Genomic DNA, 57,671 nt, shown 5'->3' with positions numbered 1-57,671 from the left:
GTGGCCACGCCGTGCTGGCCGGCGCCGGTCTCGGCGATCACCCGCGGCTTGCCGCTCTTCTTGGCCAGCAGCGCCTGGCCGATGGTGTTGTTCACCTTGTGGGCGCCAGTGTGATTGAGGTCCTCGCGCTTGAGCCAGATCTGCGCCCCGCCCAGCTGCTTCGACCACCGCTCGGCATGGTAGAGCGGCGAAGGACGACCCACGTAGTGGGCCAGGTCATAGTCGAATTCCGCCTGGAAGGCCGGGTCGTCGCGAAGACTCAGGTAGGTCTTCTCCAGCTCGTCCAGGGCGAAGCTCAGGGTCTCCGAGACGAACCGGCCGCCGTAGGGGCCGAAGTGGCCGCGGGCATCCGGCAGTCGGGTCAGGTCACTGAACTTGCTCACGAAAGACACCTCACAGGTCGCCAGAAGGGCATGGGGATTGAAATCGATCATTGCACGCGTGCGGCCGAGGGGCGGGCTCCGGACAACGTGGGCTCAGTTCACCAGGCGGGCCGCGTCACCGCGTCGCACGGCCTCGAGAAAGGCCCGGATGCGCTCGGCATCCTTGACGCCGGGAGCGGCCTCCACGCCCCCCGAGACATCCACCGCGAAGGGCGTCACCCGGGCGATGGCCTCGGCCACGTTGTCGGCGCTCAGGCCTCCGGCGAGGATAACAGGTTTTGCCAGGCTTGCGGGGATCCGCGACCAGTCGAAGGTCTCCCCGGTGCCGCCGGGAACCCCGGGGCGATAGGCGTCGAGGAGCAGCGCCCGGGCCCCGCCATAGGCCGCGGCGGCGGCAGGCAGGTCGAGGCCGTCGCGCATGCGCAGCGCCTTGATCCAGGGGCGTGGCGCCCCCTCGCAGACCGCCGGCGGCTCGTCGCCGTGGAACTGCAGCAGGTCCAGGTGTGCGGCACAGCGCTCGATCAGCTCGGGGTCCTGGTCGACGAAGAGCCCCACCCGGGTGACGAAGGCGGGGACCCGCTCGGCCAGCTCGGCCAGACGGGCCTCGTCCACGGCGCGGCGGCTGCCCGGCCAGAGCACGAAGCCCAGGGCATCGGCCCCCGCGGCCACGGCGGCGTCGACGTCCTCGGGGCGTGTCAGGCCGCAGAGCTTGACGCGTGTTCGCTGCATCATGGCGTCCCGTCCTCCGCCGGGGTGAGGGAGGCCACCGGCCGGCCGCGGCGGAACTCGACCATGGGGCAGTCGGGCAACGGCCGCTGGCCGGTCCACTCGCCGAGGAAGGCCAGCAGGTTGGGACCCAGCGGCTCGGCGGGCAGGCCCCAGCTCTCGTCGTAGAGCGAATCCACGAAGTGCAGGCCACAGGCCGGCGCGGTGACGTCGGCGAGGGTGCGGTCCTTGAGGGCCATCAGCTCGGCCAGGTAGTCGTCGCCGCGCTCGCCGCGGCCCACGGTGACCAGGGCGCCGACGATGTTGCGGATCATGTGGTGCAGGAAGGCGTTGCCCTGGACGTCCACCACCACCAGCGGGCCGTGGCGATGGACCTCGATGAAGTGGAGGTGGCGCCAGGGGGTCTTCGACTGGCAGCCGGCGGCACGGAAGCTCGAGAAGTCATGCTCCCCCACCAGCGCCTGGGCGGCCCGATGCATGGCGTCGGCGTCGAGGGGGTCGCGGCACCAGGTGACGTTGGCGCGCTCCAGCACCGGCCGGCTGGGCTGGTTGAGCAGGATGTAGCGATAGCGGCGGGCCAGGGCCTTGAAGCGGGAGTGGAAGGTCTCGGGCACCTCCCTGACCCAGCGCACGGCAACGTCGCGGGGCAGGTTGGCATTGGCACCGAACACCCAGGCCTTCTGCGAGCGCGCCGCGGGGGGATCGAAGTGGATGATCTGCCGGGTGGCATGGACGCCGGAGTCGGTGCGCCCGCTGGCATGCACCCGTACCGGTTGCCCGGCCACCCGGGCCAGGGCCTGTTCGACCGCGCCCTGCACCGAGGGCGCGTGCTTGAGGAACTGCCAGCCGTAGTAGCCGCTGCCGTCGTACTCCACCCCCATGGCCAGGCGGCCGGTCAGGGGGTGGCGTTCGTCGAGGGGTTGGAAGAGGGTCATTCGGCCTTCACGAATCGAGACGGGTGAACAGCGCCTCCGCCTCCTCGCGCAGGGCCGGATCGTCGCTCTGGCGAAGCGCCATGAGCAGCGAGCGGGCCCGGTCAGCGTCGCCCGCCTCCAGCAGGCGGCGCGCCTCGTCCAGCGAATCGGTGGAAGCACCCCGGGAAAGGGACTCATTATCCCGATCCAGCGGCGGGAAGGCCACCTCCTCGACCTCCCACTCCTCCGGCACCTCGCCATCGCCCTCGGTGGGCGCATCGAGGGGCGGGAAGTCGGGGGACGCCGACTCGCTCGGCGGCGCCTCACCCGCGGGGGCGGAGGGGGTGAACTCCACGCTGGGCTGCATCGGCGACTCCTCGCGAGGCGCCGGACTGGTGTCCAGGCTCGGCGGCCGATAGTCGATGATCTCGCGACCATCCTCGCTCTCGCGGGTGGTCAGCGGCGGGAGCTCGGGTTCGGGTTCGGGTTCGGGTTCTGGAGGAACGATCGGCTCGGGCGCCTCGGCCGTAGAGAGCTCCCGGGCACCGGCCAGGGAGTCGACGTCCGCTGAATCCGTGGACGCGTCATCCTTGTCGACGCTGGCGTCAGGGCGCCGGGAGCGGGCGCTGTCCGTCGCCTCCTCGCCGTGGGCACGGGTCGCCGCCGACGTCCCCGCGGTGGCACCAGCGGAGGGCGAGGCCGTTTCGTCCCTCTCACGGGATGCCGCGTCATCCTCGGCCCGGGGTGTCTCGTCGGACGGGTCATCGAAGACCCGCGGTGGCAGGGACGCCGATTCGGTGAACACCGCCCGGCCGCCCGCCTCCTGGCGAGTGCCGGACGCGGTGGCCAGGCCATGGCGCACCATCAGCCGCTCCACCTCGTCGGCCACGGCCGGATTGCCGCCGTCGCGCAGCCGTGCCGCCTCGCGTTCGGCCGCCTCCCGGTCACCCTGCTCGAGGTGCACGGTCAGCAGCTTCAGGCGCAGGTCGTCACGCTCCGGTTCCCGCGCCAGGCCGGCCTCGAGCAGGTCGCGGGCCTGGTCATAGCGCCCGTAGGCGATGAAGATGTCCGCCTCGCTGATCGCCTCGGCCTGGGGCATGGACGACTGCACCGGCGTGGCCGGCCGGGAGGCCGATGCCGCGGCGGCGGTACCGGCCATGGCGGCGCCCGTCGTGGCCGCCCCGGGCGAAACCGGCGACTCGGCGCCGGGTGCGGCGACCCGCACCTCGCCGAAGCCGCCTCGGGAGGCGTCGGCCTCCTCATGGCGCCGCCGGCGCCGCACCACCAGCCACAGCGCCAGCAGGGCCGCCAGGCCGGCACCGCCCAGCATCAGGTTGCGATCCACCTCGCCCTGGTAGAAGGATCCCCACCAGGGGGCCTCCTCGGCCTGGCTGCCCGGCGCCACGATACCGCCGGCACCCGGTCCGTCCACGCCGCTGCCGCCGGCACCGAGCGCCGCCAGCTGGTCGCGCAGCGCCGCCAGCTCATCGCGCATCTCGCCCAGCTCGTCCTGCAGCTGGTCGCGCTCCTCCTGGACGGTCTCCAGCGTCTGCTGGCTCTCGAGCCAGCGGGCCTCGAGGCGCAGCAGGCGATCATCAGAGGTCAACTCGCCGTCGCCGCTCAGCGAAGCCAGCAGGTCGGGGTCGTCCATGACCCGCGGGGCCGAGGCGGCGCCATCGGTCGCGCCCGCCTCCCTCGCACCGCCCTCGCCTTCCGCGCCGCTGTCGCCTTCCGCAGTGGCGTCCTCCACCGCCTCGGCAGCGGCGCCGGGCGCGGCACCTTCCGCCGCGACCTGGGCATCGGTCAGCAGGGTCAGCCTCGGCCCCTCTTCACCCTCCGACGACGGGGCCGCCGCCGCTTCGGTGGGGGCATCGGTCTCGGGGTCGTCGACGGCGGGAGCGGGCTCGGTCGCCTGAGGGGACGGAGGCGTCGGCGCGGTCGCCACGGCCGTGGTCTCTGCCTCGGGCTCGGGGGTACCCAGGGGCACCCGCGCCGGCGCGCCGCTGCCACGGTTGGCCCAGGCCTGGTTCATGGCGGCGACGACGCGATCCGCCTCGGCGCCGGCGCGCGCGGCGATGGCATCGCGGCCGGGCACCACCAGGGTGAAACCGGCCCGCATGGCGTTGATGTTGCCCGACGGGAAGACCTCGGGGTTGGCCTCCACCAGCGCCACCATCATCTGGTTCATGCTGATGCCGCTGTCGGGCCGCAGGCGACCGGCCACGGCCCACAGGGTGTCGCCGCTGCGCACCCACGCCGGATCGCCGGCGGTGCCCGACGAGGCGGAGCGCGAGACCGCCCGGGCGGGCGCCGATTCACGCGGCGCCGGCGGCGTGGCGGAAGGCGCAGGAGGCTGGACGCGGGTGCTGCCGGCCACCAGCACCGGCATCTGATCGTAGTCGGGCGGGTCGAGCAGCAGGGTCACTTCGCGCAGCTGCTGGCCGTCGGGCCAGTCGAAACGCAGCAGCAGGTCGACCCAGGGCTCGCGCACCGGCCGCTCGGTGGTCAGGTCCACCACCAGGCGCCCCTGGCGCTGCTCCACGGCCAGCCTGACGCTGGCGGCGAGCGGAGAGCGGGTCAGCCCCGCCGCCGCGAAGGCGCGTTCGTCGGCCACCGAGACGTTGAGCAGGCCCGGCGGAATGCCGCCGGTATCGCTGAGCGGAATGGTGGCACGCAGCGGCGCGTTGAGCGTCGAGCGTACGTCGGCTTCCCCCAGCCCCAGGGCCAGCGCCATCGGGCTGGCGGCGGAAAGCGAAAGCAGCATGGCGAGTGTCAGCTTGCGTTTCATGGAGGTCCCTTGCGTCCGTCGGCTGGCCAACGCGGCAATCCCGCGGGCAGCGATGCCATGTCGTAATGTCGTTATGGTACCTATGTACCATATTCACCGTCTGAACGCGCCTGGCCGGGGTCATGCCAGGGCTCATGTCTTCAACGTAAGCCATTGATCCAGACCACGCGAACCACCGGCCATCCAAAAGGACGGGGCGCCTCCCGAAGGAGACGCCCCGCTCGTCACGCGCGTTGCCGAAGGGGCACGATCACTGCTGCTTGAGGATCATCAGCATCCGCTTGAGCGGTTCCGCCGCCCCCCACAGCAGCTGGTCACCGACGCTGAACGCGGAGAGGTACTCGCCGCCCATGGCCAGCTTGCGCAGGCGGCCCACCGGGACGGTGAGGGTGCCGGTGGCAGCGGCCGGGGTCAGGTCGCGGATGGTCGCCTCCTTGTCGTTGGGCACCACCTTGACCCACTCGTTGTGCTTGGCCAGGCGATCCTCGATCTCGTCGATCGGCACGTCCTTCTTCAGCTTGATGGTGAAGGCCTGGCTGTGGGAGCGCATGGCGCCGATGCGCACGCAGAGGCCATCGATGGGAATCGGGTTGTCCTGGAGGCCGAGGATCTTGTTGGTCTCCACGGTGCCCTTCCACTCCTCCTTGCTCTGGCCGTTGTCGCGCTTGACGTCGATCCAGGGCAGCAGGCTGCCGGCCAGCGGTGCGCCGAAGTTGTCGGTGGGGAAGTCGCCGGAGCGCATGGCCGCGGTGACCTTGCGGTCGATGTCGAGGATGGCGCTGGCCGGGTCGGCCAGCTCGTCGCCCACGCTGTCGCGCAGGGTGCCCATCTGGTTGAGCAGCTCGCGCATGTGCTTGGCACCGGAGCCGGAGGCGGCCTGGTAGGTCATGGAGGTCATCCACTCGATCAGGTCCGCCTCGAACAGGCCGCCGAGACCCATCAGCATCAGGCTGACGGTGCAGTTGCCGCCGACGAAGGTCTTGGCGCCACGGGCCAGCTGGGCATCGATGACATGGCGGTTGACCGGGTCGAGGATGATGGTGGCCTCGTCTTCCATGCGCAGGGTGCTGGCGGCATCGATCCAGTAGCCCTTCCAGCCGCCGCTGCGCAGGTCGCCGTAGACGGCCTGGGTGTAGTCGCCACCCTGGCAGGTGACGATGACGTCCAGCGCCTTGAGGGCGTCGAGGTCGAAGGCATCCTTGAGGGGAGGCACGTCCACGCCGACGTCGGGGCCGGCCTGGCCGACCTGGGAGGTGGTGAAGAAGACCGGCTCGATGCCCTTGAAGTCACCCTCTTCCACCATGCGCTGCATGAGCACGGAACCGACCATGCCGCGCCAACCGACGAAACCGACTTTCAACATGTGAAGTCCTCCAGTAATCGAATGTGGGAGGTATTATACAGAAACCGGGCCCGCCTCGCAGGCGGGCCCGGAACACCCTGATTCAACAGCAGATTCTGATAAGGGCTCAAAGCGCTCAGAGCGCCTCGAAAGCCGCCAGCACGGCGTCGCCCATCTCACGGGTGGAGACGATATGGGAGCCCTCGGAGGCAATATCCGCGGTTCTCAGGCCGTCGTCCAGCACCTTGCCCACGGCCTCCTCGATGCGGCTCGCCAGCGCCGGCTCGTCCAGGGAGTAGCGCAGCATCATGGCCACCGAGAGGATGGTCGCCAGGGGGTTGGCGATGCCCTTCCCGGCGATGTCCGGGGCGCTGCCGTGGCAGGGCTCGTACATGCCCTGGCCGCTCTCGTTGAGCGACGCCGACGGCAGCATGCCGATGGAGCCGGTGAGCATGGCGGCGGCGTCGGAGAGGATATCGCCGAACATGTTGCCGGTGACCATGACGTCGAACTGCTTGGGCGCGCGCACCAGCTGCATGGCGGCGTTGTCGACGTACATGTGTGAGAGCTCGACGTCCGGGTACTCCGGCGCCAGCCGCTCCATCACCTCGCGCCACAGGATGGTGACCTCGAGCACGTTGGCCTTGTCCACGGAGCAGAGCTTCTTGCCGCGCTTCTGCGCCATCTCGAACGCGACGCGGCCAATGCGCTCGATCTCGCTCTCGGAGTAGACGTAGGTGTTGAAGCCCACCCGCTCGCCGTCACGCTCCTCGATGCCCCGGGGCTGGCCGAAATAGATGCCGCCGGTGAGTTCGCGAACGATCATGATGTCGAGGCCGGCCACCAGCTCGGGCTTGAGGCTCGAGGCCGACGCCAGCTGCGGATAGGTGATGGCGGGACGCAGGTTGCCGAACAGGCCCAGGTTCTTGCGCAGGCCGAGCAGGCCCTTCTCCGGACGCTTGGCGAGATCCTCGAGGGTGTCCCACTTGGGCCCACCCACGGCGCCGAGCAGAATGGCGCGGGCGGCCCTGGCCTTCTCCAGGGTCTCGGCGGGCAGCGGCTCACCATGCACGTCATAGGCGCTGCCGCCCACCAGGGCTTCCTCCACCTCGACGTCGAGGCCGCGGGCCTGGCAGGCGGCCAGGATACGGCTCGCCTGGGCGGTGATCTCGGGGCCGATGCCGTCCCCCGGCAGTACCAGAATCTTCTGAGTCATTGCTTCTTCCTTGCGGGGACCGCGGAGCTACCTCGGCGGCAGGCCTGCGAGGAGGCGCTGTGAATACATCCCTGTACGCTACCGACGCCATCCCTGGCGTAGGACCTCCTCTTCGGCCTGCCCCCGACGCTCCGCTTCCTCGGAGTGGTGGGAACGTCAGGCCTGGGCGCTATCGCGGAACAGCCAGGGGCGCGTGGCGCGATGCTTCGCCTCGAAGGCGCGGATGGCGTCCTCGTCCTGCAGGGTGATGCCGATGTCGTCGAGCCCCTCGAGCAGGCAGTGCTTGCGGAAGGCGTCCACCTCGAACTCGAGGATCTCACCGGCGGGGGTGATCACCCGCTGGTTCTCCAGATCCACGTCGAGGCGGTAGCCCTCGTTGGCCGCAACTTCCTGGAACAGGCGCTCTACCGTCTCCTCGGGCAGGGTCACCAGCAGCAGGCCGTTCTTGAAGGCGTTGTTGTAGAAGATGTCGGCGAAGCTCGGCGCGATCACCACCCGGAAGCCGAAGTCCTCCAGCGCCCAGGGCGCATGCTCCCGGGAGCTGCCGCAGCCGAAGTTGCGCCGGGCGAGCAGCACGCTGGCCCCCTGGTAGCGCGGCTGGTTGAGCACGAAGTCGGGATTGAGCGGCCGCCGGGAGACGTCCTGGCCGGGCTGGCCCTCGTCGAGATAGCGCAGCTCGTCGAACAGGTTGACGCCGAAGCCGGTCCGCTTGATCGACTTCAGGAACTGCTTGGGAATGATCAGGTCGGTGTCGACATTGGCCCGGTCGAGCGGCGCGACGAGCCCTTCGCTGCGTTCAAACTTCTTCATGGTTCAGGCCTCCTGTGCCTGGGCGTCGTCATTGGCGGCGAGCTGTCTCACGTCCACGAAGTGGCCGGCGATGGCGGCGGCGGCGGCCATCGCCGGGCTCACCAGGTGGGTGCGCCCGCCGTAGCCCTGGCGACCCTCGAAGTTGCGGTTGGAGGTGGAGGCGCAGTGCTCGCCGGCGCCGAGCTTGTCGGCGTTCATGGCCAGGCACATGGAGCAGCCCGGCTCGCGCCACTCGAAGCCCGCCTCGATGAACACCTTGTCGAGGCCCTCGGCCTCCGCCTGGCGCTTCACCAGACCGGAGCCCGGCACCACCATGGCCAGCTTGATGGAGTCCGCCACTTTCTTGCCGCGGGCCACCTTCGCCGCCTCGCGCAGGTCCTCGATGCGGGAGTTGGTGCAGGAGCCGATGAACACCTTGTCGAGGCGGATGTCGGTAATCTTCTGCTTCGGCGCCAGGCCCATGTACTGCAGCGCCCGAGTGTAGCCATTGCGCACGGTCTCGTCGGCCTGGGCCGCCGGGTCCGGCACCTCGCCGGAGATCCCGGTGACCATCTCGGGGCTGGTGCCCCAGCTGACCTGCGGTTCGATCTCGGCGGCGTCCAGGGTCACCACCTTGTCGAACGCGGCGTCGGCGTCGGAGACGAGTCCACGCCAGTCGGCCACGGCCGCCTGCCACTGCTCGCCCGTCGGCGCATAGGGCCGCTCGGCGAGATACTCGATGGTGGTGTCGTCCACGGCGATCAGGCCCACGCGGGCGCCGGCCTCGATGGCCATGTTGCACACCGTCATCCGCCCCTCCATGGAGAGACCCTGGATGGCGCTGCCGGCAAACTCGATGGCGTAGCCGGTGCCGCCTGCGGTGCCGATCCGGCCGATGATGGCCAGCACCACGTCCTTGGCAGTGACGCCAGTGCCGAGCGTGCCCTCGACGCGCACCTGCAGGTTCTTCATCTTCTGGGCCAGCAGGCACTGGGTGGCGAGCACGTGCTCCACCTCGGAGGTGCCGATGCCGTGGGCCAGGGCGGCGAAGGCGCCGTGGGTGGCAGTATGGGAGTCGCCGCAGACCACGGTCATGCCCGGCAGCGTCGCGCCCTGCTCGGGGCCCACCACGTGGACGATGCCCTGGCGGGGGTCGTTGATCTTGAACTCCTCGATGCCGAACTCGACGCAGTTGTCGTCGAGGGTCTGCACCTGGATCAGCGACACCGGATCCTTGATGCCGGCATTGCCCTCGGCCCGCTCCTTCACGGTGGTGGGCACGTTGTGGTCGGGCGTGGCCAGGTTCGCATCGAGGCGCCACGGCTTGCGGCCCGCCAGGCGCAGGCCCTCGAAGGCCTGGGGCGAGGTCACCTCATGGAGCAGCTGGCGGTCGATGTAGATCAGCGCGGTACCGTCATCGCGCTCCTTGACGAGGTGCTGCGACCACAGCTTGTCGTAGAGTGTCTGGCCTGCCATGTCGTTTCTCCCGGGCCCTCGGCCCTTGATGTCATATCCGGACGTGTTGTTTCGGACGACTGCCTCGCCGACGAAACTTCCGTAGGAGGGCAACTTGTTGCGCGACTGGAGGCCGCAGGCCTCCCTGGATGACGCCACCCAGATCGGCAACACCACCGGGCGCCTGACGGCGCCAGTCGCGATGCAGAGCATCCCTCCTACCGGCGCTTGGCGCTTGGCGCTCGGCGCTCGGCGCTTGGCGCTTGGCGCTCGGCGCTCGGCGCTCGGCGCTCGGCGCTCGGCGCTCGGCGCTCGGCGCTCGGCGCTCGGCGCTCGGCGCTTTTGCAGCAGTCTCCCGCCCCTCGCCCATAAAATCAATTCATGTTATTAATGGATTGGATTCCCATATGGAATTTGTTCATCACGCTCGACGGGGACGCCCATGGATACCCAGAACCTGCAGGCCTTCCTGGCCGTCGCCGACAGCGGCAGCTTCTCCCGCGCCGCAGAACAGCTCCACCTCACCCAGCCGGCGGTCAGCAAGCGCATCGCTGTCCTTGAGACCCAGACCGGCGCCCGTCTGTTCGACCGCATCGGCCGGCGCGTCACCCTCACCGAGGCGGGCCGGGTGCTGCTGCCGCGGGCACGCCAGATCCTGGTGATGGTCGACGACAGCCGTCGGGCGCTCGGCAACCTCGAGGGCCGCGTGGCCGGCAGCCTGACGCTGGCCACCAGCCACCATATCGGCCTGCACCGCCTGCCGCCGCTGCTCAAGGCCTATACCCGCGCCCACCCCGAGGTGCGCCTGGACCTGCACTTCCTCGATTCCGAGGAGGCCTACCAGGGCGTGCTGGACGGCTCGCTGGAGATCGCCGTGGTGACCCTCGCCCCCCACCCCGACGAGCAGCTCGAGGTGGTTCCGGTATGGGTCGACCGGCTCTGCTTCGTCTGCGCCCCGGACCACCCCCTGGCGGGGCTCGAGCACCCCAGCCTGCAGACCCTCTGCGACTTCGACGCCGTGCTCCCGGGCCCCCTCACCTTCACCCGGGGGCTGATCGAGGCGCGCTTCGCCGCCGCGGGACTGCGCCTGCCGGTGGCGCTCTCCACCAACTACCTGGAGACGCTGAAGATGATGACCGCGATCGGGCTGGGCTGGAGTCTGCTGCCGGAGCGCCTGGTGGCCGGCGACCTTCACGAGCTGGCCATCGACCACCCGCCGATCCATCGGCCGCTGGGGTTCATCGTGCATCGCAGCCGCACCCTGTCCAACGCCGCACGGGCGATGCTCGGGGAGCTCGAGGCCGCCCGGGAGCCGGCAGCACGAGCGGGCGAGCGCCGGATTGTTTAGACTGCTAGCCATTGTGCCCGACACCCGGCCCCAGACATCCGTTCAGGAACCCCGTCCCCGTGCCAGCGCCGACTCCCCCGCCGATATCGCTTCGCCACGCCCTCGCCGGGGGGCTGATACTTGGCGGGCTGGTGCTGCAGGTGATGCGCTTCGCTGGCCTGCCCGTCGCCCTGCCGGCGGTGAGCCACGCCTTCTGGCTGGCGGTCGGGCTGCTGTGGGTCGATCTCGGCCAGCGCAACCGCCGCCAGGCGGGCGCCCTGGCCGGCATCGGCCTCGTCCTGCTGCTGGCGGCATGGCTGGGCTACGGCGCCGACATCGCCTGGTCGCGCATCCTCGACGGCAACAGCTACGTGGTGGCCATGCTGGTCGGGGTGAGCTTCATCGGGCTGATCGGCACCCGCCAGGGCCATTCGCCGCCGGCGGGGCACGGGGTCACGGGGCGGCGCGGGGTCATCGGCACCTGGCTGGGCGTGCACCTGCTCGGGGCCATTCTCAACCTCTCCACCGTGTTCATGGTCGGCGATCGCCTGCAACGCCGGGGCCCCCTGAGCCTTCCCCAGCTGCTGGCCCTCAATCGGGGCCTGTCGAGTGCGGCGCTCTGGTCCCCCTTCTTCGCCTCCATGGGCGTGGTGATGACCCTGGCCCCGGAGATGCGCTTCCCCACCGTGGTGGCCTTCGGCATGCCGCTGGCGCTGCTGGCCGGAGTTCTCACCGCCCTGGAGCTGGGGCGCCGCTTCGATCTCTCGCGGGTCGCCGGCTATTCGCTGTCACCCCCCAGCCTGATGATGCCGGTGGGCATGGCGGCGCTGGTCATGCTCTTCCACTACGGCCTCACGCCCGGGCTCTCCATCGTCAGCATCATCACCTTCCTGATGCCCGGCGTGGCGCTGGCCAGCAACCTGCCCAGGGGGCCCCGCTGGACCCTGCGCCGGGTGCGCAGCCACGCACTGGAGCGGCTACCGGCGATGCGCGGCGAGATCTCGCTGTTCCTCTGCGCGGGGCTCTTGACCCAGGGCCTCTCCACCTTCATCGGCGCCGCCACCGGCAGCGAATGGACGCTCTTTACCCAGTTCGGCACCCCCCAGGCCGTGGCCAGCTTCCTGGCCATCGTGGCCAGCGCCGTGGTCGGCCTGCATCCGATCATCGGCGTCTCGGTGCTGGCATCAATGCTGGAACTGGGCGGGGATCGGCAGACGCTGTTCGCCTTCGTGGCGCTGGCCTCCTGGGCGGTGGGCACCAGCGTCGGCCCGCTCTCCGGGATCAACCTCTCCCTGCAGGGGCGCTACGGCGTCAGCGGGTCGGTGATGATGCGCCACAACCTGGGCTATGCCGGCGTCATGACCGCCCTGGTGGTCATGGCGATCGTGATGCTAGACGCCTGGCTGTGACAGCTACAAGGAGCAAGGGGCAAGGGGCAAGGTTCTCCTTGTTCCTCGGTTTCTTGTTCCTTGCCCCTGGCCGAAGGCCTACTTCGAGACCCGCTGGAAGTAGCGGTGGCCGCACTGGTGGCACGGCTCGATGCGCGCCACGCCCTCGAGCGTCACCTCGCTGCCGCAGTGCACGCAGGCCATGCGCCCCGGTGCCGCCATCTCGCCTTCGCAGTAGTCGGCGCGGGCGGCCTCCAGGTCCTCCTCGAAGCGCTCGCGTTCGACCACGCTGCGATCGGCGATGGAGAGCAGCGACTCGCTGACCTTGCGCGACAGCGCCGAGAGGTCGATGCCCAGCCAGGTCGCCACGCTCTCGCCGCCGGCACTCAGGTAGCGGCGCATCTCCTTGAGATCGCGCTCGACCCAGGCGCGCAGCAGCGACAGCTCATCCTTGGTGAACTCCTCGAGCTCCGCCTCGAACTCCACGGCGTCGTCCAGCTCCTGCTGCAGGTTTTCCCAGGTCAGCTCGTGGGCCCCCTCGCGCAGGCGATCCAGCATGCGCTCGTAGCCTTCGCGCAGCCGGTGGTCCTGGGGGTGTTTCTGCTGCTCGCTCATGGTGTGCTCCTTCTCCTGCGGTGAGCCGGCGAGGCCCGGGGCATAGCCGGGCCGGGCCGTGCTGGGGTATCCTTGCCTACCATTTAGACGACTTCCCGTCGGCAGTTCAACGTCTTGACGCACAAAGCCGCAAGACCGTGACGCCGGACAAGCCCCGTTGACCCGCGTCGCCCCTCGCGGCGGCGCGACCGACTCGCAAGGTACCCGAAGACAGCGATGGACGCACAGTACAAGCCCCAAGAGATCGAACGCGATGCCCAGCAGTTCTGGGACAGGAACCAGTGCTTCAAGGCAGTGGAAGACGCCAACCGCGAGAAGTTCTACTGCCTGTCGATGTTCCCCTACCCCAGCGGCAAGCTGCACATGGGGCACGTGCGCAACTACACCATCGGCGACGTGGTCTCCCGCTACCAGCGCATGCAGGGCCGGAACGTGATGCAGCCCATGGGCTGGGACGCCTTCGGCATGCCGGCGGAGAACGCCGCGATCCAGAACCGGGTACCGCCGGCCGAGTGGACCTACGCCAACATCGACTACATGCGGACACAGCTCAAGGCGCTGGGCTTCGCCTACGACTGGAGCCGCGAGTTCGCCACCTGCGACGTGAGCTACTACCGCTGGGAACAGTGGTTCTTCACCAAGCTGGTGGAGAAGGGGCTGGTCTACAAGAAGATGTCCACGGTCAACTGGGACCCGGTCGACCAGACCGTGCTGGCCAACGAGCAGGTGATCGAGGGGCGCGGCTGGCGCTCCGGCGCCCTGGTGGAGCGCAAGGAGATCCCGCTGTGGTTCCTCAAGATCACCGACTACGCCGATGAGCTGCTCGCCGACCTCGATACCATCGAGTGGCCCGAGCAGGTCAAGACGATGCAGCGCAACTGGATCGGCAAGTCCCGAGGCGTGGAGCTCAGCTTCGATATCAAGCCCGCTGAAGGCTCCGACATCAAGGCCGCCGACGGCGAGGCCTGCGAGCCGCTCTCGGTCTACACCACCCGTCCCGACACCCTGATGGGCGTCACCTACATGGCCGTGGCCGCCGGCCATCCGCTGGCGAAGCAGGCCGCCGAAGGCAATCCGGCGCTGGCCGCCTTCTGCGAGGAGTGTGCCCGCGGCGGCACCTCAGAGGCCGAGCTCGCCACCCGCGAGAAGCAGGGCATGCCCACCGGCCATGTGGCCGTGCATCCGCTCACCGGGCGCGAGGTGCCGGTCTTTGTCGCCAACTTCGTGCTGATGGAGTTCGGCACCGGCGCGGTGATGGCGGTCCCCGCCCACGACCAGCGCGACTGGGAGTTCGCCACCAAGTACGGCCTGCCCATCGAGCCGGTCATCGCCGACGAGAGCGGCCAGGCGCCGGACCTCTCCCAGGGGGCCCATGACGACTACGGCACCCTGATCCACTCCGGCGAGTTCGACGGGCTCGACTTCGAGGCCGCCTTCGAGGCCATCGCCACCCGGCTCGCCGAGCTGGGTCGCGGGGAGGTCAGGACCCACTACCGCCTGCGCGACTGGGGCGTCGCCCGCCAGCGCTACTGGGGCGCCCCCATCCCGGTCAAGTACGGCCCCGAGGGGCAGACCGTGCCGCTCACCGACGCGGAGCTGCCGGTCGCCCTGCCCATGGAGGTCACCGTCGACGCCACCGGCTCGCCGCTCAAGCGCATGCCGGAGTTCAGCGACCTGGGCGACGGCTGGGTCCGCGAGACCGACACCTTCGACACCTTCATGGAGTCCTCCTGGTACTTCGCCCGCTTCTGCTGCGCGGACAACCCCGATGCCATGCTCGACGAGCGGGCCGACTACTGGCTGCCGGTGGACCTGTACATCGGCGGCATCGAGCACGCCATCCTGCACCTGCTCTACGCGCGCTTCTTCACCAAGCTGATGCGTGACCTGGGCCTGGTGAAGGTCGACGAGCCGTTCCAGCGGCTGCTCACCCAGGGCATGGTGATCGCCGAGACCTTCTATCGGGACACCGCCAACGGCGGCAAGGAGTGGTTCAATCCCGCCGACGTGGAGGTCAGGCGCGACGAGAAGGGCCGGCCGATCAGCGCCGTGCTGATCAAGGACGGCCAGCCCGTGGAGATGGGCGGCATCGAGAAGATGTCCAAGTCGAAGAACAACGGCGTCGACCCCCAGTCGATGATCGACCGCTTCGGTGCCGACACCGTGCGGCTGTTCATGATGTTCGCCGCTCCGCCCGAGCAGTCCCTGGAGTGGTCCGACTCCGGCGTCGAGGGGGCCAGCCGCTTCCTCAAGCGCCTGTGGCGCCTGGCCAGCGAGCACCTCGCGGCCGGCACCCCCGGCACGCTGGAACTCGCCGCACTCACCGAGCCCCAGCGCGAGCTGCGCCGCAAGACCCATGAGACCATCAGGAAGGCCAGCGACGACATCGGCCGGCGCACCACCTTCAACACCGCCATCGCCGCGGTGATGGAGCTGACCAACGCGCTGGGCCGCTTCGAGGACGCGAGCCCGCAGGGCCTGGCCGTGGCCCGCGAGGCGCTGGAGGCCTGCGTGCTGCTGCTCGCCCCCATCACGCCCCACGCCTGCCACGCCCTGTGGGCGGCGCTGGGCCATGAGGAGCCGGCCATCGACGCCGCCTGGCCGGCGGTGGACGAATCGGCCCTGGCTCGCGACACCATCGAGCTGGTGGTACAGGTCAACGGCAAGCTGCGCGCCCGCATCGAGGTTGCCGCGGACGCCGACAAGGCGACCGTCGAGGCCGAGGCCTTCGCCGCCGAGAACGTGCAGCGTCATACCGAGGGCAAGACGGTCCGCAAGGTGATCGTGGTGCCCGGCAAGCTGGTCAATATCGTGGTGGGCTGAGCCCGCCGCGGGACAGGGAGCGACCCATGCAGCGACGCACCTTCCTCACCCTCGCCCTGGCCGGCACCGCCGGCCTTGCGCTGTCCGGCTGCGGCTTTCGCCTGCGCGGCCTGGACACGCCATCGGCGGTGATCGATGAACTGGCCATCTCGGGCCCGGACAGTGACCTCGCGCGTCTCGCCCGGGAGCGGCTCGAAACCGCCGGCACCCGCGTGCACGGCGACGCGGACCGGGTGCTCAACCTGGGCGAGCCCGAGATCCGGCGGCGCAACCTCAGCGTGCTCGACTCGGGCCCGCGGGACGAGGAACTGGTGCTGCGCGCCCCCTTCTCGGTGCAACGACGCCGCGACGGCGCCTACCTGCTCGACCAGCAGCGACTCGAGGTCTCGACCCGCTACACGGTCAGCGACTCGAACCTGCTGATCCAGGAGGACCTGCGCGACGAGGCTAGCCGCGAGCTCCTCGAGGTGGCAGTCCGCCAGCTCCTCGACCGCCTGCGCAGCCTGTCGCGCTAGCACAGGTCGCCTGGCACCTGTGGGAGCTGGGCTCCGCCCGGCGAATGGCGGCGAAGCCGCCCAGCGGTGTTGCTGGCCAATGCAGTAGCCTCAGCTTTTTCGCCCCGCAGAGCGTGGCTCCCACCAGTCGTAAAAGCCATGGTGGTGGCTGGATAACCACCAGAATGGACAACCCTCCGTGGCTATCAAGACAAGCCACCGCATGAATCGACCTCGGTAAAGGCGCCATCGTGAAAGTCTTCCCCGACAAGCTGGCCGATGCGCTGGCCAAGAAGCTGCCCCCGGTGGTGATCGTCGCCGGCGAGGAGCCCCTGCAGCACATCGAGGCCTGCGATGCCGTGCGCGCCGCCGCTCGCGAGCGAGGCATCGAGGAGCGCGAGATTCTCCACGTCGAGGGCAACTTCGCCTGGGGCCGGCTTCACGAGGCATCGGCCAGCCTGTCGCTGTTCGCCGGCGCCAAGCTGATCGAGGTGCGCCTGGCTGGCAGCAACCTCGGCCAGGAGGGCACCAAGGCGCTCAAGGCCTATGCCGACGACCTCAAGGGCAGCGACAACGTGCTGCTGCTCGCCATGGGCAAGCTCGACTTCCGCCAGCAGAAGAGCGCCTGGTTCCAGGCCCTGGACAAGGCCGGCCTGTTCGTGCCGGTGTGGCCGGTGGATGCCTCGCGGCTGGGCTTCTGGCTGCGTGACCGTGCCTCGCGCCACGACCTCAACCTCGACCTGGACGCCGCCCGCCTGCTGGCCGAGCGCACCGAGGGCAACCTGCTGGCCGCCGACCAGGAGCTGCAGAAGCTCGCCCTGATACTGCCCCCTGGCGCCCGGGTCTCCCCGCGGGAGGTGGCCGGCGGCGTGGAGGACAGCGCCCGCTACGACGTCTTCACCCTGGTCGACGCCTGCCTCAAGGGGGAACGCGCGCGGGTCGCACGGATCATCGCCGGCCTGCGCGGCGAGGGCGTGGAGGCGCCCATCGTGCTCTGGGCCCTGACCCGGGAGCTGCGCACCCTGCTCTCGCTGCACCAGCACCTGGACCAGGGGCAGAGCTTCGACCACGCCTGCAAGTCGCAGAAGCCGTCGATCTTCGAGAAGCGCAGACCCGCCTACCAGCAGGCCATCGGCCGGCTGCCGGTCAAGCGGCTGCACAAGCTGCTGCTGTTCGCCCAGCGCCTCGACCTGGCCATCAAGGGCGCCTCTCCCCTGCCCGTCCAGGACGGCCTCCACGACCTGGCCCTGACCCTGGCCGGCGGCCGCGGCCTGCTCGCCGAACTCCCCTCTTCCTATCGCATCGGCTGACCCCGCCCGCGTTGACCGCCAAGGGCATGAAATGTCACGCCATTTCGTCCTATACTGGGCAAGTATCATCGTGACGCCACACGGATCGCCAGGACGCGACGCGTGGATCATCAAGGAGCCGGAAGCCACTCCAACGAAGAAGGAACACCGACATGATGAAGAAGATCTGCCGTTACCTCAGCCCGCTGCTGATCACCGCCCTGGTCCTGGGCAGCCTCCCCGTGGCCGCCGCCCCGGCCTCCCCGGGCAGCGACCTGATCACCACCCAGGCGGCCCTGAACGCCGAGCGCGGCCAGGCCGATCGCGAGCGGATCCACGAGATCCTCGCCCGCGACGACGTCCAGCAGCAGCTGGTGGCCCAGGGCGTTGACCTCGCCGAGGTGGAAGCCCGCGTGGCCGCCCTCTCCGACGCGGAGGCCGCCCAGATGGCCGACCAGCTCGAGCAGCTGCCCGCCGGTGCCAGCGTGGTCGGCGCCCTGTTCGCCGTCTTCGTGATCCTGCTGGTCACCGACATCCTCGGCCTGACCAACGTCTTCCCCTTCACCCGCTGAGCGGGGAGCCCCATGACATCACGCCGAATCCGGCACCCCTGGAACGCCCGCCCTGCGGGCGTTCTCGCGTTGGTGCTGCTGATGCTCACCCTGGTCGGCTGCGCCAGCACCCCGCGCCTGGCCGAGACCACCGAGGAGCGCCTGCCCCGCCAGCTGCTGCTCGATGACGTGCCCTTCCACGCGCAGCGCGACTACCAGTGCGGTCCCGCTTCGCTGGCCATGGTGCTCAACGACGGCGGTGTCGATATCGACGTCGACACCCTGATTCCCCAGGTCTTCCTGCCCGAGCGCGAGGGCAGCGTGCAGCCCGAGATGCTGGCCACCGTGCGTCGCCACGGCCGTATTCCCTTCGTGATCGAGGGACGGCTCGATGCCCTGCTCACCGAGGTGGCGTCGGGCCATCCCGTGGTGGTGATGCAGAACCTCGCGCTGCCCGCCTGGCCCATGTGGCACTACGCGGTGGCCATCGGCTTCGACCTCGACCGTGACGAGCTGATCCTGCACAGCGGCGAGGAGCCTCGGCGCGTCGAGTCCTTCCGCCGCTTCGATGCCACCTGGGCCCGCAGCGAGCGCTGGGCCTTCGTTGCCTTGCCGCCGGGGCAGCTGCCCGAGGGCGTCCGGCCCGCCGCCGCCATGGAGGCGATCAGCGCCTTCGAGCGTCTCCATGGCGCCGAGGCGAGCCTTCCCGCCTGGGCCGCGCTGGCCGACCGCTTCCCCGGGAACGGCATGGTGCAGTTCGGACTGGGCAATGCCCGGCATGCCAGCGGCGACAGCGAGGCCGCCATTGCGGCCTTCGAGCGGGCCGTCTCGGCACAGCCCGAGCTGGCCGTCGCCTGGCTCAACCTGGGCCTGGCCAGGCGGGGCCAGGGCGATCTCGGCGGGGCGAGGGACGCCCTGGAACGTGTCGCCGCGCAGCCCGGCCACTGGCAGCCCCATGCCCGAGAGGCGCTGGACGCGCTTCAGGAGGAATAGCCATGGCCTACGAGATCACGCTCAAGCGCATCTATGCCGACGCCACCGACGAGGAGGGCGCCAGGGTCCTGGTCGACCGCCTCTGGCCTCGCGGCAAGCGCCGGGAGAGCCTGGCGCTCACCGACTGGTACCGTGACGCCTCGCCCTCTCCGGCACTGCGCCGCCAGTACCATCGCGGCGAGATCAGCGCCGGCGTGTTTGCCGCCCGCTATCGCGGCGAACTGCGCGACGACCCCGACAGCCTGGTGCCGCTGATGCGACACGCCCGACGGGGCCGGTTGACGCTGCTCTCGGCGGCACGCGACCTGGAGGCCTCCCACCTGCCGATCCTGCGTGACGCCCTGCTCAAGGCCCTGCATGACGAGGACGGCGCGGATCGGGAACCGGCCTCGCCGCCCTGCTATGCCCACCGGCTGGACGAATAGCGGGGCTCGGGCAGCCGCGCGTCGGTAATGAAAGAGCCCGCAGGCATCGCCTGCGGGCTTACGTCGTCTGGAGGGACGGCAGTGCTCGACTAGAACACCCGGTTCAGCCCGTTCTGGGCCGCCACGCGATAGGCCTCGGCCATGGTGGGATAGTTGAAGGTGGTGCTGACGAAGTACTTCAGCGTGTTGGCCTCGCCCTTCTGCTGCATGATCGCCTGGCCGATGTGGACGATCTCCGAGGCCTGGTCGCCGAAGCAGTGGATACCGTAGATCTCCAGGGTGTCCTGGTCGAAGAGGATCTTGAGCATGCCCACGGTGTCGCCGGTGATCTGGGCCCGGGCGGTATCCTTGAAGAAGGCCTGGGCCACCTCGTAGGGCACCCTGGCCTCGGTCAGCTCCCGCTCGTTGCGCCCGAAGGAGCTGATCTCGGGGATGGTGTAGATCCCGGTGGGCACCTCGGTGACGTAGCGGAAGTCGTCATCGACCATCTCGCTGGAGGCGTTGAGCCCCTGGTCGTAGGCGGCGCTGGCGAGGCTCGGCCAGCCGATCACGTCGCCGGCGGCATAGATGTGGGGGATGGCCGTGCGGTAGTGCTCGTCCACCTGCAGCTGGCCGCGGGAATTGGCCTCGAGCCCGATGTTCTCGAGCCCCAGCTGGTCGGTGTTGCCTGTGCGCCCGTTGGCCCACAGGAAGGCATCGGCCCGCAGCCGCTTGCCCGACTTGAGGTGCACGGTCACGCCGGACTCGTCACCCTCGACCCGATCGTACTCCTCGTTGTGGCGGATCAGCACCCCGTGCTTGCGCAGGTGGTAGGAGAGCGCGTCACTGATCTCGTCATCCAGGAAGCTGAGCAGGCTGTCGCGGTTGTTGATCAGGTCGACCTTGACGCCGAGCCCCGAGAAGATCGAGGCGTATTCGCAGCCGATGACCCCGGCACCGAAGATGATCAGGGTGCGCGGCGTGTGGGACAGGCTGAGGATGGTGTCCGAGCAGTAGATCCGCGGATGGCGGAAGTTGATGTCCGCCGGACGGTAGGGACGCGAGCCGGTGGCGATGATGACCTTCTGGGCGACCAGCTCCTCCATCCCCTCGTGCTCGTCACGCACCAGCAGGGTGTGTTCGTCCTTGAAACGCGCCACGCCGGTGAACAGGTCGATGCGGTTGCGGGCATAGAACTTGGTGCGCATCTCCACCTGCTGGTCGATGGTGATGCGCGAGCGCTCCATGACCCTGGGGAAGGAGAACCAGCGCGGCTCGCCGATATCGCGGAACATGCGGTTGGTATTGAACTGCATGATCTGCTTGACCTGGTGGCGCAGCGCCTTGGAGGGAATGGTGCCCCAGTGGGTGCAGTTGCCCCCCACCAGGGGCTGCTTCTCGACCACCGCCACGCGCTTGCCATGCTTGGCGGCGTTGATGGCGGCGCTCTCGCCGGCAGGGCCGGTGCCGATCACCACCACATCGTAGTGTTGGACTGCCATTGGCTGCTCGATCTCCTTGCTATTGGGCACCCGTTGAGGCTGTTTCTTCTGGTGGGAGCCACGCTCAGCGAGCGGTTCGACGCCTCGACGAATGGCACCGCAGGCGCCCCGGCAGAGTCGCTGGCATTGGCGAACACCGCCAGGGAGCCCTTCGGTCTCCATTCGCCGGGCAGAGCCCAGTTCCTACCAGGGATCACAGACCCTGGGGGCTAGCCGACTTGTCGTGCTCCTTGTCGCTGGCCTTGGGGCCTAGCGCCGGGTGGCGTCGTAGCCGAGGTCGGCACCGCGGCTCTCGTCGCTGCGGCGGCGCTGGCTGCCGCGCTTGCGGTTCTCCTCCTCGCACACCTCGTCCTTGCCACCGCACACCTCGCAGCCCTCCTTGAGGCCGAGCTGGTTGAGCCCGCCGCAGGAGCCGGCGATGGGCTTGCGGCCGAGGATCACCCCTACGGCCATGGCGGCCATGATCAGCAGCATGAAGGCGAATGCGATGATCCAGATGGTCATGAGTGCTCTCCTTCGGTCAGCGCTCGAGCAGTGGCTCGAGTGCGGTACCGTATTGAATGTCGATACCCTGTGGTCTCAGGACCACAAGGCGAATCGCCTGTTCCATGTCGGCGGCCGACGGCCCCGACAGCAGCAGCTCGCGAGCGCGTCGGTCGGCCTGCTCCGCCGTGTCGGCCACGACGCTGACCGCCAGCAGGCGCTCACCGCCACCGTCCGGCATCAGGGCGTCGCCAGGCGGCTCACGAGTGACCAGCGCGGCGTCGCGCAGCCGCAGGGGCGGTGCCGGGGCGTCATCGAGCCCCGACCGGTCGAGGGCCAGGCGCCAGGGGTGGCGCCCCGCCTGGCCCCGGGTGCGTACCACCCCGCCCAGCTCGACCATGGCATGGTCGATGCCGAACTCGGCCAGCACGGCATCGAGGCGATCCACGGCCCTGGCCTGCTGGGCCCCCCGCAGGGCCTCCAGCAGCGACGCGAGGAACGGGAGCTGCGCCGCGTCCCGCGTCGGCCAGCCGGCCAGCAGCAGGCCCTGCAGCGTCTCGGATTCGGTCTCCAGGCTGGCCAGTTCACCCTGGATGGCGGCCATCAGCAGTTCTCGTTCCGCTGCCTGCAGGTCGCCATTCAGCGTGATGTGGTAGCCGGTATCGAGGGCCACGCCCTCGAGGTGCTGCCAGTCGCCCTGCTGCCGGCAGCCGCCCAGCAGGGCAACCGGCATGAGCAGGGCGAACAGAAAGAGGGCTGGCCGCAAGGCCAGCCCCGGGTGTCGCCTCGCGGCGAGGGAGATCACCCGCCGAAGTCGTCCAGCAGGATGTTCTCGGGTTCCACGCCCAGGTCAAGCAGCAGCTTGATCACCGAGGCGTTCATCATGGGCGGCCCGCACATGTAGTACTCGCAGTCCTCGGGGGCCGGATGGTCCTTGAGGTAGTTCTCGTAGAGGACGTTGTGGATGAAGCCGGTGGGGCCTTCCCAGTTGTCCTCGGGCTGCGGGTCGGAGAGCGCCAGGTGCCACTCGAAGTTGGGGAACTCCTCGGCCAGCTGGTCGTACTCCTCGTTGTAGAAGGTCTCGCGCCAGGAGCGCGCGCCGTACCAGAACGAGATCTTGCGCTGGGACTTGAGGCGCTTGAGCTGGTCGAAGATGTGGCTGCGCATCGGCGCCATGCCCGCACCGCCGCCGACGAAGACCATCTCGGCATCGGTATCCTTGGCGAAGAACTCGCCGAAGGGGCCCATCACGGTGACCTTGTCACCCGGCTTCAGGCTGAAGACGTAGGTGGACATCAGGCCCGGCGGATGGCTGGTGTTGGGTGGCGGCGTGGCGATACGGATGTTGAACTTGAGGATGCCCTTCTCTTCCGGATAGTTCGCCATGGAGTAGGCGCGGATGACTTCCTCGTTGTTCTTGTGGGAGATGTTGAACAGCTCGAACTTCTCCCAGTCGCCCCGGTACTCCTCCTCGATGTCGAAATCCTTGAAGGAGATGTCGTAGGGCGGGGCCACCAGCTGCACGTAGCCGCCGGCGCGGAAGGCCACTTCTTCGCCCTCGGGGAGCTTGAGGTTGAGTTCCTTGATGAAGGTGGCGACGTTGGGGTTGCCGATGACCTCGCACTCCCACTTCTTGACGCCGAAGACCTCCTCGGGCACCTCGACCTTCATGTCCTGCTTCACCGGCACCTGGCAGGAGAGGCGCCAGCCCTCCTTCTTCTCGCGCATGGTGAAGTGGGACTCCTCGGTGGGCAGGATCGCCCCGCCGCCCTCTTCCACCCGGCACTTGCACTGGGCGCAGGAGCCGCCGCCGCCACACGCGGACGACAGGAAGATGCCGTTGGCCGCCAGGGTGTTGAGCAGCTTGCCGCCGGCCTGGGTGGTCAGGGTGTGCTCGGGGTCGCCGTTGACCTCGATGGTCACGTCCCCGGTGCTGACGAGCTTGCTGCGGGCAGCCAGGATCACCAGTACCAGGCCGATGACGACCACGGTGAACATGACCACACCGAGCAAGATGACTGTTGTATCAACCATGTCGGTTTCCTATTGCTTGACGTTGCCTGGTCCCCGACGGTGCCTTGCACCGCCGGGAAAACACGACCTGCCTCAGAGCTGGATGCCGGAGAAGGACATGAAGCCCAGCGACATCAGGCCCACGGTGATGAAGGTGATGCCCAGCCCCTGCAGGGAGCCGGGAACGTCGCTGTACTTGAGCTTCTCGCGGATACCCGCAAGCGCCGTGATGGCCAGCGCCCAGCCAACCCCGGAACCGAGGCCGTAGATCACGGACTCGCCGAAGTTGTAGTTGCGCTCGACCATGAACAGCACGCCGCCGAGGATGGCGCAGTTAACGGTGATCAGCGGCAGGAAGACGCCCAGCGCGTTGTAGAGCGTGGGCACGTACTTGTCGAGGAACATCTCCAGGATCTGCACCAGCGCGGCGATGACGCCGATGTAGCTGAGCAGGCCCAGGAACGACAGGTCGATGTTCTCGGCACCGCTGATCCCGGTCCAGGTCAGCGCCCCTTCCGCCAGCAGGAAGGTGAACACCAGGTTGTTGACCGGTACGGCGATGGTCAGCACCACGATCACGGCGATGCCGAGACCGAAGGCCGCCGAGACCTTCTTGGACACCGCCAGGAAGGTACACATGCCGAGGAAGAATGCCAGGGCCAGGTTCTCGACGAAGACCGAGGCAACGAACAGGCTCAGATAGTGTTCCATGTTATACGGCCTCCTTCGGTTCGGTGTTGTGCTTCATCTTGAACTCGTTCTCCTCGATCTGCTCCGGGTTGAGGCTGCGCAGCACCCAGATGATCAGGCCGATGATGAAGAACGCCGACGGCGGCAGCAGCAGCAGGCCGTTGGGCACGTACCAGCCACCGTTCTGCACGGTCTCGAGCACGGTGAAGCCGAACACGCTGCCGGCACCGAACAGTTCGCGGAAGAAGCCCACGGTCATCAGGATGAAGCCGTAGCCCAGGCCGTTGCCGATGCCGTCCAGGAAGGACATCCCGGGGCTGTTCTGCATGGCAAAGCCTTCCGCGCGCCCCATCACGATGCAGTTGGTGATGATCAGACCGACGAACACCGAGAGCTGCTTGGACATCTCGTAGGCGTACGCCTTGAGGATCTGATCCACCACGATCACCAGCGAGGCGATGATGGTCATCTGCACGATGATGCGGATGGAGGACGGGATATGGTGCCGGATCAGCGACACGAACAGGTTGGCGAAGGCGGTCACGAAGATGACCGCCAGGGTCATGACCAGCGAGACGCTCATGCTGGTGGTCACCGCCAGCGCGGAGCAGATGCCGAGCACCTGCAGCGCGATGGGGTTGTTCTTGAAGACCGGCGTCGTCAGGACGCCCTTGGGAGTCGCGGCTGACATGATCAGGCTCCTTCAGCTTCGAGTTCGACGTCGGCGTCCTGGGCCTCGCCCGGGTCCACCGCGCTGCGGAACTTGGCCAGGTACTCGCCGAAGCCTTCCGGGCTCAGCCAGAACTGCAGCATGTTGGTGACGCCGTTGCTGGTCAGGGTGGCACCGGAGAGGCCGTCGACCTCGTGGTCACCGCTGCCGCTGCCCTTGGCCACGCGGATGGCAGGAGCAAGCTGACCCTCTTCGTCGAAGATCTGCTTGCCTTCCCACTGGGCCTGCCAGCGCGGGTTGTTGACCTCGGCCCCCAGCCCCGGGGTCTCGCTGTGCTCGTAGTAGGTGATACCGACGATGGTGTTGCCGTCGCCCTCCACGGAGAGGAAGCCGCGCATCAGGCCCCACAGGCCCTGGCCGCGGATCGGCAGGATGATCTGCTCGGGATCGTCGGGGTCACCCACCAGGTACACGGTGGCGTAGTTCTCGACACGGGAGAGGCCCGCCGGGTCACGCGCGCCGGAGAGGGTCCGCGAGGCCGCCGGGTCGCGGCGCGCCTCGAAGCCGTCCCAGGTCTGCGGGTCGTGCTGGTCGGAGTACTGGCCGGTCTCCAGGTTCACCACGCGGGGCGTGATGTCCCGGAAGGCCGCTTCCACATCCATGCCGGGCTCATAGAGGTTGGCCACGTTGAGGATGTTGGTCTTGCGGTCCAGCTCCTGGTTGAGCTGCTGCAGGGGACGCAGCGCCACCGCGGCGGTGGAGACGATGACCGAACACACGATGCAAAGTGCGAACGCCACCGTCAGGATCTTCTTGATGGAGTTGTTGCTCTGTGCCATCAGGCAGTCTCCTCGGCCGGCACACCGGTGCGCTGCATGCGGCGCTTGATGTTGGCCTGAACAAAGAAGTGGTCGATGAGCGGGGCGAACAGGTTGGCGAACAGGATCGCCAGCATGATGCCTTCAGGGAAGGCCGGGTTCACCACGCGGATCAGCACGGTCATGACGCCGATCAGCGCGCCGAACAGCAGGCGACCCTGGTTGGTCATGGCGGCGGACACGGGGTCGGTGGCCATGAACACCATGCCGAAGGCGAAGCCGCCGACGACCAGGTGCCAGTACCAGGGCATGGCGAACATCGGGTTGCTGTCGGAGCCGATCAGGTTGAACAGCGCGCTGGTCGCCACCATGCCGAGGAAGACCCCGAGCATGATTCGCCAGGAGGCGATCTTCGTCCACAGCAGCACCGCCGCGCCGATCAGGATCGCCAGCGTGGAGACCTCGCCCACCGAGCCGGGGATGTAGCCAATGAAGGCATCCCACCAGCTGTAGGTGCTGGTCAGGGCGGCCATGCCGTCCTGGAAGGCGAGCGACAGCGCGGTGGCACCGGTGTAGCCGTCGGCCGCCACCCACACCGCGTCACCCGAGATCTGCGCCGGGTAGGCGAAGTAGAGGAAGGCACGGCCGGTCAGGGCCGGGTTGAGGAAGTTCTTGCCGGTACCGCCGAAGATCTCCTTGCCGATCACCACGCCGAAGGTGATGCCGAGCGCCACCTGCCACAGCGGGATGGTGGCCGGCAGGATCAGGGCGTAGAGCACGGAGGTGACGAAGAAGCCCTCGTTGACCTCGTGGCCGCGCTTGACCGCGAACAGCACCTCCCAGAAGCCACCCACGGCGAAGGTCACCAGGTAGATCGGCAGGAAGTAGGTGGCGCCGAGCACGAAGTTGGCCCACAGGCTGTCCGGGTTGTGGCCTGAGGCCAGCACCATCATGATCGCCTCGCGCCAGCCGGCCATGGAGGCGTAGCCGTCGGCGATGGCGGTGTTGGCCTGCCAGCCGGCGTTCCACATGCCGAAGAACATCGCCGGGAAGGTGCACATCCAGACGGTGATCATGATGCGCTTGAGGTCGACCCCGTCACGCACGTGGGCGGTGGTCTTGGCCACGCTGGGCGGCGCATAGAAGATGGTGTCTACCGCTTCAAAGAGGGGGTAGAACTTCTCGTACTTGCCGCCCTTGTGGAAGTGCGGCTCGAGATTGTCGAGTGTCTGTCGAATCGGCATGATCAGGCCTCTTTCTCGATCAGGGTGAGGTTGTCACGCAGGATGGGACCGTACTCGTACTTTCCCGGACACACGTAGGTGCACAGGGCCAGGTCCTCTTCATCCAGCTCCAGACACCCGAGCTGCATGGCAGTCTCGATGTCACCGACGATCAGCGAGCGCAGCAGCTGCGTGGGCAGGATATCCAGCGGCATCACGGTCTCGTAGGCCCCCACCGGCACCATGGCCCGCTCGGAGCCGTTGGTGGAGGTGGTCGGCGCGTAGTCCTTGAGCCCGGTGATCTTCGACAGGTAGATGCCCAGCACCGAGTGGCGGTTGGCGCCCGGTGAGAGCCAGCCCATGAAGAGGCGCTTGTTGCCCTCCTCGAGGAGGCTGAACTGGTTGTGGAAGCGACCCAGGTAGCGAAGGCTGCCTTCGCAGGCAAAACCGGAGAAGACCGAGCCGGAAATCACGCGGGTGCCTTCGGGGTCGACCACTTCACCGGCCAGCAGTTCCTCGGTGCTGGCCCCGATACGGGTGCGCAGCAGGCGCGGATTCTCGGCGCGCGGACCGCCCACCGCCACGATGCGGCTGACGTCCAGCTTGCCTTCCGCGAAGAACTTGCCGAAGGCGATGACGTCCTGGTAGCCGATGTGCCAGACGCGCTTGTGCAGCGCCACCGGCGAGAGGTGGTGGATATGGGTGCCGACCAGGCCGGCCGGGTGCGGACCGCCGAAGGTCTCGACCTGCACGCCCTTGACGTCACCGCCCGGGATGCGCGCCTCGGGCGCGGTGCACAGGTAGACCTTGCCCTCGGTCAGGCGGGCCAGCACCTTGAGGCCATCCTCGAAGGCCTCGGGCTGCTCGTTGATGATCTCGGCAGGGTTCGGGCACAGCGGATGGGTGTCCACGGCGGTGACGAAGATATCCGTCGGGATACCGTCGATGGCCGGGGTGCGCGAGTAGGGACGGGTGCGCAGCGCGGTCCACAGGCCCGACTCGACCAGCTGATCGACCACCGCCTGACGCTCGAGGCCCTCGAGCTTGTCACGGCCGTGGGCCTTGAACTCGACGGCTTCCTCGGTCTCGTCGACCTTGATCACCACCGAGAGCAGGCGGCGCTTCTCGCCACGGTTGATGGCGACCACCTCGCCGGCGGCCGGCGCGGTGAAGCGCACGCCATCGATCTTCTTGTCGGTAAAGAGCAGCTGGCCCAGCTTGACTCTGTCCCCCTCCTGGACCTCCATGGTCGGCTTCATGCCGACGTAGTCGGGTCCCAGGACCGCCACATGGCGCACCGCGCGCGCATCCTCGATGCGCTGCTCGGGCGCTCCCGTGATGGGGAGATCCAGGCCTTTCTTGACTTCGATCATAGTCTCGCCCAGTTGATGGATCGGATAGATGAAGAAAGGGGTTCGAATGGGTTCGAATTCTTGTGTTTTCAGTACGTTACCAGTCAGGCCCAGGGCATGCCCGGACCACCCCGAAAAATCCCCCGTATTATAAAGACAAGGCAGGACGATGACCACCTGCGCGAAGGTCGCAGACGGTGACAGAGAGCAAGGGAAAAATTGTCGCAGGCCGTAAAGCGGCCAGGCGGCAGCGCCGAGCGCCGAGCGCCGAGCGCCGAGCGCCGAGCGCCGCATCATGATGTCATGGCAATTCGGGGCACCAACGAAGAAACCCCGCCGGATTCAACGCCGACGGGGCTTCTCGTTATCGGCCTCGGCTCCTGCCGCCCGTCACGGGTCAGCTTGGCGGCTCGGGGCTTGCCGCTGCCCGAAGGCCTTACGCGCTGGCGCGCGGCAGCTTGAGGAAGTGCACGTTGGACATGTGCTGCAGGATGCGGACCACCTGGCAGCTGTAGCCGAACTCGTTGTCGTACCAGACGTAGAGCACGGCGTTCTTGCCGTTGGCGATGGTCGCCTTGGCGTCGACGATGCCGGCATGGCGGTTGCCGACGAAGTCGGTGGAGACCACCTCGGGGGAGTCGACGTAGTCGATCTGCTTCTGGTAGGCGGAGCCGATGGACATGCGACGCAGGAAGTCGTTGAGGGCCTCGGCGTCGGTCTCCTTCTCCAGGCGCAGGTTGAGGATCGCCATGGAGACGTTGGGGGTCGGCACGCGGATGGCGTTGCCGGTCAGCTTACCGGCGAACTCCGGCAGCGCCTTGGCCACCGCCTTGGCGGCACCGGTCTCGGTGAGCACCATGTTCAGCGGGGCACTGCGGCCGCGACGGTCGCCCTTGTGGTAGTTGTCGATCAGGTTCTGGTCGTTGGTATAGGAGTGCACGGTCTCCACATGGCCGTGCTCGACGCCGAACTCGTCGTTGAGGACCTTGAGCACCGGCACGATGGCGTTGGTGGTACAGGAGGCCGCGGAGAGGATGCTGTCGTCGGCGGCGATGTCGTCGTGGTTGATGCCGTAGACGATGTTCTTGATGTCGCCCTTGCCCGGCGCGGTGAGCAGCGCCTTGGCCACGCCCTTGCACTCCAGGTGCTGGCCGAGGCCGGCCTCGTCGCGCCAGATGCCGGTATTGTCGACCACCACGGCGTTGTCGATGCCGTAGGCGGTGTAGTCGACCTCGGCGGGGGAATCGGCGTAGATCACCTGGATGACATTGCCGTTGGCGGTGATGGTACGCGCCTCGGCGTCGACGCTGATGGTGCCGTCGAAGGGACCGTGGACGGAGTCGCGGCGCAGCAGGCTCGCCCGCTTCTCGAGGTCCTTGGCGATATCGCCGCGGCCACGCACGACGATGGCGCGCAGGCGCAGCAGGTTGCCGCCACCGGCCTTCTCGACCAGCACGCGGGCCAGGATGCGGCCGATGCGGCCGAAGCCGTAGAGCACCACGTCCTTGGGCTCGCCGTTGTTGCCGTTCGCGTCATGGGCGTCGACGATCTCCTCGAGCTCCCGGCGCAGGAAGGCCACGGCATCGCCACCGCCCTGCTTCTTGAACGCCACGCCCAGCTTGCCGACATCGACGTGGGCCGGGCCCAGGTTGAGCTCGGTCATCGCCTTGACCAGCGGGAAGGTGTCCTGCACGGAAAGCTCGGTTCCCTCGACCTTGCGCACGAAGCGGTGGTCCTTCAGGATCCGGATCACGCTGCGGTTGAAGAGCGACCGCCCATAGAGGGTGGTGACCACGTTGTTGTGCCGGTAGAGGCTACCGATCATCGGGATCATCTGCTCGGCAAGCGCCTGGTTGTCGTGCCATTCCTGGAAGACGGTATCGGAGGGTTGCTGACTCACGTGAGGCCTCACTGGTGGGGTTATGGGATCGGCGCCATTATCCGGGGCCGACCCCCTCGGGGCAATCGCAGGATGGTCGCAGCCCCTGTAGGGGGATTACAGGAACGGCCGTTTGACTACAAGCCGGTTTGCCGACAGGGAGAGAGGCGGGCTGGTATGATGGTTGCTCTCCGGACCCGATTCCCATGACCCCCGGCGGACCGCCCCGCCGACAGCCGACCGACGTGACCATGCCGAACTTCTCGCCGCTCGACCCGCCGCGGCCCCAGGGGCTGCGCGACACCCTCTACTGGCAGACGCCCCAGGGCAGTGCCAGCGCCCTGGCCCTGGCACACCTCGCCGAGGATGCCCCGCTGCTGGTGATCACCGCCGACACCGCCCAGTCGCTGCGCCTGGAGAACGAGCTGCGCTTCTACAGCCGCATGCCGGTGCTGCCCTTCCCCGACTGGGAGACCCTGCCCTACGACAGCTTCTCGCCCCACCAGGACATCGTCTCGGCGCGGCTGCGCACCCTGCGCCGGCTGCAGGACGGGGTGCACGGCATCGTGCTGGTCCCCATCAACACCCTGATGCAGCGCCTGCCCCCGGTGGACTACATCGCCGGCCGGGTGATGACCCTGGCGGTGGGCCAGACCCTGGACCGGGAGGGCTTCCGGGATGCCCTGTCGCGGTCCGGCTACCGGGCCGTGGAGACGGTGTACGAGCCCGGCGAGTATGCCCTGCGCGGGGCGCTGATCGACCTCTTCCCCATGGGGACCGAGGCCCCGCTGCGCATCGACCTGTTCGACGACGAGATCGACACCCTGCGCACCTTCGACCCGGATACCCAGCGCAGCGCCGACCGGGTCGAGGCGGTGGAGCTGCTGCCGGCCCACGAGTACTCGCTGTCGCGCTCGGCGATCGCCTGCTTCCGCGAGGGCTTCGAGACGCTGTTCGACGTCGACCCCCGCCAGTGCCCGCTCTATGTGGACGCCCTCAAGGGCATCCCCTCCCCCGGCCTCGAGCAGTACCTGCCGCTGTTCTTCGAACAGACCGCGACGCTGTTCGAGCACCTCGCCGAGGGCACCCGGGTGGCGCTGCTCCCCGGCGTCTTCGACGCCGCCGAACACCACTGGGCGGCCATCGAGAGCCGCTTCGAGAACCTCGGCGTCGACCCCACCCGGCCACTGCTGCCGCCCCACCGCGCCTTCGTGCCGGTGGCCGAGGTGTTCGGCGCCATCAAGCGCCACCCCCGGGTGGAATTCATCGACGACGACGCCCACCGCCACGCCCTGGCGCCGACCACCCAGGCACCGCCCGCCGTCGGCATCAACGCCCGGGCCCGGGAACCGCTGGCCCCGCTGTCGACCTTCCTCGCCGAGCACGCGGCCACCCGGGTGCTGTTCGTGGCCGAATCCCGTGGCCGCCGCGAGGCGCTGGAGGAGGCCCTGGCACCGCTGCGCCTCGCCCTGCCCCATGTCGAGGACTTCGCCGACTTCCTCGCGGCGGACGCCCCCCTGGCGATCACCGAGGGCGAGATCGATGCTGGCCTGTGGCTGACCGACCCCGACCTGGCGGTGATCAGCGAGGCGGAGCTCTACGGCGACGTGGTGCGCCAGAGCCGCCGGCGGGAGAAGGCCACCGACGACAACGAGCTCGCCATCCGCCACCTCTCGGAGCTGCGCCCCGGCGCGCCGGTGGTGCACCAGACCCACGGCGTCGGTCGCTACAAGGGGCTGGATACCCTGGAGGCCGGCGGTCAGGCCGCCGAGTTCGTGACCCTGGAGTACGCCGACGGCGCACGGCTCTACGTGCCCGTCGACAGCCTGCACCTGATCTCGCGCTATGCCGGCGCCGACGACGAGCTCGCCCCGCTGCACCGGCTGGGCTCGGAGCAGTGGCAGAAGGCGCGCAGGAAGGCCGCCGAGAAGATCCGCGACACCGCCGCCGAGCTGCTCGACATCTACGCCCGCCGCGAGGCCCGCGAGGGCTTCGCCTGTGCGCCCCCGGACGCCGAGTATGCCCGCTTCGCCGCCAACTTCCCCTTCGAGGAGACCCCGGACCAGCGCGCCGCCATCCAGGCGGTCATCGGGGACATGACCGCCCCGCGCCCCATGGACCGCGTGGTCTGCGGCGACGTGGGCTTCGGCAAGACCGAGGTGGCCATGCGCGCCGCCTTCCTGGCGGTGCACTCCGGCCGCCAGGTGGTGGTGCTGGTGCCCACCACCCTGCTCGCCCGCCAGCACTACGAGAACTTCCGCGACCGCTTCGCCGATACCGCGGTGAACGTGGAGCTGATCTCGCGCTTCACCGCCGGCAAGGGGCAGGCCGCCTCCGTCAAGCGTATCGAGGAGGGCCAGGCTGACATCGTCATCGGCACCCACAAGCTGCTCTCGAAATCGATGCAGCTGCCGAAGATGGGGCTTTTGATCATCGACGAGGAGCACCGCTTCGGCGTGGCCCAGAAGGAGCGGCTCAAGAGCCTGCGTGCCGAGGTCGACATCCTGACCATGACCGCCACGCCGATCCCGCGCACCCTCAACATGGCCATGAGCGGCATCCGCGACCTGTCGATCATCGCCACCCCTCCGGCGCGGCGCCTCTCGGTGAAGACCTTCGTGCAGCAGCGCGACGAGGCGATCATCAAGGAGGCGATCCTGCGCGAGATCCTCCGCGGCGGCCAGGTCTACTTCCTGCACAACGAGGTGAAGACCATCGAGACCGCCGCCGAGACGGTCCGCGCGCTGGTGCCCGAGGCGCGGGTCGGGGTGGCCCACGGCCAGCTGCCCGAGCGTTCGCTGGAACGGGTTATGTCGGACTTCTACCACAAGCGCTTCAACGTGCTGGTCTGCTCCACCATCATCGAGACCGGCATCGACGTGCCCAGCGCCAACACCATCGTCATCGAGCGCGCCGACCGCTTCGGCCTGGCCCAGCTGCACCAGCTGCGCGGGCGGGTGGGCCGCAGCCACCACCAGGCCTACGCCTACCTGCTCGCCCCGCCGCCCAGGGTGATGACCAAGGACGCCGTCAAGCGCCTCGAGGCGATCGCCGGGGCCGAGGACCTGGGCGCCGGCTTCACCCTGGCCAGCCACGACATGGAGATCCGCGGCGCCGGCGAGCTGCTCGGCGAGGAGCAGAGCGGCCAGATGGAGGCGATCGGCTACGGCCTCTACATGCAGATGCTCGACCGCGCCGTGGCGGCAATCCGCGCCGGCAAGACCCCCAACATCGAGGCCCCGCTGGACGAGGGGGTCGAGGTGAGCCTCAACCTGCCGGCGCTGATTCCCGATGACTACCTGCACGACGTCCAGCAGCGCCTGGTGATGTACAAGCGCATCAGCAGCGCCGCCGACGAGGCGGAGCTCAAGGAGCTGCAGGTGGAGATGATCGACCGCTTCGGCCTGCTGCCGGCGCCGGTCAAGACCCTGCTGCGCCAGACCCGGCTGCGCCAGCGTGCCGAACGGCTCGGCATCGCACGGCTCGAGGCGGGCCCCGAACGCGGCCGGATCATCTTCGCCGGCCATACCCGGGTCGACCCGCTCACCCTGGTCACCCTGATCCAGCAGGACCCGGCGCACTACCGGCTGGACGGCGCCGACACCCTGCGCTTCGAGGCAGCCATGGAGAAGGAGGAGACACGCTTCCAGGTCGTCGAGCAGCTGCTCGAGACCCTCAACCGCAAGGCCGAGGCGGCGTAGCCGCTGGACGAAAGGCTGGCGTACCGCCGCGGCTCGCGGCAATCTATACTATGGGCTACCGCGTTTCATCGCCGCCGACCCCACGGCGCCGGGCAGGGAGCGCCCGGCACCCCCAACCCTGGCCGCGTCGACCCCCGTCGGCGCCCCGCAAGAGACGACATGACGTTGATGAACACCTCGACACTGGCCCGGCGCGGCGCCCGCTGCGCCCTCGCCCTGGGACTCTCCACCCTGATCGCCTCCGGCGCCCTGGCCGAGGAGGAGTGGCCGCGCGGCCACTTCCCGCTGCCCGAGACCGGCAACGTGATCGGCGAGAACTTCACCCTGACGATCCAGGAGGGCGACACCCTGGTGGACCTCGCCCGCGAGCACAACGTGGGCTACGAGGCCATGCGCATGGCCAACCCCGACGTGAGCCTCTGGGCGCCCTTCGAGGGCACCGAGGTGGTGATTCCCAACCAGCACATCCTGCCCGACGCCCCCCGCGAGGGCATCGTGGTCAACCTCTCCGAGCTGCGCCTCTACTACTACTCCTCCCCCGGCGTGGTCGAGACCTACCCGATCAGCGTCGGGCGCGAGGGCTTCTCCACCCCGGTGGGCGTGACCCGTACCACCGTCAAGGTCAAGGATCCCGCCTGGTCGCCGCCCCGCTCCATGCGCGAGGAGGCGGCCGCCCGCGGCGAGCCGCCGCCCGCCGTGGTGCCCCCCGGCCCGGACAACCCCCTGGGCCGCCATGCCATCCTGCTTGGCCTGCCGAGCTACCTGATCCACGGGACCAACCGGCCGGACGGGGTTGGCATGCGGGTCAGCCGCGGCTGCATCCGCATGTTCCCCGAGGACATCGAGTCCCTCTACGAGCGGGTGCCCAGCGGCACCAAGGTGAACATCATCGACCAGCCCTTCAAGGCCGGGTGGTCGGACGATGGCGTGCTCTATGCTCAGTCGTTCCCCCAGCTCGAGGAGAACCAGGGCAGCTTCGAGCCCCTGCTCAACGCCATCGAGGCCGTGACCCGGGCCTTCGGTGACGAGCAGCCGCCGGTGGACTATGCCCGGCTGCGCGAGCTGGTGGAGGCGCCGGACGGCCTGCTCGTCTCGCTGCTGCAGACCGCCGAGCAAGCGCCCACCCCCGCCGAGCCGGCACCCGAGGTGGATGGCCTGTTCGGCGGCGAGCTGGAGCTCAGCGTGCGATAGTCGCCGGATACCCGGTACCCAGAAACGAGAAGACCCCGCCGAGGCGGGGTCTTCTCGTGTTGCAGAACCGCCGCCACCCGAAGGTGGCGCCAGCCCTCCAGCAGAATTACTTCTGCATGGAGCGCTGGAACATGCGGTTCATCTCGTCACGGTTCTGCTCGGACATCTGCAGAGCCGCCTGGGCGTCACGCTGCGCCTGGTTGGCGGTGTTCTGAGCCTGGGTGGCGATGCTGCGTGCTTCTGCAGCGTCGGCCTGCGCGGACTCGGCGGTCTGGCGAACTTCTTCCAGCGCGCTGGTGGAGGCACAACCAGCCAGGATGGCCAGGGATGCAGCGGCGGCGGTCAGCTTCAGGGTGGTCTTCAGAGTCATGGTGTTCTCCTTGAGTCTTCCTTGGTACTGCGTTGGTGATTGCCTGACGATCAGGCTTCCTGCACATGCAGGCCATCTTGCAGCGACTTGTGCTGCGAAGCACAGGAGTCAAACGCTGTTTTATAATACAAGGCGGCGCTTGTCCATAGCTGTGAACGTCCCTTGCGCATGTAAAGCCTAGCGGATCACGACGCGAGTGCCAATGTCGATCAGCGAGGCGAGTCGCTCGATCTGGTCGTCGGTCACCGCCACGCATCCCTGGGTCCAGTGGAACTGCTGGTGGATCTCGGGGTCGCCCTTGCCGATCCCGTGGATGCCGATGAAGCCGCCGAGGGCCGTCTGCTGGGGCGGGTAGCCACGCCGGCGGTAGTAGTCGAAGTAGTCGTCGTAGTCCTGCTGGGAGTAGACGCCCTCCTCCAGCGCCATGCGCGCATGGGTCGGGGTGGGGTAGTCCAGGCCGATGAAGATGTGCCAGTCGCTCTCGCGGTTGAAGCGGTTGACACGGAACTCGCCCAGCGGCGTGACGTTGCTGCCGCGCAGACGGGCCGGCCTGGCGCCGCTGCGGCCCAGGGAGATGGGGGCGAAGCGCTCCAGCATGCGATTGCCGCGATAGACCGACAGCGCAGCCTCGCGATCCTCCACCAGCACCCAGAGCTCGTCGTCGTGGCGCGGGAGGTGCGCTCGCGACAGCAGCGTCTCGATCAGGTTGGCCCGCGCGGCCTCAGCGCCGAGCAGGGCGAACGGGGCACCGAGGGCCATCAGGGCGAAGCGGCGTCGTGAGAGGGGTTTCATCGGGGTATCACTCGACTCGGTTTCGGGCAGTGTGGCCAGCCGGACGGATGACCGCCGCGGCCCCTGGCATTCAACATCGTTTATAGCGCAATCGCCCCCTGCCTGTCAGGTGTTGACTGTCAAGGGCACGCGAAGATGCGCTCGATCATGGTGGCCCTCGGCGCGGGCATCTAGGCTAAGGGGGTCCGGGGAATGTCACCCCCGCCGGCATCCCGGTCCAAGGAGTCCTGCATGCCCGTCGATGATCCGCGTCCCGCCTCCCCTTTCGCGCCCGCTCCCCTCACCCGTGATCCCGACTTTGTGGCCTGGACCCGAGGCGTCGGCGTCATCCGTCATGACCCCGTCACCGTCGAGCGTGTCTCGCGGCTGCTGGAGCGCCATGCCGGCGACCCCGCCAGGCGCCGCGACTGGCTGGCGCACCTGCGGGCCGCCGATCGCCTGGCCTGCATGGGCATGTGGCTGGTGGCCCACATGACCTACGCCCGGCGGGTGCGCCTCGACGGCGAGCCGCTCGGTGCCGACGACTTCAAGCCGACTCCCGAGGGGCATACCGGGGGCGCGCTGAACATGGTCCCCGCCTATGTGGGCTACCTGGCCGCCAACGCCATCAGCGGGATGACGCGCAGCTGGATGATGGGTCAGGGCCACTGCGTGGCCGCCATCGATGCCGTCAACCTGCTGACGGACAACATGGGGCCCGCCCATGGGGCGCGCTACGGGCTCGACGACGCGGGCCTGACGCGCCTGGTCAACGACTTCTACCGCTGCGAGGTGAGCGCCGACGGCTACCCGGTCTCGCCGCTGGGCAGCCACGTCAATGCCCATACGGCCGGCGGCACCGGCGAGGGCGGCTACCTGGGCTTCGCCGGCCTGCAGTACGTGCACATGCCCCTGCCCGGGCAGTCCCTGGTGGCCTTCCTCAGCGATGGCGCCTTCGAGGAGCAGCGCGGCAGCGACTGGGCCTCGCGCTGGTGGCGACCGGACGATTCGGGCCCGGTGGTGCCGGTGATGATCGCCAACGGCCGGCGCATCGACCAGCGCACCACCATGAGCCAGTCCGGCGGCACCGACTGGTTCGAGGACCACCTGGTGCTCAACGGCTTCGCCCCGCTGACCATCGACGGCCGCGATCCGGCGGCCTTCGTCTGGGCGATCCTCACCGCCGAGGCGGAACTCGCCGACCAGGCCGAACTGGCGCGCGCCGGCCGGACCCGCTACCCGCTGCGCCTGCCCTACGTGATCGCCGAGACGGTCAAGGGCTTCGGCTTCCCCGGCGCCGGCACCAACGCCGCCCACAACCTGCCGCTGGTCGACAACCCGGCCACCGACGCGGCGGCCCGGGACGCCTTCAACGCCGGCGCCCGGGCGCTTCACGTGCCCGAAGGCAAGCTGCGCGAGGCCATCGCAACCCTCAACACCCACGCCCGGGACGCGCGGGTGCGCGAACGCGACCATCCCCTGGCCCACCCGCATCCCGACCTGCCCACCCTGCCCGAGCCGCGCGAGTGGCCCCTGGGCGAGCCTGTCTCGCCCATGGCCGCCATCGATGCGACCTTCGCCGCCCTGGTGGAGGCCAATCCCGGCCTTCGGGTGCGGGTGGGCAACCCCGACGAGATGCGCAGCAACCGGCTGAACCGCACACTCGACCTGCTGCAGCACCGGGTCACCGAGCCCGAGGACGGCGTGGCCGAATCGCTCCACGGCGCGGTGATCACCGCGCTGAACGAGGAGGCGGTGGTCAGCGCAGCCCTGGCCAACAGGCAGGGGCTGAACCTGGTGGCCAGCTACGAGGCCTTCGCGGTCAAGATGCTGGGCGCCATGCGCCAGGAGGCGATCTTCGCCCGCCACTGCCGCGAGGCGGGGCGCGAGCCGGGCTGGCTGTCGGTGCCGGTGCTGGCCAGCTCCCACACCTGGGAGAACGGCAAGAACGAGCAGTCCCATCAGGACCCGACCCTCTGCGAGGCCTGGCTCGGCGAGATGGACGACGTCGCCCCGGTGCTCTTCCCGGTGGATGCCACCAGCGCGGCCACGGCGCTGCAGAGCCTCTACGCCACCCGCGGGCGCATCGCCGTGATGGTGGTCCCCAAGGGCCCGGTGCCGGTGTGCCTGGACGCCGAACAGGCCCGGCGCCTCGACGAGGACGGCCTGCTCTGCCTGCGCCACGACGACCGGGCACGGCTGCAGCTGTTCGCCATCGGCGCCTATCAGCTGATCGAGATGCGCCATGCCCTGGCCCGGCTGGACGCCGCCGGCGTCCCGGCCAGCCTCTACGTGATCCAGTCGCCCGGCCGGCTGCGCGAGGCCCGGGACGAGCAGGAGGCACCCGCCCTGCTGAGCCAGTGCCGGCTGAGCACCCTGGTGCCGGAGGTGGCCCCCCGGGTCTTCCTGGCCCACTGTCGCCCGGAACCCCTGGCCGGGGTGCTGCGTCCGCTGGACACCGGGACACGCTCGCGCTTCCTGGGCTATCGCAACCGCGGCGGTACCCTGGACACCTTCGGCATGCTGTTCGCCAACCGCGCCACCTGGGCCCACGTGCTGGAAGCCGCCAGCGAGGTGGCCGAGCTGGACCTGGACGCCCTGCTGAACCCGGCCGAACGCGATGCCCTGGCCGGCGAGGGCGAGCCGGAGGCGCTGAGGTTCACCTGAGCGCCCCGCGGGCGGCCTCAGGCCGCCAGGATGGCCCCCATCCGCAGCACCTCGCGCAGCGAGGTGATGCCCTGCTCCGCCTTGGCCAGGCCGTCGGCAAACATCAGCGGCTCGCCGCGTTCCACCAGGGCCCGTCGCAGGCGGGACTCGTCGGCATGGCGCAGGATCCGCCCGTGGTCCTCCGGCGTCGGCTGCCACACCTCGAAGACCCCGGTGCGCCCTCGGAAGCCCAGGCCGTCGCAGTGATCGCACCCCACCGGCATCCACGCCGAGGCCGGCAGGGTCGCGCCCACCGCCTTCAGCCATTCGGCCTCCCGCGCCGGCAGCGGCTGGCGCTCGCGGCAGTGCTCGCAGAGCCGGCGCACCAGGCGCTGGGCCACCACCAGCCCCAGGTTGGCGCTGATCTCGGCGTCGCCCAGTCCCAGGTGGCGCAGGCTCGAGACCACCCCTACCGCGTCGCGGCTGTGCAGGGTGCCCATCAGCGAGCGGCCGCTGCCGGCCACGTTGAGGGCCGCCCGGGCCGAGTCCGGGTCGCGGATCTCGCCGATCAGCACGTAGTCCGGGTCGAGCCGCAGCAGCGAGCGTGTGCCGGTGGCGAAGTCCAGGCCGTTGGCCTCGTCCACCTGGATCTGGTTGATCCCGGGGACCTCGTACTCCACGGGATCCTCCAGGGTGATCACGTGGCTGTCGGTCAGGCGCAGCTGATTGAGCAGGGTGTAGAGGGTGGTAGTCTTGCCGGAGCCGGTGGGACCGGCCACCAGCAGCATGCCGCCGGTGGCGTCCATCCAGCGGCGCATGCCGCGGGCGCCCTGCTCGCCGATCCCCAGCGACAGGGTGTCGCGAAAGCTCTCCGGCGGGGCCAGGAAGCGCACCGCCATCTTCTCGCCCCCCACGCAGCTCACCGCGGTGACCCGCAGGAAGGTCTCCTCGCTGCCCTCCTCCCCGGGCGGCCAGCTGAAGCTGCCCTCGGCGGCGGCCAGTGACGGCACCGGATTGAGGCGGGCCAGCACCTTGAACTGGTTGGTCAACCGGGCGCCGGTGCCGGCGTCGACGCGCAGCGCCTCGATGACCCGCCCGTCGATGCGCAGGCGGATCCTCAGGCTCTCCTGGTGGGGGTCGAGGTGGATATCGGTGGCCCGGGCGCGCAGGGCGTCCTCGAGCAAGGTAGTGGCCTCGAGCTGATCGTCGCCCGGGTCGGGGGGCGTCTCGAGCAGCGGCCTCAGGCGAGGCAGCAGGCGGCGGTGGAACTCGGCATGGGGCGCGTCGGCAGGCATGGATATCCTCGCGGGTCGGAGCACCCGGCCGGGTGCAGACCTTCTCAGCCTAGGCGCGATTCCATGGCCTTGCTCGTGCCAGGGTGCGCCAGCCCCAGCCGGGCGGCATTGCCTACCACCGACAGCGAGCTGGCCACCATGGCCAGCACCGCCGCCTGGGGCGGTATTACCATCCAGCCGGCAAGGCCCAGGGCCAGGGCGTTATAGAGCGCCGAGAGGGCCAGGTTCTGGCGCATCACCCGCCGGGTGGCCCGGGCGATGGCGATGGCCGCGGGCACCCCCTGCACCCCATGGCCCAGCAGCTGGATCGCGGCGGCATCCCGGGCCCCGGCGCTGGCCTCCGCGGAGGCCACCCCCACCGTCGATGCGGCCAGCGCCGGGGCATCGTTGATGCCGTCGCCCACATAGAGCACCGGGCCCGGCAGTGCCGCCACCAGGTGACGCTTGGCCTCGGGGGAGCGCCCACCGAAGCAGGCCTCGGGCGCCAGTCCCAGCCGGCGGCCGAGGCGGCGCACCAGCACCGGACGATCGCCGCTGATCATCGCCAGCATCAGCCCCTGTTCGCGCAGCCCGGCGAGGGTCGCCGCGGCACCGGGCTCGGGGTCATCCTCGAGCCAGAGGATGCCCAGCCACTGCCCATCGCGCGCCACGGCCACCTCCGTGGCCCAGGGAGGCCCGGCCTTGCGCCAGGCGGGCACCGCATCCTGCCCGGCCAGCCAGTCGGGGGCGCCGATGCGCAGTGACGTGCCATCGGCCTCACGCGTCTCGCGCCCCCGGCCGGGGTGCTCGGAAACCGCCGCCGGTGCCTGCCCCGGAGCGATCCCCGCCTCGGCGGCGGCGGCGCGGATCGCCAGCCCCAGGGGATGCTCGCTGCCCCATTCGGCCCGGGCGGCCAGGGCCAGCAGGTCGCGCTCCGCCACACCCGGGACGGGACCCAGGGCGGCCAGTCGCAGCGCCCCGCGGGTCAGGGTACCGGTCTTGTCGAAGGCCACGGCGCGAACCTGGCCGGCAAGCTCCAGGGCCGCGGGGTCGCGAAACACCACGCCGGCCTCCAGCGCCCGGGACGTGCCCGCCAGGCTCGCCAGGGGCACCGCCAGGCCCACGGCACAGGGGCAGGCCACCACCAGCACCGAGAGCGCGCGCACCGCCGCCTCCTCTGGCGCCACGCCGGCCAGCAGCAGGGAGGCCAGGGTGACCAGCGCCAGGGCCAGGGCGGCGGGGCTGAGCCAGGCGGCGAAGCGCTCCGCCAGGCGGCGCAGCTCGCCCTTCCCCGCCTGCAGGGCCTGCACCTGACGGTAGAGGCCATCCAGACGCCGCTCGCCCACCCCGGCGGTCACCCTCAGGGTGAAGGGGGCGCCCAGGTTGCGACAGCCCGCCGAGAGCCGTGACCCCCGGGTCAAGGTCCGCGGGCGGCTCTCGCCGGTGAGCAGGGCGAGATCCAGTCGCGCCGCGGCATCGAGCAGCTCGCCATCCAGCGCCAGGGTCTCGCCTCTCGCCACGCGAATGCGCTCGCCGGCCGCGACTTCCGCGACGGGCACCCTGGCGTCTTCTCCTCTCGGATCCAGCCGGCAGGCTCGCTCCGGCAGCGGGGCCAGCCCCTCCAGGGCACGCAGCCCGCGATAGCGGGCCAGGGTCTCCACCCAGCGTCCCGCCAGCAGCAGCAGAACCAGCATCACGGCGGTATCGAAGTAGACCTCCGCCGAGCCCCGACCCAGCAGCCACACCGAAACCGCCAGCGCCCCGATCACGCCCAGCGACACCAGGGCATCCATGCCGGGGCGCCCCGCGCGCAGGGTGCGCCAGGCGGCGCGGTAGAAGGGCCAGGTGGCCAGGGTCACCACCGGCAGCGCGAAGGCGCCTGAAACCCAGGCCAGCACCCGCTCCAGGCGCGCTTCGGGCAGGGCGCCGGCGTAGATCAGCAGCGAGGCCAGCATCGTCCACATGCCGAACAGGGCGGCCGCCAGCAGCCGCCCCGCCAGGGCCCGGCTCTCGGCGTCCAGGCGCTGGCGGGCATCCGGTGCCGACTCGAGGTCGCAGAGCCGGTAGCCGAGCCGACCCACCGCCGCCGCGATACGTTCGGGTGCCACCGCCGCCGGCGTCCCCTCCACCATCAGGGTGGCGGAGAGGTAGTCCACCCCTGCCCGGCTGACCCCGGGCAGGCGGCCCAGGCGGTGCTCGATGGCCAGGGCACAGCTGGTGCACCACATGCCCTCCACGGAGCGCAGCAGCCGCTCCCCCTCGAGCGCGGCCGTCTCGGTGGCGGGGCTACCGGCCAGGGTCGCGGCGTCTTGCTGGCCAGCCGGGAAGGCGTCGCGACGGGTCATGCCCCCTCCCCTAGAGACATGGCGGCAGAGTCACGATGGGCAGGCCGACGAAGGCCACCCCGGCCGCCGAGAAGAGATGCAGCCCGGCCCCCGTCAGGGCGATAAAGCGCGACCCGCCCACGCTGACCCCGCCGGCCCTGAGCCCTCTCCAGGCCAGCCAGCCGAGCAGCGCCAGGGTGGCCAGGGTCAGCAGGGCGAGCCCGCCGTTGATGGCGGTAAACGCCCCCTGCCCGGGCCGCGGTGGCGCCAGCGCACAGGCCACCGAAAGCCCGCCATAGAGCACCACGAACCACAGGCTCCAGAGGGTCAGGCCCAGCAGCAGCTGGGCGGGGTGGCTCGGCGCCCACCAGCGACGCAGCACCGTCATGGCCCCGCTCCCGTCAGCCGCGGCAGCAGCGCCATGGCCGCCGCCAGGATCCAGTAGACGCCGAGCTGGTAGCGCCACAGCAGCGCCACCACCCCGGGCTCGAAGGGCAGCCGGGCCCCCACCAGGCCGAGCCCTGCCCGCCAGGCCTGTAGCGCCGCCAGCACGGCGGCCAGCCCGCCGTGCCCCAGCAGATAGGCAAGCCCCACCAGCAGGGTGGCGTCGTGGGCCGTGGCGGTGGGCGCCAGGCCCGCGCCGAGCAGCGCCATGACCAGCAGGGCCACATGCAGCCCGCCCAGGGCAGCAATGGCGGAGAGCGCCAGGGCAAGCCCCGCCTCACGGCCGCGCTTCAGCGCTGCCACCCGCCGCTCCAGCCACAGGGTGCCCAGGGTGAGCGCCGCCCCGGAAGCCAGCAGCAGCGGCAGCGAGAGCGGCGAGCGCGACGGCATCTGCCACTCGGGCGAGACCGTCCAGAGGTAGAACCAGCCGAACAGCAGCGACAGGAAGAAGGCGCCGTCGGCGAGCAGCGCCACGCCCATGGTCCAGCGCCCGGGGCCGTCGGCGGTGCGCGAGTGCAGCGGCGGGGCCTCGGGCTCGTCGTGCCCCAGGGGCGCGGCCCGGCGGTGGCCGCCGTTCTCCCAGGACCAGCGCAGCAGCAGCACGCCGGCCCCGGCCAGGCCCAGCAGCGCCAGCGGGTAGAGACGCGCGAGCAGGCTGACGCAGACCACCGCCAGGCAGAGCGCGGCATAGAGCGGCAGCAGGCTGTTGCCGGGCAGGTGGATCACCTCGCGCACCCGACCGGTCAGCGCCTCGCTACCGAGCAGCTCGCGGCGACCGTGAGCGGCCCCGGGGCGCGCGTGCTCGCCGCGGGCGATCTCGTCGCCCAGGGTCGGGGTCTCCCACAGCGGGTGGCGGCCCTCCACCCGGGGCAGGCTGGCGAAGTTGTAGCTGGCCGGCGGCATCGCCAGGCTCCACTCCAGGGTGTCGGCGCCCCAGGGGTTGCGCGGCGCGGAGCGCCCGTAGCGGCCGTGGAGCAGGAGATCCACCAGCACCACGGCGACGCCCGCCGCCATCATGAAGCCGCCGATGGAGGAGATCAGGTTGTAGAGGTCCCAGCCCATGGCGCTGTCGTAGGTGTAGACGCGCCGCGGCATGCCCAGCAGGCCGGTCCAGTGCATGATCAGGAAGGTGAGGTTGAAGCCCAGGAAGGTGAGCCAGAAGCCGAGCCGGCCGAGGCGCTCGGAGGGCATGCGCCCGGTGACCAGCGGCAGCCAGTAGGTGACCCCGGCCAGCAGCGGGAAGAACATGCCCCCCACCAGCACGTAGTGCAGGTGGGCCACCACGAAGTGGGTGTCGTGGACCTGCCAGTTGAAGGGCACCAGCGCCAACATCACCCCGGTGAGCCCGCCGCAGACGAAGATCACCAGGAACCCGCTGACCCACAGCATCGGCAGGCTCATGCGCGGCTTCCCCAGCCACAGCGTGGCCAGCCAGACGAAGACCTGGATGGCAGTGGGCACCGCCACCAGCATGCTGGCGGCCGAGAAGAAGGCCTGGGCAAGCTGGGGGATGCCCACGGTGAACATGTGGTGGACCCAGAGCCCGAAGCTGATGAAGCCGGTGATGAGGATGGCCGCGACTACCCAGCCGTAGCCGACGATGGGCCGCCCGGCGAACACCGGGATCAGGGTCGAGACGATGCCCGCCGCCGGCAGGAAGATGATGTAGACCTCGGGGTGACCGAACAGCCAGAACAGGTGCTGCCAGAGGATGGGGTCGCCGCCGCCGGCCACCGTGAAGAAGGGCATCCCGGCGGCGCGCTCCAGCTCCAGCAGCACGCTGCCCAGTATCAGCGGCGGGAAGCCCACCACGATCATCAGCGCCATGGCCAGGATGTACCAGGCGAACAGCGGCATGCGGTGCAGCGCCATGCCCGGGGCCCGGGTGCGCAGGATCGACACCGTCAGCTCCACCCCGGCGGAGAGCGCCGAGATCTCCACGAAGGTGATGCCGAGCAGCCAGAAGTCCGACCCCCGCCCCGGCGAGAACTCCCCGCTGCTCAACGGCGTGTACATGAACCAGCCACTGTCCGGCGCCATCTCCAGCAGCAGGCTCGCGAAGAGGATGATCCCGCCGAACAGGTAGCACCAGTAGCCGAAGGCGGTGAGTCGCGGGCAGACCAGGTCCCGGGCCCCGATCATCTTGGGGATCAGGTAGATCGCCAGCCCCTCCAGCATGGGGATGGCGAACAGGAACATCATCACCGTGCCGTGCATGGTGGTGACCTGGGCGTAGATCTCCGGCGACATGAAGGCCTGGTCGGGCAGTGCCAGCTGGGTGCGCACCAGCATCGCCAGCACCCCGCCCAGCAGGAAGAAGACCAGGCCCGTGGCCATGAAGCGCAGCCCCAGGGTGCTGTGGTTGACCACGCTGAACAGGCCTCGCCAGCCGCGGGGGTTGCCCCACACCGCCTCCATCTCGCGGTGCAGCCGCTCGGCCTCGGGGCTGGGTCGCATCGTCTCGCTCATGGCACCAGGGTCTCCAGCCAGGCGCCCAGTGCCTCGAGGTCCTCGGGCGCGAGATGATCGTGGGCGGGCATGCGATTGCCGGGCTTGAGGCGCTGGTGCTCGGCGAGCCAGCGGGCGATGGCGCCCTCCTCCATGGCCAGGGTGCCGGCGCCGAGGGTGGCGCGGGCGCCGATGTCGGAAAGATCGGGGCCCGAGTCACCCTGGTAGAGCCCCGCCACCCGGTGGCAGCTGGCGCAGTGCGCGGCGAAGGTGTCGCGGGCCGCGGCATGGGCGTCATCAGGCTCGGGGGGTGGCTCGCGCCGTGCCGCCAGCCAGTCCTCGAAGGCCGCAGGCGCCACCGCCTCCAGGTGGAGCTGCATATGGGCGTGCTGCACCCCGCAGTACTCGGCGCACTGGGCGCCGAACACCCCCGGGGCGTCGGCCTCGAGGCGGATGCGGTTGATGCGCCCGGGGATCATGTCGATCTTGCCGCCCAGGCGCGGCACCCAGAAGGCGTGGATGACGTCGGCGCCGGTGACATGGAAATCCACCGGCTCGCCGGCCGGCATCACCAGGTGGTTGGCGGTGACCACCTCGCCGGCCTCGTCCGGGTAGCGCACCTCCCACCACCACTGGTGCCCGGTCACCTCGATCACCCGCGGCGTCTCGCCCCCGGGCAGCGGCAGGGGCAGCAGGCGCTGCCCGGTGGGCACCCCGAAGGCCAGCAGCAGCAGGATGCTCGCCCCGGGCAGCAGGATGCCGCCGCCCAGGATCCAGCTTCGCGCCAGGCGGCGCTCCTGGTCGGGGCTGCGCGCAGGGCGCTCGCGGGGACGGAAGGCCGCCAGCCAGAGCGCCACCACGCCCACGAACACCAGCCCGAAGCCTGCCAGCATGCCCCACCAGAGCGAGGCCACGTCCCGGGCCGCCTGCCCCGCCGGGTCGAGGATCGAGTGGCTGCCGCTGCAGCCGGCCAATCCCGTGGCGAGCGCCACTGCCAGCGCCACGCCCGCGCCCCCGAGCGCCCGGCGCGGAGGGCCCGGGTTGACCCGCCGACCGCGGCGGCCTTCACTGTGCCTGATGCTCCCCACCCCGCCATCGACAGGGACGCCGCCATGCCAACCTCCGCCCAGCGCTCCATCCACAGCCGCGCCGCCGTCGCCGGCCACCCCCTGCACCCGGTGATGATCCACTTCCCGGTGGCCGCCCTGCTCGGCCTGGTCGCCAGCGACCTGGGCTTCCTCTACACCGGCGACCCCTTCTGGGCCCGCGCCTCCCTGTGGCTGGCCGGGGTGGGTGCCTTCGGCGGCTGGCTCGCCAGCCTGGCCGGCCTCATCGACCTGGTGACGGTGCGGGGCATCCGTCGGCTGGTGACCGCCTGGAGCCACGCCATGGTGGCGGTGGTGATGCTCTCGCTCGCCTCGCTGAACTGGCTGTGGCGCTTCATGGGCGAACCCCTGCTGCCCTGGGCCCTGGTGTTGAGCCTGGCCACCGCGGCACTGATCGCCCTGGCCGGCTGGCTGGGGGGGCAGCTGGTCTACGAGCATGCGGTGGGTGTCGACCTCGATGACTGAGGGTTGAGTCGGCGGCATTCTCTCCTCTCCCCTCAGAGTGCCGGCTTGGCCAGCACCAGCCCGACCACCGCCAGCATGGCGACCCCCGCCACCCCGGCCGCCAGCAGCGACCCGGCGGCGACCCCGCGGGGCCGGCCCTGTTCCAGGCGCAGCAGCAGCCAGCCGCACAGGCCGTGGGCCAGCACCATGACGGAGACCGCCAGCAGCTTGAGCACCAGCCAGGTACCCACGACGCCGTGGAGCAGGAACAGCAGGGTACCGGAGGCGATGGCGAGCAGCGCGACGGGGCTCGCCAGGCCGTTGAAGAGCAGGCGCGGAAGCGGCGGTGCGCCGGGGGAGATACCCTCGGCGACACGCTCGGGACGGGCCAGCTGCCCGAGCAGCGCCGGCAGGTAGAGCAGCAGCCCGCACCAGCTCACCAGGGCGATGATATGCAGGAACTTGAACCAGGGCATGGGCATCCTTGCGGCGACACCGGCCCCCGGGCCGGCAACACCTTCACCCTAGTCCAGCGATGCGCCCGGGACCAAGGCGCATCTCAACGTCCCCCTGGGCCCCGGTGGCTCAGCCGAACAGGCCCTGGCTTCGCAGGTAGTCGTCGTAGCTGCCGCTGAAGTCGGTGATGCCCGCCTCGCCCATGTCGAGGATGCGGGTGGCCAGGGAGGAGACGAACTCCCGGTCGTGGCTGACGAAGATCAGGGTGCCCGGGTAGTGCGCGAGGGCCAGGTTGAGCGCCTCGATGGACTCCATGTCCAGGTGGTTGGTGGGCTCGTCCATCAGCAGCACGTTGGGGCGGGTCAGGGTCAGCTTGCCGAACAGCATGCGCCCCTGCTCGCCGCCGGAGATCACCTTGACCGACTTGCCGATGTCGTCGCTGGAGAAGAGCATCCGCCCCAGCGCCCCGCGGATCACCTGCTCGCCGCCATCGGTCCACTGGGCCATCCACTCGAACAGGGTGGCGTCGTTGGCGAAGTCGTCGGCGTGGTCCTGGGCGAAGTGGCCGAGGTCGGCGCTGTCGGTCCACTTCACGCTGCCGGCGAGCGGCGAAAGCTCGCCGGCCAGGGTCCTGAGCAGGGTGGTCTTGCCGATGCCGTTGGGGCCGATGATGGCGATGCGCTCGCCGGCCTCCACCGTCATGCCGAAGCGCTCGACCAGCGGCGCCTCGCCGGGGTAGCCCTGGGTCAGCCCCTCCACGTTGACCGCATTGCGGTGGATCTTGCGCGCCTGCTCGAAGCGGATGAAGGGGCTGACCCGGCTCGAGGGCTTGATCTCGTCGAGCTTGATCTTGTCGATCTGGCGTGCCCGGGAGGTGGCCTGCTTGGCCTTGGAGGCGTTGGCCGAGAAGCGGCTGACGAAGGCCTGCAGTTCGGCGATCTGCGCCTTCTTCTTGGCGTTGTCGGCGTGCTGGCGCTCCCGGGCGGCGGTGGCCGCGGTCATGTAGTCGTCGTAGTTGCCCGGGAACAGGCGAATCTCGCCGTAGTCCAGGTCCGCCATGTGGGTGCAGACGCTGTTGAGGAAGTGGCGGTCGTGGGAAATGATGATCATGGTGCTGTTGCGCGCCGTGAGCATCCCCTCCAGCCAGCGGATGGTGTTGATATCCAGGTGGTTGGTGGGCTCGTCGAGCAGCAGCACGTCGGGGTCGGCGAACAGCGCCTGGGCCAGCAGCACGCGCAGCTTCCAGCCCGGGGCCACCTCGCTCATGGGGCCCGAGTGCTGTTCGATCGGAATGCCCAGCCCCAGCAGCAGCTCGCCGGCGCGGGCCTCGGCGGTATAGCCGTCGAGCTCGGCGAAGCGCACCTCCAGGTCGGCCACCGCCATGCCGTCGGCCTCGCTCATCTCGGGCAGGGCGTAGATGCGCTCGCGCTCGGCGGCCACCTGCCAGAGCTCCGCGTTGCCCATGATCACGGTATCGATGACCCGCTCGTTCTCGTAGGCGAACTGGTCCTGGCGCAGCTTGCCGAGCCGGGCGCCGTTCTCGACCATCACCTGGCCCGAGGAGGGCTCCAGGTCGCCGCCGAGGATCTTCATGAAGGTGGACTTGCCGCAGCCGTTGGCCCCGATCAGCCCGTAGCGGTGACCGTTGCCGAACTTGATGGAGACGTTCTCGAACAGGGGCCTGGCCCCGAACTGCATGGTGATATTGGCGGTGGAGATCAAGGAGAGGGTCCGGTCGGTGCATGGAAGGGGCGCGATTGTACCGGTTATGGGCGCCCTTCACACCGCCCCCGAGCCAGGGAGACCATCGACCTGGTGAGACACTCAGCTGAGGCTGTTGTGACTGGTGGGAGCCACGCTCCGCGGGGCGAATGGAGGCCGAAGGACTCCTGGGCGGCAGGCGCTGACGCAACCAACACTGCCCGGGCGGCTTCGCCGCCATTCGCCGGGCGGAGCCCAGCTCCCACCATAAGCATCCGACCTTAGCGAGGAATCACATCCGTCCGCCAAGGGCTTAGATGCCGCAGGAGGGGCGTTCAGTCCTGGCGTTCCACGGTGAAGATGCTCTGCAGCTTGTGCTTCCTGCCGTAGATATGCACCGTGGTCTCGTCGTAGGGGAAGCGCTCCAGGTAGGGGCTCTTGCCATTGAAGCGCGGCTTGTGGGCATTGATCATCGCCGCCGCCAGGCGCTCGCGGTTGGCGCTGCCGCAGAGGCCCACGGCATACCAGATCTCCTCGTCGGGCTGCGGGAAGGCGTGCCACTTCTCCCGCATCTCGTCGTGCTGGATCCCGTAGCGGGCGCTGCGGTGCTCGCCCACGTAGAGCAGTTCCTGGACGTCCATCTCGCCGCTTTCCGGGTCCTTGGCGGCGCGGAACACGCAGTAGATGCCTGACTCGTCCGGCGCCTCGCGCAGCTGCGCCTCGGTCCAGTAGCCCAGCATCTTGGGGGATAGCATCTGATCGGTCATGGCGGCCTCCTCAGTAGTCCTCGAGTCGTTGCATGTCCCTGGCGACCCGCCGCACCTCGGCCTCGTGCCCGTTGGAGAGCGCCTCGAAGAACGCCTTCTCGTCGCTCCCCCCGGCCCGTTCGGCCCGATGGGTGTAGAGGTCCTGGAGGGTCCGGTGGGCCGTCAGGGCGGTGGAGAGCACGCTCTGGACGGTCTCGCAGTTGATACAGTCGGGCAGGCGCTCGAGCACCGGCGGGTGGGGGAAGTCGGCCGGATCGTCGAACCAGGTCTCCAGCACCTGGCTGTGGTCGGTGCCGTCCGCCAGATAGCCGGTCAGGTCGTTCTCCATCTTGCGCTCATGCTCGGCCAGGTACTCCAGCGCCATGCGCACGCGCTCTTCCACGCCGCCCCCGGCCAGCGCCGTGAACTGCTCGGCCAGCCGTCGATGGTAGCCGGCCGCCCAGGTGACCAGATCCTTTACCTGATGAAAACGCATGACTGCTCCTCCTCAACGTTGCTGCCAGCGGCCCGGCCGGATGGCTCCTGACTTCATCCTAGCCAAGGCGGGCGCCGCCTGCTTGACGTGTATCAACGTAGGGCGATGAAGGGGGCTGATGGCAGTTCTAGCGCAGCAGGGAGGCCTCGACGGGCACGAACTCGCTGGCGGCGCGCACCAGGGAGTCGGCGGTGAGGCGCGCCACCCCGACGACGGTCACCCGAATGCCGAACCGCTCACGCAGGCGGTCCACCAGCAGGTCGAAGTCGCCGTCCCCCGAGACCAGCACCAGGTGGTCCACCAGGGGCCCCGCCTCCATGGCATCCAGGGCGATGCCGACGTCCCAGTCGCCCTTGGCGGAGCCGTCGCGGCGCTGGATGAAGGGCTTGAGCCTCACCTCGAACCCGATGCCGCGCAGGATATCCTGGAACTGTCGCTGGCGGGGGTCGCCGCGATCCACCGCGTAGGCGTTGGCCACCACCACCTCGCGGCCGGCGGCGAAGCGGGCCCAGAAGGCGTGGTAGTCGAAGTGCCGGCCGAAGGCCTCGCGGGTGGTGTAGTAGACGTTCTGCACGTCGACGAAGAGGGCGACACGCTCCATGGGGCTGGCCTCGCGCGGGAAGGTGGCCCTCAGCGTGACACAGTCGCCGCCTCGCCGTCGCCGTTCGCGTCCCGCTCACGCGTCTCTGGCTCTGCACCGTCGAAGGGCACCCGCATCAGCAGCGAGTAGAGCACCGGCACCACGCAGAGGGTGATCAGCGCCGCGGCCAGCAGGCCGAAGATGATGGTGATCGCCATGGGCGCCCACAGCAGCCCCCCGCCCAGCCACAGCGGCAGCAGGCCGCCGCTGGTGGTCAGCGTCGACATCAGCACCGGGCGCAGGCGCCGCCGCCCCGCCTCGAGGATCGCCTCCCGGGGCGAGTGCTCCTCGCGCTCCAGGTCGATGCGGTCGATCAGCACGATGGCGTTGTTGATGACGATGCCGGCGAGCGACACCACCCCGAGGAAGGTCATGATGCCGAAGTGGGAGCCGGTGATGGTCAGGCCGAAGACCACCCCGATCAGCGACAGCGGGATGGTCATCAGGATGATCAGCGGCCGGCGCAGGGAGTTGAACTGCACCACCAGCAGCAGCAGGATCGCCATGGCGCCGATGGGCAGCTTCTCGGCGATGGAGGCCGTGGCGATCCGCGACGACTCCACCTCGCCGCCGAACTCGAAGAAGACACCGTCGGGCCAGCGCGCCTGCTGCTCCTCGAGCCAGGGACGCAGCTCGCCGGCCACGCCGGCGGCGGTGACCCCCGGCGCCAGCTCCGCCTCCACGGCGATGGTGCGGAAGCGGTCCCGGCGCAGGACGCGCGCCGGCCCCCAGTCGAGCTCGACCTCGGCCACATGGGCCAGGGGCACCCCCATCCCGCCGCCGGCGGGCAGCACGGTCACCCCTTCCAGGTCGTCCGGGGTGCGCGCCTCGCCGCGCTCGTTGCGCAGCTGGATCGGCACCAGGGTGTCGCCGTCGCGGAAGGTCCCTACCGTCATGCCGGAAAGCGCCGTCTGCAGGCTCAGCGCCACGTCGCGCTCGGTGACGCCGGCGCGCAGCGCCCGGGCCGGGTCGACCTCGATGCGCAGGCGCTTGATCCACTCCCCCCAGTCGTCGCGCACGTTGCGGGTGCCTGGCACCTCGGCCACCCGCTGGCGCACCTGCTCGGCGATGCGCCTCAGGGTCGCCTCGTCGTCGCCGGAGATCCGCACCGAGAGCGGCACCGTCACCGGCGGGCCGAAGCTGGTGGCCGCCACCGTCGCCTGCAGGTCGGGAAAGCGCTCGCCAAGCCAGGTATCGAGGCGTTCGATCACCCCGTCCACCGCCTGCCAGCGGTTGGCCTGTAGCAGCAGGAAGGCGTACTCGGGGCTCGGGGGCTCCGGGGCATGGTTGATGATGTAGCGGTCGCCGCCGAAGCCGATGAAGCTGCCCCAGCGGTCGACGCCGTCGCGGACCCACTCCCCCGTCTCGTCGCGCTCGGCGGCCAGTTCCTCGGCCAGGAAGGCTTCGACCTCCTCCACGACCGCCCGGGTGCGCTCGATGGGCGCCGAGAAGGGCAGGCGCAGCTCGGCGGTGACGATGGTGCGCTCCGCCTGGGGGAAGAAGATCTTGGGCAGCGGCCCGAAACCGAGCCAGGCCAGCCCCAGCAGGCCGCCCACCGCGGCCAGGGTCAGGGTGCGGTGGCGCAGCAGGGCCAGCAGCAGCCGGCGATAGCCCGCGTAGACCCGCTCGGCCAGGCGGGCGGCGAGCCCCGGACGCGACTCGGCACGCCCCTCTTCCTGCTCTCCCCGTGCCTCGCTCTCCTCCCCGCGCTTCTCTTGCGGCCTGACCCGGATAAAGGCCACGCAGAGCAGCGGGATCATGGTCAGCGACAGCAGCCAGGAGGAGAGCAGCGTGAGGGTCACCACCTGGAACAGCGAGCGGGTGTACTCCCCCACGTCGGAGACCGCCAGGAACTGGGGCAGGAAGGCCGCCGCCGTGGTCAGCGAGGCGGTGAGCAGCGGGAAGCGCAGCTGGCGGGCCGAGTCCAGCGCCGCCTCGCGCACCGTCCTGCCCTCCCGGGCCGAGACCTGGATCGACTCCACCATGACGATGGCGTTGTCCACCAGCATGCCCAGGGCGATGATCAGCGCCCCCAGCGATACCTGGTCCAGCCCGATATCGAAGAGTCCCATGAAGGCCAGGCAGGCGAGGATCGCCGAGGGCACCAGGCTCGCCACGATCAGCCCGGTGCGCAGCCCCAGGAAAAGCAGCATCACCAGGCAGACCAGCGCCACCGCCTGCAGCAGGTTGATCAGGAACTCGTTGATGCGCTCCTCGACCCGGTCGGGCTGGTTGGCCAGCACCTCGAACGCGAGGCCCACCGGCAGTTCACGCTCGAGCCGCTCGATGGCGGCTTCCACCTGCTCGCCCAGGTCGAGGATATTGCCCCCCTCGCGCATGGCGATGGCGATGGCCAGCCCCTGGACACCGTTGGCGTGGTAGCGGGTCATGGGCGGCTCGGCGTAGCCGTGGCGCACCTCCATCAGCGAGCCCAGGGGCACCAGGGTGCCGTCGGGCAGCGGCAGCAGGGCCCGGCGAATGTCGTCGATGTGGGTGAAGTTGCCGGTGGGCTCGAGGATCATGCGCTCGTCGCCGCTGCGGATCGCCCCGCCGGGCAGCACGATGTTGCGGGCGGCGAGCAGCTGGGCGAGGCCCTGGGGCGAGACGCCGAGATCCGCCAGGCGCGCCTCGCTGTAGTCGAGGAAGATGCGCTCCTCGGCGTAGCCGTGGAGGTTCACCTTGGCCACGTCGTCGAGCATCAGCAGCCGGTCGCGGACGTCGTCGGCCACCGCCTTGAGCTCCGCCTGCTCATACCCCTCGCCGGTCAGCGAGAGCATGATGCCGAAGACGTCACCGAACTCGTCGTTGATGACCGGCAGCAGGGCCTCGTCGGGCAGCCGGCCCCGGGCATCACCCACCTTGCGGCGCAGCTTGTCCCAGCCGGCCTGGACGTCCCTGACCTCGGGGCGCAGCTCCACGCGGATGATGGAGACCCCGGCCCGGGAGGTGCTCTCGACGAAGTCGAGCTCCGGCATCTCCATGATGGCGGTCTCCAGCGGGTCGGTGACCAGCTGCTCGACCCGCTCCGGGGTGGCCCCGGGCAGGTAGGTGACCACCTGGGCCACCCGCACCGTCACCGCCGGGTCCTCGGCCCGGGAAATGGAGAGGTAGCTGATCACCGCCCCCAGCAGCACCACCAGCAGCCCGGCGATGGTGACCCGGTTGTAGCGCAGCGCGGCCTCGGTCAGGGTCACGGCGAGGCCTCCGCATCGCCGCGATGGTCATCGATCAGGCGTACCCGCATGCCGTCATGCAGCCGACTCATCCCCGCCACGATCAGGTGCTCGCCGGGGGCGAGGCCGGCCACCACCTCCAGGCGCTCGCCGTGGCGCCCGCCCAGGGTCACGGTGCGGCGTCGCACCGTCGCCTCACGGCCGTTGGCCACGTCGTTGCCCTCCGCGGCATCAGGCTCATCGGGCTCGGCGACATAGACGAAGTGGCCGTCGATATCCTGCTGCACCGCCACCATGGGCACCCAGAGGCCGCTGCCGGGACCGCCCAGCGGCAGGGTCAACTCCGCCGCCATGCCGGGACGCAACCACTCGCGCTCGTCGTCGGCGAGGCCGACCAGCCTGACCCGCAGCGGCCAGGTGGCCTGGCGCGGGTCCACCGGCAGGCCGATCTCGGTGACCTCGCCGGCCAGGGTGAGCTCGGCGAGCGGCAGGTGCACCCGCACCGGCGCCCCGACCACCAGCGCACCGAGCAGGTCCTCGGAGAGGGCGGCACGCACCTCCAGGTCGTCACCGCAGGCCAGCACCAGCACCGGCTGGCCGGCGGCCACGTTCTCGCCGGCCTCGGCCAGGCGGGTGGCCACCCGGCAGTCGCCGGGCGCCTCCAGGTGCGTGAAGGAGAGCTGGCGCTCGGCCAGGACCAGGGCGTCGCGGGCGCTGTCGCGCTGGGCGCGGGCCGCCTCCACCTGGGCCCGGGCGGCGTCCAGGTCACGGGCCGGGGCGCTGCCGGCCTCATAGAGGCGCCTCGCACGCTGCCACTCGGCCTCGGCGTTGGCCGCCGCGGCCTCGGCGCCGGCCAGGGCCGAGCGGGCGCGGTCGCGCCGCAGGCGCAGGTCGGTGGCCTCCAGGCGGGCCAGCGGCTGGCCGGCCGCCACCGCCTCCCCCACCGCGACCTCGTGGGACGCGAGTCGCCCCGCGACACGGAAGCTGAGGCGCCGGTTGGCGGCCGCCTCCAGGCGCCCCGGCAGCTCACGTTCGGCCTCGGCCCCGCTGGCCTCCAGGATCAGGGTGCGCACCGGACGCAGCGGCGGCTCCTCCACCGCCTCCTCGGCGCAGCCGGCCAGCAGCAGCAGTCCCGCCAGCAGGGTGGTACGGATGATCATCGCCCCTCTCCTCTCGTCGTCCCTGCACGCGTCGCGCCATGGGTGCCCGCCAGCAGCCGGTCGCGCGCCTCGGCCGCCATGGGGCCGGGGGACATCCCCAGGGCCCGCTGCAGGTGCACCAGCGCCTGCAGCGCCTGCCAGCGCCCCTCGGCGGCGGCAAGCCCCGCCTGGCGGGCCGAGGTGCGGGCGTCGATCAGCGCCACCTGGGGAAGCGCGCCCTCCTGCCAGGCCACCTCGGCAAGCCGCAGCGCCTCCTCGGCATGGTCGCGGGCCTCGTCGCGCAGCGGGATGCGCCGCCAGGCGGCGGCAAGCTCCACGCTCGCCGCCCGCAGCCGGGCCTCCAGCCCGAGGCGCGCCTCGGCGTCCTCCACGGCCACCTGCTCCAGGCGTGCCGCGGCCCGGTCACGCTGGATGCTGCGCCGACCGCCGGCATAGAGCGGCAGCCGCGCCGAGACGCCGACGCTCCATTGGTCGCGCCCGGTCTCGGGCAGCGACACGCCCGCGCCCTCCAGGACCCCGACGCCGGCCTGGACCAGCGGGTTCGAGGACTCCCAGGGGGCCCGCTCGCCCTCCCCGCTGCGGGAGAGCTCGCTGGTATAGCGGGCCTCGAGACCCACCTCGGGCAGCCAGAAGGCGCGGCGCCGCGAGGTGAGCTCGCGGCGTGCCGCCTGGCGCAGTTCGCCGATCGCCTCGAGCTCGGCCGAATCGCGCAGCGCCGCGCTCACCAGCCGCTCCTGCCAGGCCGCGAGGCTCGCCGGCGTATCTAGAACGGCGGCGAAGCGGGCGTCGGCGCCGAGCCAGCCGGGACGGGTGAGGTCCGGCTCGGCGGGGACCAGCGGCGCGGCCGGGTCGCGCCCGAGCCGGCGGTTGAGGGCGATCGCCAGCCGCTCGCGATCCGCCGCCACCTGCTCCAGGCGCTCCCGGGCCTGGGCGAGCTCCGCCTCGAAGCGCGCTACCTCGCCGCGGCCCACGGCGCCGGCAGCCTCGCCGCGTACGGCCTGGTCGCGCTGGGCGCGGGCCAGCTCGAGGTCGGCCTGGAGCACCTCGCGGCTGGCGTCGAGGCGCAGCAGGTCGAGAAACTCGCGCGCGACGTCCAGGGCCAGGTCGAGGCTCTCCACCTCCAGCTCGGCGCGCCGGGCGCGGTAGAGGCTGCCGGCGACGGCGATGGCGGCCAGCGCCGGCTCGGAGAAGAGCAGCTGCTCCAGCACCGCCCCGCCGCTGGCCAGGCGCTCGGGCTCCTGGCCCAGGGCCGCGCGGGCGCGGGTCTCGTCGATCATTCGCCCGGTGGCCTCCAGGTAGAGGCTGGGGCGATAGCGCGAGGCCGCCAGGTCGCGTTCGAAGGTCTCCACCTCGACCTCCTGCCGGGCCGCGGCCAGGCCCAGGTTGTCGGCCAGCGCCAGGGCCACCGCCTGGGCAAGGTCGAGCCGCGCGCGGCCCGGGGCCGCCGCCTCGCCCACCAGGCGGGCCTGGCTGAGCAGCGAGAAGCTGGGTGACCAGCCGAGGCGGTCGGCGGTCTCCAGGTTGAGCCAGGGGCGCTCCAGGCCGGGTCGCGAGTCGAGGGGTTCGGGTGCACGGCCGGCGGCGACGTCGTCCAGGCGCAGCGCCAGGCGGCGCAGCCAGGCCTCATGGTCCAGGGCCCCGGGTGAGGAGAGCAGCGCGCCGCGCTCCACCTGGCGGGCATCGGTAAGCGCCACGCTCGGCACCCCAGCCTCGGTCAACCGGCCGAAGAGCCGGCGCTGGGCGTCTCCATCGAGGTCGGGCAGCGCCAGCAGCAGGGCGGCATCGGCCCCATGGAGGGCGGTGTCAGCAGGAGAGCCGGCGGGGGTGACGGCCAGGGGGGCCAGCGCGATACCGCGTGCCTCGGCCTGGGCGGCCAGGGCCTCGGCGGCTTCCTCCAGCGCTCCGGCAGGGCCGAGCAGCAGCACCCGGGTGGCGCCGTCGAGGGGTTCGAGGGCGAAGGGGTCCGTGGCGACGAGAAACGCGGAGGGTTCCAGGCGCTCCAGGCCCGGCAGTCGAACGCCGGTGCCGGGCGGGGCCGGGACGACCGCGGGCGTGGCGCGGCCGGCAGAGAGGCGCTCGAGCTCGCGCTGCAGGGCCGGCAGGTCGGCCTGGCCGCCCGGCAGCAGGCGCGGATCCAGGGCAGCGTCGGCCGCCGAGACGGCGCCCGGCGCCAGCAGCGGCGCGCACACCAGGGCAATGAACAGGCGCTTCCATGCGGTGACGTTCATGTCGGTCGGCCGGTGGGTGGGAGATGGCACCGAGTATAAACAACTGTTTGAAAGTTGCCAGGCGATCCAGCACACAGTGTTGCCCGGAGCTGATCCGCCGACAGGCCTTCAAGTGGGCGCTGTGAACCCTTATATGGTCTCCTCCCGGCTTGCAAGGCTCCGTTCATCGATGCAGGTACAGGTTGCTGCCATATATCCGGCCTGTGTATGAGGCGCTGATTGCTG

At 70.0% G+C, this 57,671-nt stretch carries 46 protein-coding genes (1 of these 46 running past the window's edge); 12 read left to right on the top strand and 34 right to left on the bottom strand.

The genetic code is table 11. The annotated features are described in order from the left end of the window. From trpB to leuC, 8 genes are all read right to left on the bottom strand, one after another. Window positions 1-383: the start of a tryptophan synthase subunit beta gene (gene trpB, locus BDK63_RS14135; RefSeq protein WP_343065322.1), read on the bottom strand. 832 nt of this gene lie to the left of the window's left edge; 383 of the gene's 1,215 nt are visible here — the first part of the coding sequence; the start codon lies at window positions 381-383; its stop codon lies beyond the left edge, outside the window. Between the two features lie 93 nt (window positions 384-476). Further along, window positions 477-1,115, bottom strand: a complete 639-nt coding sequence (locus BDK63_RS14130) for a phosphoribosylanthranilate isomerase (RefSeq protein ID WP_183333046.1) — start codon at window positions 1,113-1,115, stop codon at window positions 477-479. Beyond that, window positions 1,112-2,044, bottom strand: a complete 933-nt coding sequence (truA, locus tag BDK63_RS14125) for a tRNA pseudouridine(38-40) synthase TruA (RefSeq protein WP_183333044.1) — start codon at window positions 2,042-2,044, stop codon at window positions 1,112-1,114. Before truA ends, BDK63_RS14130 begins: the two co-directional genes overlap by 4 nt. Before the next feature lie 7 nt (window positions 2,045-2,051). Beyond that, a complete protein-coding gene (locus tag BDK63_RS14120) occupies window positions 2,052-4,811 on the bottom strand; it encodes a FimV/HubP family polar landmark protein (protein WP_183333042.1) in 2,760 nt (919 codons plus the stop codon). 250 nt (window positions 4,812-5,061) lie between these two features. Next, entirely contained in the window at window positions 5,062-6,174 is a 1,113-nt protein-coding gene (asd, locus tag BDK63_RS14115; RefSeq protein WP_183333040.1) for an aspartate-semialdehyde dehydrogenase, read from the bottom strand. A 115-nt stretch (window positions 6,175-6,289) separates the two neighbouring features. Continuing rightward, window positions 6,290-7,369 carry a 3-isopropylmalate dehydrogenase gene (gene leuB, locus BDK63_RS14110; protein WP_183333038.1) on the bottom strand — a complete coding sequence of 360 codons (1,080 nt, stop codon included), beginning with the start codon at window positions 7,367-7,369 and terminating at the stop codon, window positions 6,290-6,292. Window positions 7,370-7,525: 156 nt separating this feature from the next. Further along, window positions 7,526-8,179, bottom strand: coding sequence for a 3-isopropylmalate dehydratase small subunit (gene leuD / locus BDK63_RS14105; RefSeq protein ID WP_183333036.1), 654 nt, complete (start codon window positions 8,177-8,179; stop codon window positions 7,526-7,528). A gap of 3 nt (window positions 8,180-8,182) precedes the next feature. Beyond that, window positions 8,183-9,634, bottom strand: a complete 1,452-nt coding sequence (gene leuC / locus BDK63_RS14100) for a 3-isopropylmalate dehydratase large subunit (RefSeq protein ID WP_183333034.1) — start codon at window positions 9,632-9,634, stop codon at window positions 8,183-8,185. A gap of 421 nt (window positions 9,635-10,055) precedes the next feature. Here leuC and BDK63_RS14095 point away from each other — a divergent pair, with 421 nt between their 5' ends. Next, entirely contained in the window at window positions 10,056-10,961 is a 906-nt protein-coding gene (locus tag BDK63_RS14095; protein ID WP_183333032.1) for a LysR family transcriptional regulator, read from the top strand. Between the two features lie 143 nt (window positions 10,962-11,104). Then, window positions 11,105-12,349, top strand: a complete 1,245-nt coding sequence (locus tag BDK63_RS14090; protein WP_246386152.1) for a hypothetical protein — start codon at window positions 11,105-11,107, stop codon at window positions 12,347-12,349. A 78-nt stretch (window positions 12,350-12,427) separates the two neighbouring features. Here BDK63_RS14090 and BDK63_RS14085 read toward each other — a convergent pair whose 3' ends face one another. Continuing rightward, a complete protein-coding gene (locus BDK63_RS14085; protein ID WP_183333030.1) occupies window positions 12,428-12,943 on the bottom strand; it encodes a zinc ribbon-containing protein in 516 nt (171 codons plus the stop codon). Window positions 12,944-13,159: 216 nt separating this feature from the next. Here BDK63_RS14085 and leuS point away from each other — a divergent pair, with 216 nt between their 5' ends. The 6 genes from leuS (at window position 13,160) to BDK63_RS14055 (ending at window position 19,518) form a co-directional block, all read left to right on the top strand. After that, entirely contained in the window at window positions 13,160-15,766 is a 2,607-nt protein-coding gene (gene leuS, locus BDK63_RS14080) for a leucine--tRNA ligase (protein ID WP_183333028.1), read from the top strand. Window positions 15,767-15,792: 26 nt separating this feature from the next. Continuing rightward, complete coding sequence (locus tag BDK63_RS14075; RefSeq protein ID WP_183333026.1) at window positions 15,793-16,281, top strand: LPS-assembly lipoprotein LptE; 489 nt, start codon at window positions 15,793-15,795, stop codon at window positions 16,279-16,281. Between the two features lie 230 nt (window positions 16,282-16,511). Beyond that, on the top strand, window positions 16,512-17,570 hold the full coding sequence (gene holA / locus BDK63_RS14070; protein WP_183333024.1) for a DNA polymerase III subunit delta: 1,059 nt from the start codon (window positions 16,512-16,514) through the stop codon (window positions 17,568-17,570). A 155-nt stretch (window positions 17,571-17,725) separates the two neighbouring features. Next, complete coding sequence (locus BDK63_RS14065; protein WP_183333082.1) at window positions 17,726-18,121, top strand: PA2779 family protein; 396 nt, start codon at window positions 17,726-17,728, stop codon at window positions 18,119-18,121. A gap of 12 nt (window positions 18,122-18,133) precedes the next feature. Beyond that, complete coding sequence (locus BDK63_RS14060) at window positions 18,134-19,093, top strand: PA2778 family cysteine peptidase (RefSeq protein WP_183333022.1); 960 nt, start codon at window positions 18,134-18,136, stop codon at window positions 19,091-19,093. 2 nt (window positions 19,094-19,095) lie between these two features. Next, entirely contained in the window at window positions 19,096-19,518 is a 423-nt protein-coding gene (locus tag BDK63_RS14055; protein WP_183333020.1) for a DUF488 domain-containing protein, read from the top strand. Window positions 19,519-19,607: 89 nt separating this feature from the next. Here the strand turns inward: BDK63_RS14055 and sthA are convergent, their stop codons facing one another. The 10 genes from sthA to BDK63_RS14005 all read right to left on the bottom strand — a co-directional run bounded on the left by sthA (window position 19,608) and on the right by BDK63_RS14005 (window position 30,148). Further along, the gene (gene sthA / locus BDK63_RS14050; protein WP_183333018.1) at window positions 19,608-20,999 is read right to left on the bottom strand and encodes a Si-specific NAD(P)(+) transhydrogenase; all 1,392 of its coding nucleotides are present in this window, start codon (window positions 20,997-20,999) and stop codon (window positions 19,608-19,610) included. Between the two features lie 249 nt (window positions 21,000-21,248). Continuing rightward, a complete protein-coding gene (gene nqrM, locus BDK63_RS14045) occupies window positions 21,249-21,503 on the bottom strand; it encodes a (Na+)-NQR maturation NqrM (RefSeq protein WP_183333016.1) in 255 nt (84 codons plus the stop codon). Between the two features lie 16 nt (window positions 21,504-21,519). Next, on the bottom strand, window positions 21,520-22,248 hold the full coding sequence (locus BDK63_RS14040) for an FAD:protein FMN transferase (RefSeq protein ID WP_183333014.1): 729 nt from the start codon (window positions 22,246-22,248) through the stop codon (window positions 21,520-21,522). Window positions 22,249-22,283: 35 nt separating this feature from the next. Further along, window positions 22,284-23,516 carry an NADH:ubiquinone reductase (Na(+)-transporting) subunit F gene (gene nqrF / locus BDK63_RS14035; protein ID WP_183333012.1) on the bottom strand — a complete coding sequence of 411 codons (1,233 nt, stop codon included), beginning with the start codon at window positions 23,514-23,516 and terminating at the stop codon, window positions 22,284-22,286. Window positions 23,517-23,588: 72 nt separating this feature from the next. Continuing rightward, window positions 23,589-24,206, bottom strand: coding sequence for an NADH:ubiquinone reductase (Na(+)-transporting) subunit E (nqrE, locus tag BDK63_RS14030; protein WP_183333010.1), 618 nt, complete (start codon window positions 24,204-24,206; stop codon window positions 23,589-23,591). A gap of 1 nt (window position 24,207) precedes the next feature. Next, window positions 24,208-24,876: an NADH:ubiquinone reductase (Na(+)-transporting) subunit D gene (locus BDK63_RS14025; RefSeq protein ID WP_183333008.1), complete on the bottom strand. Its 669-nt coding sequence runs from the start codon at window positions 24,874-24,876 to the stop codon at window positions 24,208-24,210. Between the two features lie 2 nt (window positions 24,877-24,878). Further along, window positions 24,879-25,694 carry a Na(+)-translocating NADH-quinone reductase subunit C gene (locus tag BDK63_RS14020; RefSeq protein ID WP_183333006.1) on the bottom strand — a complete coding sequence of 272 codons (816 nt, stop codon included), beginning with the start codon at window positions 25,692-25,694 and terminating at the stop codon, window positions 24,879-24,881. Continuing rightward, on the bottom strand, window positions 25,694-26,917 hold the full coding sequence (locus BDK63_RS14015; protein ID WP_183333004.1) for an NADH:ubiquinone reductase (Na(+)-transporting) subunit B: 1,224 nt from the start codon (window positions 26,915-26,917) through the stop codon (window positions 25,694-25,696). Before BDK63_RS14015 ends, BDK63_RS14020 begins: the two co-directional genes overlap by 1 nt. Before the next feature lie 2 nt (window positions 26,918-26,919). Continuing rightward, a complete protein-coding gene (locus BDK63_RS14010) occupies window positions 26,920-28,269 on the bottom strand; it encodes a Na(+)-translocating NADH-quinone reductase subunit A (protein ID WP_183333002.1) in 1,350 nt (449 codons plus the stop codon). Between the two features lie 415 nt (window positions 28,270-28,684). Then, entirely contained in the window at window positions 28,685-30,148 is a 1,464-nt protein-coding gene (locus tag BDK63_RS14005; protein WP_183333000.1) for a glyceraldehyde-3-phosphate dehydrogenase, read from the bottom strand. A gap of 230 nt (window positions 30,149-30,378) precedes the next feature. Here BDK63_RS14005 and mfd point away from each other — a divergent pair, with 230 nt between their 5' ends. Both mfd and BDK63_RS13995 read left to right on the top strand, forming a co-directional pair. Next, window positions 30,379-33,828, top strand: coding sequence for a transcription-repair coupling factor (gene mfd / locus BDK63_RS14000; RefSeq protein ID WP_183333080.1), 3,450 nt, complete (start codon window positions 30,379-30,381; stop codon window positions 33,826-33,828). A 168-nt stretch (window positions 33,829-33,996) separates the two neighbouring features. Next, entirely contained in the window at window positions 33,997-35,019 is a 1,023-nt protein-coding gene (locus BDK63_RS13995) for a L,D-transpeptidase family protein (RefSeq protein WP_183333078.1), read from the top strand. A gap of 106 nt (window positions 35,020-35,125) precedes the next feature. On the opposite strand, the gene BDK63_RS13990 is transcribed toward BDK63_RS13995, so the two are convergent. Further along, window positions 35,126-35,389 (bottom strand): Lpp/OprI family alanine-zipper lipoprotein, encoded by a 264-nt coding sequence (locus BDK63_RS13990; RefSeq protein WP_110069744.1) that lies wholly within the window; start codon window positions 35,387-35,389, stop codon window positions 35,126-35,128. 177 nt (window positions 35,390-35,566) lie between these two features. Continuing rightward, the gene (locus BDK63_RS13985; protein WP_183332998.1) at window positions 35,567-36,181 is read right to left on the bottom strand and encodes a L,D-transpeptidase family protein; all 615 of its coding nucleotides are present in this window, start codon (window positions 36,179-36,181) and stop codon (window positions 35,567-35,569) included. A 231-nt stretch (window positions 36,182-36,412) separates the two neighbouring features. Between BDK63_RS13985 and BDK63_RS13980 the strand changes: the two genes are divergently transcribed. Next, window positions 36,413-38,827 carry a phosphoketolase family protein gene (locus BDK63_RS13980; RefSeq protein ID WP_183332996.1) on the top strand — a complete coding sequence of 805 codons (2,415 nt, stop codon included), beginning with the start codon at window positions 36,413-36,415 and terminating at the stop codon, window positions 38,825-38,827. A gap of 17 nt (window positions 38,828-38,844) precedes the next feature. Here the strand turns inward: BDK63_RS13980 and BDK63_RS13975 are convergent, their stop codons facing one another. From BDK63_RS13975 to coxB, 5 genes are read right to left on the bottom strand one after another with little or no spacing between them, the layout of a single operon-like run. Beyond that, on the bottom strand, window positions 38,845-40,101 hold the full coding sequence (locus tag BDK63_RS13975) for a GspE/PulE family protein (protein ID WP_183332994.1): 1,257 nt from the start codon (window positions 40,099-40,101) through the stop codon (window positions 38,845-38,847). A 44-nt stretch (window positions 40,102-40,145) separates the two neighbouring features. After that, the gene (locus BDK63_RS13970) at window positions 40,146-42,425 is read right to left on the bottom strand and encodes a heavy metal translocating P-type ATPase (protein WP_246386140.1); all 2,280 of its coding nucleotides are present in this window, start codon (window positions 42,423-42,425) and stop codon (window positions 40,146-40,148) included. Between the two features lie 10 nt (window positions 42,426-42,435). After that, entirely contained in the window at window positions 42,436-42,792 is a 357-nt protein-coding gene (locus tag BDK63_RS13965) for a hypothetical protein (protein WP_183332993.1), read from the bottom strand. Then, window positions 42,789-45,317: a cytochrome c oxidase subunit I gene (ctaD, locus tag BDK63_RS13960; RefSeq protein ID WP_183332991.1), complete on the bottom strand. Its 2,529-nt coding sequence runs from the start codon at window positions 45,315-45,317 to the stop codon at window positions 42,789-42,791. The genes BDK63_RS13965 and ctaD overlap by 4 nt, the downstream gene beginning before the upstream one ends. After that, window positions 45,314-46,300 carry a cytochrome c oxidase subunit II gene (coxB, locus tag BDK63_RS13955; protein WP_343065321.1) on the bottom strand — a complete coding sequence of 329 codons (987 nt, stop codon included), beginning with the start codon at window positions 46,298-46,300 and terminating at the stop codon, window positions 45,314-45,316. Before coxB ends, ctaD begins: the two co-directional genes overlap by 4 nt. Before the next feature lie 108 nt (window positions 46,301-46,408). Between coxB and BDK63_RS13950 the strand changes: the two genes are divergently transcribed. After that, entirely contained in the window at window positions 46,409-46,867 is a 459-nt protein-coding gene (locus BDK63_RS13950) for a DUF2231 domain-containing protein (RefSeq protein ID WP_183332989.1), read from the top strand. A 32-nt stretch (window positions 46,868-46,899) separates the two neighbouring features. Here BDK63_RS13950 and BDK63_RS13945 read toward each other — a convergent pair whose 3' ends face one another. From BDK63_RS13945 to BDK63_RS18695, 8 genes are all read right to left on the bottom strand, one after another. Beyond that, the gene (locus tag BDK63_RS13945; protein WP_183332987.1) at window positions 46,900-47,322 is read right to left on the bottom strand and encodes a CopD family protein; all 423 of its coding nucleotides are present in this window, start codon (window positions 47,320-47,322) and stop codon (window positions 46,900-46,902) included. Window positions 47,323-47,431: 109 nt separating this feature from the next. Beyond that, window positions 47,432-49,024 (bottom strand): ABC-F family ATPase, encoded by a 1,593-nt coding sequence (locus tag BDK63_RS13940; RefSeq protein WP_183332985.1) that lies wholly within the window; start codon window positions 49,022-49,024, stop codon window positions 47,432-47,434. Window positions 49,025-49,338: 314 nt separating this feature from the next. Next, window positions 49,339-49,770, bottom strand: a complete 432-nt coding sequence (locus BDK63_RS13935; protein WP_183332983.1) for a hypothetical protein — start codon at window positions 49,768-49,770, stop codon at window positions 49,339-49,341. 10 nt (window positions 49,771-49,780) lie between these two features. After that, complete coding sequence (locus BDK63_RS13930) at window positions 49,781-50,245, bottom strand: 2-hydroxyacyl-CoA dehydratase (protein WP_183332981.1); 465 nt, start codon at window positions 50,243-50,245, stop codon at window positions 49,781-49,783. Window positions 50,246-50,372: 127 nt separating this feature from the next. Beyond that, entirely contained in the window at window positions 50,373-50,846 is a 474-nt protein-coding gene (locus BDK63_RS13925; RefSeq protein WP_183332979.1) for an NYN domain-containing protein, read from the bottom strand. Window positions 50,847-50,875: 29 nt separating this feature from the next. Then, window positions 50,876-54,079 carry an efflux RND transporter permease subunit gene (locus BDK63_RS13920; protein ID WP_183332977.1) on the bottom strand — a complete coding sequence of 1,068 codons (3,204 nt, stop codon included), beginning with the start codon at window positions 54,077-54,079 and terminating at the stop codon, window positions 50,876-50,878. After that, window positions 54,076-55,218, bottom strand: coding sequence for an efflux RND transporter periplasmic adaptor subunit (locus BDK63_RS13915; RefSeq protein ID WP_183332975.1), 1,143 nt, complete (start codon window positions 55,216-55,218; stop codon window positions 54,076-54,078). The genes BDK63_RS13920 and BDK63_RS13915 overlap by 4 nt, the downstream gene beginning before the upstream one ends. After that, entirely contained in the window at window positions 55,215-57,446 is a 2,232-nt protein-coding gene (locus BDK63_RS18695) for a TolC family protein (protein ID WP_183332973.1), read from the bottom strand. Before BDK63_RS18695 ends, BDK63_RS13915 begins: the two co-directional genes overlap by 4 nt. Window positions 57,447-57,671 lie beyond the last annotated feature (225 nt).

This window comes from Halomonas campaniensis (assembly GCF_014193375.1).
In the GTDB taxonomy this organism is placed as follows: Bacteria; Pseudomonadota; Gammaproteobacteria; order Pseudomonadales; family Halomonadaceae; genus Halomonas; species Halomonas campaniensis.
Note: the sequence above shows the minus strand (reverse complement) of the source record. Positions and strands in the feature narration are given on the sequence as shown.

Excerpts from the sequence above, each read along its gene's own strand:
- BDK63_RS14130 (WP_183333046.1), bottom strand. The coding sequence starts at position 1,115 with ATGATGCAGCGAACACGCGTCAAGCTCTGCGGCCTGACACGCCCCGAG.
- truA (WP_183333044.1), bottom strand. The coding sequence starts at position 2,044 with ATGACCCTCTTCCAACCCCTCGACGAACGCCACCCCCTGACCGGCCGC.
- BDK63_RS14120 (WP_183333042.1), bottom strand. The coding sequence starts at position 4,811 with ATGAAACGCAAGCTGACACTCGCCATGCTGCTTTCGCTTTCCGCCGCC.
- asd (WP_183333040.1), bottom strand. The coding sequence starts at position 6,174 with ATGTTGAAAGTCGGTTTCGTCGGTTGGCGCGGCATGGTCGGTTCCGTG.
- leuB (WP_183333038.1), bottom strand. The coding sequence starts at position 7,369 with ATGACTCAGAAGATTCTGGTACTGCCGGGGGACGGCATCGGCCCCGAG.
- leuD (WP_183333036.1), bottom strand. The coding sequence starts at position 8,179 with ATGAAGAAGTTTGAACGCAGCGAAGGGCTCGTCGCGCCGCTCGACCGG.
- leuC (WP_183333034.1), bottom strand. The coding sequence starts at position 9,634 with ATGGCAGGCCAGACACTCTACGACAAGCTGTGGTCGCAGCACCTCGTC.
- BDK63_RS14095 (WP_183333032.1), top strand. The coding sequence starts at position 10,056 with ATGGATACCCAGAACCTGCAGGCCTTCCTGGCCGTCGCCGACAGCGGC.
- BDK63_RS14090 (WP_246386152.1), top strand. The coding sequence starts at position 11,105 with ATGCGCTTCGCTGGCCTGCCCGTCGCCCTGCCGGCGGTGAGCCACGCC.
- BDK63_RS14085 (WP_183333030.1), bottom strand. The coding sequence starts at position 12,943 with ATGAGCGAGCAGCAGAAACACCCCCAGGACCACCGGCTGCGCGAAGGC.
- leuS (WP_183333028.1), top strand. The coding sequence starts at position 13,160 with ATGGACGCACAGTACAAGCCCCAAGAGATCGAACGCGATGCCCAGCAG.
- BDK63_RS14075 (WP_183333026.1), top strand. The coding sequence starts at position 15,793 with ATGCAGCGACGCACCTTCCTCACCCTCGCCCTGGCCGGCACCGCCGGC.
- BDK63_RS14065 (WP_183333082.1), top strand. The coding sequence starts at position 17,726 with ATGAAGAAGATCTGCCGTTACCTCAGCCCGCTGCTGATCACCGCCCTG.
- BDK63_RS14060 (WP_183333022.1), top strand. The coding sequence starts at position 18,134 with ATGACATCACGCCGAATCCGGCACCCCTGGAACGCCCGCCCTGCGGGC.
- BDK63_RS14055 (WP_183333020.1), top strand. The coding sequence starts at position 19,096 with ATGGCCTACGAGATCACGCTCAAGCGCATCTATGCCGACGCCACCGAC.
- sthA (WP_183333018.1), bottom strand. The coding sequence starts at position 20,999 with ATGGCAGTCCAACACTACGATGTGGTGGTGATCGGCACCGGCCCTGCC.
- nqrM (WP_183333016.1), bottom strand. The coding sequence starts at position 21,503 with ATGACCATCTGGATCATCGCATTCGCCTTCATGCTGCTGATCATGGCC.
- nqrF (WP_183333012.1), bottom strand. The coding sequence starts at position 23,516 with ATGGTTGATACAACAGTCATCTTGCTCGGTGTGGTCATGTTCACCGTG.
- nqrE (WP_183333010.1), bottom strand. The coding sequence starts at position 24,206 with ATGGAACACTATCTGAGCCTGTTCGTTGCCTCGGTCTTCGTCGAGAAC.
- BDK63_RS14025 (WP_183333008.1), bottom strand. The coding sequence starts at position 24,876 with ATGTCAGCCGCGACTCCCAAGGGCGTCCTGACGACGCCGGTCTTCAAG.
- BDK63_RS14020 (WP_183333006.1), bottom strand. The coding sequence starts at position 25,694 with ATGGCACAGAGCAACAACTCCATCAAGAAGATCCTGACGGTGGCGTTC.
- BDK63_RS14015 (WP_183333004.1), bottom strand. The coding sequence starts at position 26,917 with ATGCCGATTCGACAGACACTCGACAATCTCGAGCCGCACTTCCACAAG.
- BDK63_RS14010 (WP_183333002.1), bottom strand. The coding sequence starts at position 28,269 with ATGATCGAAGTCAAGAAAGGCCTGGATCTCCCCATCACGGGAGCGCCC.
- mfd (WP_183333080.1), top strand. The coding sequence starts at position 30,379 with ATGCCGAACTTCTCGCCGCTCGACCCGCCGCGGCCCCAGGGGCTGCGC.
- BDK63_RS13995 (WP_183333078.1), top strand. The coding sequence starts at position 33,997 with ATGAACACCTCGACACTGGCCCGGCGCGGCGCCCGCTGCGCCCTCGCC.
- BDK63_RS13990 (WP_110069744.1), bottom strand. The coding sequence starts at position 35,389 with ATGACTCTGAAGACCACCCTGAAGCTGACCGCCGCCGCTGCATCCCTG.
- BDK63_RS13985 (WP_183332998.1), bottom strand. The coding sequence starts at position 36,181 with ATGAAACCCCTCTCACGACGCCGCTTCGCCCTGATGGCCCTCGGTGCC.
- BDK63_RS13980 (WP_183332996.1), top strand. The coding sequence starts at position 36,413 with ATGCCCGTCGATGATCCGCGTCCCGCCTCCCCTTTCGCGCCCGCTCCC.
- BDK63_RS13975 (WP_183332994.1), bottom strand. The coding sequence starts at position 40,101 with ATGCCTGCCGACGCGCCCCATGCCGAGTTCCACCGCCGCCTGCTGCCT.
- BDK63_RS13970 (WP_246386140.1), bottom strand. The coding sequence starts at position 42,425 with ATGACCCGTCGCGACGCCTTCCCGGCTGGCCAGCAAGACGCCGCGACC.
- BDK63_RS13965 (WP_183332993.1), bottom strand. The coding sequence starts at position 42,792 with ATGACGGTGCTGCGTCGCTGGTGGGCGCCGAGCCACCCCGCCCAGCTG.
- ctaD (WP_183332991.1), bottom strand. The coding sequence starts at position 45,317 with ATGAGCGAGACGATGCGACCCAGCCCCGAGGCCGAGCGGCTGCACCGC.
- BDK63_RS13950 (WP_183332989.1), top strand. The coding sequence starts at position 46,409 with ATGCCAACCTCCGCCCAGCGCTCCATCCACAGCCGCGCCGCCGTCGCC.
- BDK63_RS13945 (WP_183332987.1), bottom strand. The coding sequence starts at position 47,322 with ATGCCCTGGTTCAAGTTCCTGCATATCATCGCCCTGGTGAGCTGGTGC.
- BDK63_RS13935 (WP_183332983.1), bottom strand. The coding sequence starts at position 49,770 with ATGACCGATCAGATGCTATCCCCCAAGATGCTGGGCTACTGGACCGAG.
- BDK63_RS13930 (WP_183332981.1), bottom strand. The coding sequence starts at position 50,245 with ATGCGTTTTCATCAGGTAAAGGATCTGGTCACCTGGGCGGCCGGCTAC.
- BDK63_RS13925 (WP_183332979.1), bottom strand. The coding sequence starts at position 50,846 with ATGGAGCGTGTCGCCCTCTTCGTCGACGTGCAGAACGTCTACTACACC.
- BDK63_RS13915 (WP_183332975.1), bottom strand. The coding sequence starts at position 55,218 with ATGATCATCCGTACCACCCTGCTGGCGGGACTGCTGCTGCTGGCCGGC.
- BDK63_RS18695 (WP_183332973.1), bottom strand. The coding sequence starts at position 57,446 with ATGAACGTCACCGCATGGAAGCGCCTGTTCATTGCCCTGGTGTGCGCG.